Below are 49431 nucleotides of genomic sequence, written 5' to 3'. Positions count from 1 at the left end.
CGCCACTTTCACCGCCTTCGACTTCCTTACTGCGACTTGACCTTGACCCGCGCGCGCCTCGCTGGCGCGCTCGGACGACGAATGACCCGCTGACGTTGCTGTCATGACCCGGAACTCCGTCTTGAACATGTTTGCACCCATGGCCGCAGCGCGGAACGGGCACCCACCAACCTTTCGCAAAGCAAAAACAATCCCGTGCCGCAAACGCGAGTTCGCAGCGCCCGTTTCCTGTTTCTGACTTGATTCTGGTCGGTGATTCCCCGGCACGTTCCGCAACGGCCGAGGTCCTTTTAGGGAGCGCTTGAGCCGGGGCGCAATACGGTCCTCCCCAAATAAAAAAAATTATCGCGGTTGACTCATGTCATCTGACGGAAATCTGCGATTGTGGAAAATTATCTCAATTTTTCATGTGCTTGGAATTAGTCCGATTCCGAATCACAAAAGTGGACACGGGGAATCGGCGGGTTTCCTTACATTTCGAAGACAACGCACCTGCAGCATCGCAGACGCAAAAAAACGGAGCTGAAGATCGCTCTCCAGCTCCGTTCTCTATCCGTACCTGTCCCGCTGCCGGAGCAACGGTCAGCGCGTGGATCGTCGGTCCCGAATCACCCGTCCGTTTCCGGACGGCGGCGAATCAGAGAGCGGCGACGCGCTTGGTGAGGCGCGACATCTTGCGCGCCACGGTGTTCTTGTGGAGCACGCCGCGCGCAACACCACGTGCCAGCTCGGGCTGCGCTTCCTTGAGCGCGGCAGCGGCGGCGGTCTTGTCGCCACCCTCGAGCGCCGCTTCGACCTTCTTCACGAAGGTGCGGATGCGGCTGAGACGGTTGGTGTTGATGAGCGCACGGCGGTCGTTGCGACGGATGCGCTTGCGGGCTTGCGGCGTATTGGCCATCGAAAATCCTCGTATCTGGCCGCCGGGCGGCCCCTGCCTGGTTGATCCGGTATGGCGAGCTGTCTCGCCGGAAAGCGCGCCCCTTACCGATGGTGGGGGTTTTCGTCAAGCGCCGGGATGACCGGAAAGTGGACCGAAACCCGCCTACTTCTGGCATTTCCGGCACCAGAAGGTGCTGCGTCCGCCCTGAACGAAGCGCAGAATCGGGGCGCCGCAGCCGCAGGCCAGCCCTTCGCGCCCATAGACCTGCCAGGACGCCGCGAAATAGCCCAGTTCGCCGCTCGGCTGGGCGTAATCCTTGATCGTGGAGCCGCCTGCCGCGATCGATTCGGACAGGACGGCGCGAATCGCGGGCACGAGTCGCTCCAGCGCCGCACGGCTGACCTTGCCTGCCGCCTTGTCCGGGCGGATGCCGGAGCGGAACAGCGCCTCGCAGACATAGATATTGCCGAGCCCTGCCACGACGGTCTGATCGAGCAGCATCTGCTTGACCGGGGCGAGCCGTCCGGCGAACGCGGTGTGGAGGTGGAGCGCGGTCAGGCCATCGCCCAGCGGTTCCGGGCCGAGCGCGGCGAACGGCCCCCAGCTATCGAGCGCGGCGGTCTCGACCAGATCGACCGAGCCGAATCGCCGCGCGTCGTTCAGGGCGAGGATATGGCCCGAGCCTGTCTCCAGCACGAGGTGATCGTGCTTGTCGGGCTTCTCGGGCTCGATCCGCCAGCGCCCGGACATGCCGAGGTGGAACACCATGGTGCGCTCGCGGTCGGTCTCGATCAGGCCGTACTTGGCGCGCCTGCCCATGCCCGTCACCCGCGCGCCGGTGAGCGTCTGGACGAGATCGGCAGGGAAGGGGCGGCGCAGGTCCGCGCGGTTCAGCGTGACACGGGCGATCCGCTCGCCATCGAGGAAGCGTGCAAGGCCGCGCACGGTGGTTTCGACTTCGGGAAGTTCTGGCATCGTGGGGCGCTATATAAGGTGTGGCCCGGCCTCGGCCAGATCGTGTGGAGGGGTGGTTGCCGGAAGCAGGATAAGGCCCGTCGGGCATTTTCCGGCAAACGCTGCCCGCCCCCTTTGCTCCCGCGCCAAACCCGCCTAAGGCATCCCGCATGAGCGAAAAGGTTTCCTTCGGTTACGAAGACATCGACCCCGAGGAGAAGGAAGGGCGCGTCGGCGCGATCTTCTCTTCCGTCGCACGCAAGTACGACGTGATGAACGATGCCATGTCGGGCGGCATGCACCGTTTGTGGAAGGACAAGTTCGTGCGCCGGGTGAAGCCGCGCGAAGGCGAGCAGATCCTCGACATGGCAGGCGGCACCGGCGACATCGCCTTCCGCATGGCGGCGCACGGCGCCTCGATCACCGTCTCGGACATCAATCAGGACATGCTCGACGTCGGCATCGAGCGGGCGATGGACCGCGGGCTCGACAGCCTCGTATGGTCGCGACAGAACGCCGAGGAACTGACTTTCGAAAACCGCATCTTCGATGCCTACACGATTGCTTTCGGCATCCGTAACGTCACCCATGTCCAGCAGGCGCTGGGCGAGGCGCACCGCGTGCTCAAGTTCGGCGGGCGTTTCTTCTGCCTTGAGTTCTCGACCACCGAGTGGCCGGGCTTCAAGGAAGTCTACGATGCCTATTCGCACAAGCTGGTGCCCAAGCTGGGCAGCATGATCGCAGGCGATGCCGAATCGTACCGCTATCTGATCGAATCGATCCGCCGCTTCCCGCCCATGCCCGAGTTCGAGGGCATGATCCGCAAGGCCGGTTTCAAGCACACCAAGGTCGAGCCGATTCTGGGTGGTCTGGTCGCGATCCATTCGGGCTGGAAGGTCTGACGGCACCGGCATGACGCCCCGCATCACGCATTTCTGGCGCCTCTATCGCTGGGGCCGCATCCTCGCGCGGCACGGCGCACTGCGCGGCATCGAGAACGACCGCAACGCACCGATGACGGTCAAGCGGCTGTGCCGTCTTGCCCGCTTCGGCACGCGCCAGCCTGCCGAGCCCGATTACGCGGGGGCGTTTCAGGAGATCGGCCCCGCCGCGATCAAGCTGGGGCAGGCGCTGGCAACCCGTCCCGATCTCGTCGGCGAGGGCCCCGCGCGCAACCTGTTGCTGTTGCAGGACAGCCTGCCGCCGGTGCCCTTCGCAGACATCAGGACGCGGATCGAGAGCAGCTTCGGCCGCCCGATCGGTGAAGTCTACGCCAGCATCGAGGAAGAGCCGGTGGGCGCCGCCTCGATCGCGCAGGTCCACCGTGCGGTAACGCGCGACGGTCGCGCGGTGGCGGTCAAGGTGCTGCGCCCCGGTATCCGCGAGCAGTTCTCGCGCGATGTCGAGACCTATGAGTGGGCGGCGGCGCATCTCGAAGCTTTCGGGGCGGAGGCCGCGCGCCTGCGCCCGCGTGCGGTGATCGCCAATCTCAAGCGCTGGACCCTGCGCGAGTTCGATCTGCGCCGCGAAGCCGCCTCGGCCTCCGAACTGGCCGACGTGATGGAGGGGATCGAGGGCTACCGCGTCCCCGATATCGACTGGGACCGCACGGCAGGTTCGGTGCTGACGCTCGAATGGATCGACGGCATCAAGATGAGCCAGGTCGAGGCGCTGCGGGCCGCAGGGCATGATATGCCCGCGCTGGCGCGGCGGCTGGTGCTGACCTTCCTGACGCAGGCGATTTCGGCGGGGTTCTTCCACGCCGACATGCATCAGGGCAACCTGTTCGTGAAAGGCACGCCCGAGGCGCCCGAGATCGTCGCGATCGATTTCGGCATCATGGGGCGGATCAACCGGCAGGCGCGGCTGTGGCTGGCCGAGATCCTCTATGGCCTGACCACCGGCAACTATCGCCGCGTGGCCGAGATCCACTTCGAGGCGCAGTACGTGCCGAGCTACCACACGGTGGAAGAGTTCGCGACCGCGCTGCGCGCCGTGGGCGAGCCGATGCGCGGCAAGCCGGTGTCCGAACTGTCGGTCGGCGCGATGCTCGACGGCCTTTTCGCGATCACCCGCGATTTCGACATGCAGGTCCAGCCGCATCTGCTGCTGCTGCAAAAGACGATGGTGATGGTCGAAGGCCTCGCCACCGCGCTCGATCCGCAGATCAACATGTGGGACGTTGCCAGCCCCTTCGTGAAGGAATGGCTGCGTGACGAACTCGGCCCCGAGGCGAAGATTGCCGACCGCCTGCGCGAAGACCTGAACCTGCTGATGCGCCTGCCCGATCTGGTGCGCCGCATCGAAGAGAAGTTCCCGCCCAAGGGCGGCGCGCCCGAACAGGCGCCGCTGCCCGAGGTCGAACTGGTCTGGGACCGCATGATGGCCCGTCGCCGCGAGGGCACGCGCTGGCCCGCCTACGCCGCCTCGGTGATCGCCGGTGGCCTCGCGACCTGGGGCGTGCTGGCGTGGATGCACTGGGGCTGACGGTGCCGCCGGGTGCGCGCACCCGGCGGCCATTGCTCTCCCTTCGCGCCTGAGGCACAAGCCAAAGCCATGAGCGGTCCCGGATTCTCCTCGTCGTCGGCGGCGGTATTGCGGCCTACAAGGCCTGCGAACTGGTGCGTGCCATTCGCAAGGAAGGCGGCTCCGTCACCTGTGTCGTCACCGAGGCGGGGACGCAGTTCGTCACACCGCTCAGCCTTGGCGCGCTTTCCGAAAGACCGGTCTATACCACGCTGTTCGACCTCAAGAACGAGGTCGAGATGGGGCATATCCAGCTCAGCCGCGAGGCCGATCTGGTGGTGGTGTGCCCAGCGACGGCGGATATGATGGCCAAGATGGCGCACGGCATTGCCGACGATCTGGCGACCACGCTGCTGCTCGCCACCGACAAGCCGGTGCTGGCGGTCCCTGCGATGAACGTGCGCATGTGGCAGCACGCGGCGACGACCCGCAACGTGCAGGTGCTGCGCAGCGCGGGCGTCGACGTGATGGAGCCTGACGAGGGCACGATGGCCTGCGGCGAATATGGTCCCGGTCGTCTGCCCGATCCCGACAAGATCTGGCAGCGCATCGCCTGGAGTCTGGGCCTTGGCCCGGTGGACATCGCACCGGTGCCGGGTGGTGAGGAGGTGCAGGCGGGGAGCGGTCTGGGAGGCCTCACCTCAGCGCACGTCGGTCGCGTTGTGGCACAACCTGCACCGGTGGGCCGCGATTCGCTGCTGGCGGCCAAGGGCGAGGCGCGCGGCGCGGCATCGAGCGATCCCGGCGCGATCGACTTGTTCATTCCGCCTGCCGACGGGCCGCTCAGCGGACGCCATGTGCTCGTGACCGCCGGGCCGACGCATGAGCCGATCGACCCGGTGCGCTACATCGCCAACCGCTCGTCGGGCAAACAGGGCTTCGCCATCGCCGCTGCCGCTGCGCAGGCGGGCGCGCACGTGACGCTGGTCGCAGGCCCCGTCACGCTGTCGACCCCGCCGGGCGTGACCCGTGTGGACGTGGAAAGCGCGCGCGAGATGCTCGCAGCGGTCGAGGCGGCGCTGCCTGCCGACATCGCGGTGATGGTCGCCGCCGTGGCCGACTGGCGCACGGCGGAAGTTTCCGGCCAGAAGATCAAGAAGCAGGGGGAGGCCGCGAATCGTGTGCCGCCGCCGCTGGTGCTGGCCGAGAACCCGGATATCCTCGCCACGCTCTGTGCCTCGCCGCGCCGTCCCGCGCTGGTGGTGGGCTTCGCGGCAGAGACCAACGATGTGCTCTCCCATGCCGCCGCCAAGCGGGCGCGCAAGGGCGCCGACTGGATCGTCGCCAACGATGTCTCGGGCGATGTCATGGGCGGCGATGCCAATACCGTGCATATCGTGTCCGGCGAAGGCGTGCTGAGCCTGCCGGAAATGCCCAAGGGCGAAGTCGCCCGCGCGCTCATTGCCCGAATTGCCGAAACGATTTCAGACACAAGAAGGACGAGCGATGCACACCCCTGACAATATCCCGTGCGCGTGAAAGTGCTGGAGCACGGGCAGGGGCTGGCGCTGCCGGTCTATGCCACCAGCGGGGCGGCGGGCATGGACGTGGTCTCGGCCGAGGACGTGACGCTGGCTCCCGGCGCGCGCCATGCGGTCGCCACCGGCCTGGCCTTCGCGATCCCGCACGGCTTCGAGATCCAGGTGCGCCCACGCTCCGGCCTCGCGCTCAAGCACGGGATCAGCGTGCCCAATGCGCCGGGCACCATCGATTCGGACTATCGCGGCGAACTGAAGGTGATCCTCATCAACCACGGCGCCGAGCCCTTCGCCATCGTGCGCGGCGACCGCGTGGCGCAGCTGGTGCTGGCGCCCGTCAGCCGGGCCAGCTGGATGGAAGTCGAGGAACTGGACGCGACCGATCGCGGCGAGGGCGGCTTCGGCTCGACCGGCGGCGTGGTCGCGCTGGGGAACTGAAGAACCGGGACGGCTGAGCGCCGAAAAGCGCTCTTACCCGGCGAACTTGCTCGCCATCGGGATCGCGATCACCAGAAACAGCACCAGCCCGCCGAGCGCGAGGATCAGGCACCCGGCGCGGTTGGGGCGGCGCTCGGGGTCGTGCCCGGTCGGGCTGTCGTTGGTCGGGCTATTGTTGGTTTCGTCGGTCATGCAAAGCCCCTGTCGCTGAGGGGCGCCTAATCGAAGGCGCTCCACCAGCCGATGCCGATAGCCTGCGTGAAGTGGCGGTCAAGGCCCGGTGACGTTCCTGTAACAGTCCCAGCCGAGCTGATCGCTAAGGTTCAGTCGCGCTTCTTGTCGCGGGTGCTGTCCGTATCGCCTCTTGGGCGGCCCTTGCGGTGGTGGCGCAGGCCCCACCAGCCGAGCCCGCCGATGCCGAAGGCCACGGCCAGCCCTTGCCCGATGGCGGTGAACGCGGCGCTCAGCGCGCCTATCGTCACGCCCCAGAAGAGCTGCGAGAGGATGGCCATGAAATTGTACATCTGCTCTGTCCGCGTCGGGCCTGCTCGTTTCCGGGCAGTCTGACTGGCGCTCTCCTGTTGCCCCGAAATGTCGCCTCACCGCATGCGGGGCCAATGTGGCCGCAACACGGCAGGGGCGTATCATGACCTTTCATGTAGGTCGCCACCGTCTGCTCCAAAAGAGCGCCTGTTCAAAAAGAGAGCAGGCAAACAAAAAGGACGGGCCCGCCTCGTCAACGGACCCGTCCCTCGGTGTCTCCCGCTTCGCAGGGGGAGCCTGTCAGTTACTTTTTCTCTGGCGCCACCGTAATGCGCACGGTCTCCCCAGAGTTCCCAGGAAATCCGGTAAACATCGCGTCGACCAGATTCGGGACCAGATACTGCAGGCGATTGGAGGTCGAAAGCGCCTCGGCATGGCCTTCGAAAAGGCGCTGTCCGTCAACGGCACGGTCGATCTTCAGCGAAATCTTGCTGGTGTAGATGGTGTAGGACTGCACGCCGCCGTCAAACCACGGGTCGTACATGCCAAAGCGCCACGGGCCACCCCAGCCGCCGCCCCAGCCACCGAAGCGCCCCCAGCCGCCGCGATAGCCGTACCACGGGCCGAAGTAGGGCGAAGGCGAGCTCTGCACGCGCTCACGGCCATCGTCGACGCCGTAGCTGAAGCGCACGATCATCGTCGCCTTGGCGGGGTCCTGCACCGGGGCATAGCCCAGCTTGGTCAGGTGATCGGTCACGACACCGGCGTACTGCGCGAATTCCAGACCGCCGACCAGCTTGGGATCGTCGGCGACGACCGCGAAAGTCTGGCCTTCGGGCGTCGGCAACTGGGTGCGGAAGCGCGACACGTCGGCATGGAAGGGCGCAGCGCAGGCGGCCACGGCCATGAACAGCATGGCGGCGGCGAACAGCCTCAGCCTTGCCAGCGGGGAATTGGTATCACTTTTCATAATCCGGTCACTCCACGAGCCCGAAGAGCCCCATGAAACGCCTCCGCCGGGCGCGGCCCTCGATTCTTCCATGATGCCGTAAAATCAACGGGCTGAATAGCGCTTGAACGAAATGGAAATGCGACAGGCCGAGCTAGTGCGCTCACCATCTGTTCAGCGCGAACGACCAGTCCGCAGGCATCTTGAGCAGGTGGGCACTATGTAGGAATAAGGGGGCACGATGACGAGTCCCGTAGCCCTTATTTCGCTGGCGACCGGCAAGGTCCGTCCATTCCGCAATGCCGATGAGCCGAGCGCCATCGCCAAGGTGCCGGTGACGGGGGCTGTGCGCGTGACGTTTCTCGGGCTGGAGGGTGACGAGCAGGCCGATCTGTCGGTCCATGGCGGGCACGACAAGGCGATCCACCACTATCCCCACGATCACTACGCCTTCTGGCGCGAGGCGATCGGCGATCACGGCCATCTCGCGATGCCGGGCGCGTTCGGGGAGAATGTGTCCACCACGGGGCTCACCGAAGGCGAGGTCTGCATCGGCGATCGCTGGCGGCTGGGCAGCGCGCTGGTCGAGGTCAGCCAGGGGCGCCAGCCGTGCTGGAAGCTCGACCACCGCTTCGACGGCGCGCGGGTCAACGCCGCGATGATCCGCACGCGCCGCCCCGGCTGGTACTACCGCGTGATCGAGGAGGGCGAGGCGGTCGCCGGAGAGCCGATGACGCTGGTCGCGCGCCCATGCCCCGACTGGAGCGTGGCCCGCGTGTTCGGCCTCTTGATCGCAGGCGACCACAAGACCGACCGCGCCGGGCTGGAAGCGCTGGGCGCGGTGTCGATGCTGGCAGAGCCGTGGAAGCGCCGCCGGGTGAAGCTGCTGGGGTGAAGGACTTTTAGCCTTTAGCGTTACGGCTGCTCTGTGGGCGGTGCGTAGAGAACGACGCCATATCGATAGGCCAGTTTGGCATTGCCTTTGACCCGGTCGCCGGGGCGGCTGACTTCGATATGGATCGGCCTGTCGATCCGGGTCATCAGGATGCCGAGGAAATCGTAACGTTTGAGGCCGTTGGGCTCGGATGCCGTTTCGATATGCAAGGCTAAATCATCTGCCCGTGTGCTGTAATGGCGAAGCATTACATCGTTGCCGAAAACCTTCCGTACGGCGCTTACGATAAACGCAGCCTCGGCTGGTTCCAGCGTTACGGGGACAGGCGGCAGGTTTGCGATCGATGGTGTCGAAGCGGACATGGTGGAATGATGCGCCTTGTCCGGTTCGATCACAAGTCTGCCTGCCTCCCGCCTAGCCTCAGCCCCGAACCAGCCCCAGCGCCTCGTAAGTGCGCTCCAGCGTCGGCACGGCGAGCGCGCGGGCCTTTTCGGCGCCCTTGCGCAAGATCGCGTCGAGGGCGGTGCGGTCCTGGCGCAGTTCCACGAAGCGCGCGTTGATCGGCGCGAGGCGCTCCACCAGCAGTTCGCCCAGCGCAGGCTTGAACGTGCCGAAGCCCGCACCGCCGAAATCCGTCAGGATCTGCTCGATGGTCGAGCCCGACATCGCAGCATAGATCGCCACGAGGTTCTTCGCCTCGGCCCGGCCTTCGAGCCCGGCGATCTCCGAGGGCAGCGGTTCGGGATCGGTCTTGGCCTTCTTGACCTTCTGCATGATCGTGTCGGCATCGTCGGTCAGGTTGATGCGGCTCATGTCCGATGGGTCGGACTTGCTCATCTTGCCCGAGGCATCGCGCAGCGACATGATCCGCGCGGCTTCGGGCGGGATCATCGGTGCGGGCAGGGTGAACACCGGGTTCTCTTCAGACGCGAAGTCGTTGTTGAACTTCTGCGCGATGTCGCGCGCCAGTTCGAGGTGCTGCTTCTGGTCCTCGCCCACCGGAACGTGGGTGGACTGGTAGAGCAGCACGTCGGCGGCCTGGAGCACCGGATAGGTGTAGAGCGCCACCGAGGCCCCCTCGCGGTTCTTGCCCGCCTTGTCCTTCCACTGCGTCATGCGGTTCAGCCAGCCGGTGCGCGCGGTGCCGTTGAGCAGCCATTGCAGCTCGGCGTGCTGGGGGACCTGCGCCTGGTTGAACAGGATCGAGCGGTCGGGATCGAGCCCGCAGGCGACCAGCGCCGCCACCATCTCGCGCGTGTTGGCCGACAGCGTGGCCGGATCGTGCGGCATCGAGATCGCGTGGAGATCGGCCAGGAAGTAGAGGCAGGTGCCGCCTTGCGCGGAAATCTCGTCCTGCATGAGCACCCAGTTGCGAATCGCCCCAAGGTAGTTGCCGAGGTGGAGATTGCCGGTGGGCTGGATGCCGGAGAGGATACGCATGGGTGGTTCGCTTCTTCTTCTATGTGTCTGTCGTCTGGGTGCGGGCGTCTGAGTGTCAGGCGTTCAGGCGCGGCGGCGCCGCAGCAGGGCGAGGTCGTCGCGGGTGAAGGCGCCCGAAAGCACGGTGGCGAGGCCATAGACCACGCAGCCCGCGCCGACCAGTACCGCCAGCGCAAGGCCGCGCACCAGCCACGTTCCGTGGGTATAGGGCATCATCCAGTCCTGCGCGAACCACAGCGCCGCGCCCATCAGCAGCGCGGCGACGGCAAGGCGCGGGGCACGGCGGCGCAGGCGCGCATCGGCCTGGAAATGCCCGCGCCGCACCAGCGTGAGGTAGAGCATCAGGACATTGACCGTGGACGACAGCGCGGTCGCCAGCGGCGGCCCCATGTGCTGGAGCGGCACGATCAGTGCGAGGTTCAGTGCGATATTGAGTCCGATCGAGATCATCGCGTAGCGCACCGGCGTCTTGGTGTCCTGCCGGGCGTAGAAGCCGGGGGTCAGCACCTTGACGAGGATGTAGCTGGGCAGGCCGATCGAGAACGCGGCAAGCGCCTGTGCGGTGCGGGTGACGTCGGTGGGATCGAACTTGCCGTAGCCGAACAGCGCGGCGGCGATCGGGCGGCCGCACAGCACCAGCGCCACGCAGGCGGGCAGGGTGAGCAGCAGCGCCAGTTCCATGCCGCGGTTCTGCGTGGTCATCGCGTCGGCCTCCTGCCCTGCGCCCAGCTGGCGCGAGATCGTGGGTAGCAGCACGGTGCCAAGGCCGATGCCGATCAGGCCCAGCGGCAACTGGTTCAGGCGGTCGGCCATGTAGATGTACGTGACCGAGCCGTGGGCGAGGAAACCGGCGGCGAGGAAGTTCGAGATCACGAGGTTGATCTGCATCGCGCCTGCCCCGGCAGCGGCGGGCCAGATCAGCGCCAGCAGCTTCTTCACGTCGGCATTCCACACCGGCAGGCGCAGCCGCATCGAGACGCCGTTGGCGCGGCAGGCCCACATCAGCCAGCCCAGCTGGAGCGCGCCGGACACCGAGACGCCGATCGCCTGGTTGCGCGCGGTCATCAGCTGTTCGTGGCTGTGGAAGGCCAGCAGCGCGACGATCAGGGTGAGGTTCAGCAGGATCGGCGCGGCGGCATTGACCCAGAACTTGTTCATCGAATTGAGCACGCTGCCGAACAGCGATGTCAGGCTGATGAAGCCGAGATAGGGGATCGTCAGACGGCTGAGTTCCACCGCGAAGTCGAACTGGGCAGGCGTGACGCCGTTGAAGCCGCCCGACAGCGCCAGCGTGATCGGCCAGGCGAGCACTTCGAGCAGCACCGTCATCGCCAGCAGCACCGGCAGCAGCACCGACAGCGCCTGTTCGGCAAAGGTGATGCCTGCTTTCAGGCCGGGGCCGTCCGGGTCGGCGGCCTTCTGGTTGAACAGCGGGATGAACGCCGAGGCGAAGGCCCCTTCGGCGAACAGCGAGCGGAACATGTTGGGCAGCCGGAAGGCGAGCAGGAAGGCGTCCGAGGCGAAACCGGCGCCGACATAGCGGGCGAACAGGCTGTCGCGCAGCAGGCCGAGCACGCGGCTGATCAGAGTGAGCCCGCCGACACCGGCAAGCGATTTCGCCAGATTCATCGGGTCAGGCTCATGAGGTCTGACGGGTTTCCGTCGGAAAAGGGCGCCGGGGCATCATCGCTGAAACCCCGGCGGTGTCAGGTCAGGCGTGGCCGGCCACGTCGCCGCCGGCCTGCTGTGCGGCAAGCTGCTGGGCGTAGAGGCCGTTGAAGTCGATCGGCTCCAGCAGCAGCGGCGGGAAACCGGCATCGCGCACGGCATCGGCCACCACGCGGCGGGCGAACGGGAACAGGATGCGCGGCGCTTCGGCGAACAGGAACGCGTGGGCCTGGCCTTCCTGCAGGTTGCGCATGCCGACCAGCGCGCCATAGGCGAGGTCGACGACATAGGCGGTGCCCGCATCGGCGCGCGCGGTGGCGGTGATCTTCAGTTCGACCTCATGCACTTCATCGGTCTCGATGGCGCGCGAGGAGATGTTGAACTGCACGTCTACCTGCGGCGCGTCCTGCCACTGGAAGCTCTGCGGCGCGTTCGGGTTCTCGACCGAGAGATCCTTGACGTATTGGGCGATAAGGCCCGCCACCGGCTGGTTGTCGGCGTCGAGATTGAGATCGGAAAGGACGTTGCCTTCGTCGGCCATGAGGTTCGATTCCCGCTGGATTGCAGTTAGGTCAGCCGGCGCGACTAGAGCATTTTGCGCAGGCTTGGAACACTGTTGCGCGCATTTTCCCGATGAATCGCCAAGAAACAACCGGCGCGATACGGGAACCTGCATGGCTTTCGTGCGCTGTGCATTATCGAAAAACACTACGGGCAACTGCGCTCACGCGTTGTTCATTTGTCAAGCGTACCTATGTGGGGCTATGAAGACTCGTCCGGGAACTCGGTACTGATCCCGGAAGCGCACCTGAGGAAGGGTGCGATTTTACAGGCCGTGCGGGCGGGATGCCCAGCCATCCTCAGCTGCCCGCGCGGGACAGAAGGGATGGTTTTGCTGCCGTGACTGTGGAAATCGTGATTCTGGCCATGATCGCCGCCTTCCTGGGGCTGCGTCTCTACTCGGTGCTGGGGCGCCGTGCCGAGCACGAGGAAGAGCCGATCCAGGGGCGCTTCCAGGAGCCGCGCGGCCCCGCCGGTGCGCCGCGCCTGCCGCTTCCGGTCCGCCATCAGGACAAGACCCCGGCCGAGCGTGCCGCCTCCGCTGCTCGCCCCGACATGCCGCGCGTCTCCGCCTCGGTTGAGCGCGGACTGGTGGCGATCGCGGGCGCCGATCGCGGTTTCGATGCCGCCGCCTTTGTCGAAGGCGCGCGCGGTGCCTATCGCATGATCCTCGAAGCCTTCTGGAAGGGCGACAAGGCCGAACTGCGCAGCCTGTGCGACGATGACGTCTATGCCAGCTTCGCGGCTGCCATCGATGCCCGCGCCGAGGCTGGCGAGGTGATGGACAACCGCCTGATCCGTATCGAGGAAAGCGCCATCACCGGCGCCGAGATCGACAGCGGCTATGCGCGCATCACCGTGCGCTTCCAGTCGGACGTCGCTGCGGTCACCCGCAATGCCGAAGGCCATGTGGTGGCAGGCTCGCTCGACGATGCCATCGATTCGATCGACGTGTGGACTTTCGCGCGCAACGTCAATTCGCCCGCGCCCGACTGGCTGCTCGACGAAACCGACGAGGGTTAAGGGCTGAGGGCTGCGAGTTGGGGGCGCTGGCCGATTGGGGGTGCGCCTGACGTACAATTTCGGAAATTACCGAGCGGGTCGCCTTGGGCGGCCCGCTGCGTTTGTGGGAACAGGGAATGACAGGGGCAACCGGCGCCATGAGATCGACGATGCAGGCGCGCTACGGGCGAGCCGACGATAAGGCCTCAATCGCCAAGCCGACGATCCGCAAGGGCATTGCTGCCGCACTGCTGGCGCTGCTGGCCTCGTGCGGGCATATCGTGCCGCCGGGCGGTCCTTCGACCACGCCGCCGCCGTCGAAGCCGCTTCCGCCGCCGCCTGCCAATGCGCTGTCGGTGGGCGTCGCCGCCGGGCCTCTGGTCGCCGCGCTGCCGATGGAGGCTGCCGATGCCGCCGCCGCGCTTGCCTCGTTCAGGGAGAGCTGCCCGCGGCTTATGGCGCGTACCGATGTCAGCGGACTGACGCATCCGCAGGACTGGCAACCGGCCTGCGCCGCAGCGGCGACATGGGTACCGGCGCAGGCACCGCAGTTCTTCGCGCAGTATTTCGAGGCCGACCGGGTGGGGCCGGGCACGGCCTTCGCCACCGGGTACTTCGAGCCGGAGATCGCCGGATCGCGCACCCATGTTCCGGGCTACGACACGCCGGTCTACGCAATGCCTTCCGATCTGGTGCGCGCAAAGCCGGGAGACGCCACGCCGTCCGCCAGCGGGCAGATGCCGCTGGGGCGCTACGACGAGACGGGGCAGTTCGTGCCCTATTTCGACCGCACCCAGATCGAGAACGGCGCGCTGGCCGGGCGCGGGCTGGAAATCGCCTGGGTTCAGGACCCGGTCGCGTTCTTCTTCCTGCAGGTTCAGGGATCGGGGCGTCTTGTCGGGCCGGACGGCGCAGTGATGCGCATCGGCTATGCCGGGCAGAACGGCTGGCCCTATACCGGCATCGGCTCGGTGATGGCGCAGCAGGGGCTGATCGGCACCGGGCCGGGGCAATACCCCGGATCGATGCAGGGGATCGTGCGCTATATCCACGATCACCCCGAAGAGGGGCGCCTGCTGATGCAGCAGAACCGGTCATGGGTGTTCTTTGCCGAGCGCGTGGGCGATGGGCCGCTCGGTGCGCTGGGCGTGCCGGTGCGCGGACACGTCTCGGTCGCGGCAGACCCGCAGTTCGTGCCGCTGGGCGCGCCGGTCTGGCTCGATCTCGACCGCCGCGAGGCGAGCGGGGTGTGGGTGGCGCAGGACACCGGCGGCGCGATCAAGGGCGCGAACCGCTTCGACACGTTCTGGGGCGCAGGTGCGCAGGCGACGGTAACGGCAGGCGGGATGAGCGGCCATGGCCGGGCGCTGCTGCTGCTGCCGGTCGGTACGCTCGCGCGGCTTCAGGCTGCTGGGCAGGTCTCGGGCGGTCAGGTCTTAGGCGGGCAGGCAGGACACTGATGTGAAACGGCCGGGGCGGAACCTGACGGCACAGGAAGCGGAAGACTGGGCACGCGTCGCGCGCTCGGTGACGCCGCTTGCCCTGCGCCGCAAGAAGGTGGTCGCCAGAACGCCGTCCGCGCCGCCTGCAGAGGTGCCGGTCATGGTCATGCCGGCGGATATCCCCCTCAAGCCCGCCCGCAAGGTGAAGGGCCGGGTGCCGCCGCCGCTCGCGCCCAAACCGGTGCCGGTGAAGCTCGCGGCAAAGACCGAACCGCAACTCCATCTCGACGGGTCGTGGGAGCGGCGCATCGCCAAGGGTACGCTGATGCCCGATTTTAGCCTCGACCTGCACGGATCGAACCTGGAGAGCGCCTATGCGCGGCTGATGCTGGGTCTGGCGCAGGCGCGGGCGATGGGCGCGCGCGTGGTGCTCGTGGTGACGGGAAAGGCGCGCCCGGTCGATGCGATGGACCGGGGCGACCGGCGCGGGGCGATCCGCGCCAAGATCGTCGACTGGCTGGGGGCGAGCGAGCATGCCGGGCAGATTGTCGCGATCCGCAGCGCGCACCGCCGCCATGGCGGGGCAGGCGCGCTGTACGTGGTGCTCAGGAAATCACAGTAATCGAGCGAGGTCGTCCGCGCCGTCATCAGCCGGGCGGGCGGTCCTGAATCTCGTAGGCGAACCAGCTTTCCACGCCGTAATCGTAGACCTGCACGGTGCGGTCGCGCACTTCGGCGGCGTAGAAATGGCCGCTGCCCCGGTCATAGCCCTTGGCATTGGGGCCGACGATCTCGAACGAGATGAAGGCCTGATCGCCCTCGTCGCGCAGTTCGGGAAGGATACCGCCGAACTTCGCGGCGCGATCTCCATCGAAGCCCTGAAGGCGATCGACCCGCGCCTCGGCGGCGATTTCGCGGTCGCGCTGTTCCGAATGATCGTAAAGCCCGGCGACTTTTTCTCCCGAATGAAAGGCATAGGTGGCGGCGGCGAGCATGGCGCGGGTGTGTGGCTGCATGCCTGCGATGTGGGGGCAGGGGGCAAAGGAGGCAAGGGGGAGGCAAAAGGTGGGGAGGGGCCGGGCAAGATTTGCCGGAGGCCCCCTCTTGCGTCATCCCAGCGCAGGCTGGGATCGCTCTCAAATTCGCGCCAGGCACATGACGATCCCAGCCTGCGCTGGGATGACGCTGTGATTAGCGCTGTGCGTGATATCCGCCTATTCGTCTGCCCAAGGCGCGCGCTATTCTTGTCAGAAAATGACTATATCAGCTGAAACGCGCGTGAAGGTCGCTGGCGACTTCGGCATTTCTGGTCAGCGCGAAAGTCATGGGGCCTGCGCGTCGCAGCGATTGGCAAATCCAGATCGCGTTGTCTTCGCAATAGTTGCGCAGTTCGTGGAAGTTTTCGTCTCGATAGGCGAAGCGGTGGAAGTCCGAAATAGTGTTGCTCATGCTCCGCGATATAATGCATTTGCACGAAATTTTCAACCCGAGGCGCCGCGCAACATATTTCCGGGGCGCTATGATCCTGCTGAAACGCCCGTCGCAGCGGGCGCGCTGGCGGCCGTGCGCCGCTCGGCGATCACGGTGAGTTCGTTGCGGGTGATCGCGTTGTCGGGCTCGTCCACCTGCGATTCGCGATAGGCCTTTTCGGCGCCGTCGAGATCGCCCTGATCGATCAGGATATAGCCCAGGCCCCGCCAGGCGGCGGCGCGGGCGTGGGTGACGCCCTGCCGGTCTTCGGCCGTGCCGCCCTCCAGCCAGTGCGAGGCATCGATCGCTGCCTGATAGCTGGCGCGCGCGGCGGTCACGTCGCCGCTCTCGCGCTGGGCATAGCCCAGTTCGACGAGGAACTGCGGGTTGTAGGGCGCCAGCGCATGCAGCGCCTCCAGCGTCACCAGCGCGTCGGTCTTGCGGCCCAATTCGGTCTGGGCATAGGCGGTGAAGAAATAGGCCTGACAGACGTAGCCGGGCAGGATCGTGGGCAGCTTGCCCTCGCGCGTGGCCATGTCGTCGTAGAGCTTCCATTCCGGCTCGCTCATCGCGCAAAAGGCGCTGCCCTTGCCGTCCCCCTTGGCGCGGGCGGCATCGGCGAGCTTGCTGAAAGCCGCAAGCTGCGGTTCGATCGCGGCGATGCCCTTTTCCGGCTCCTTCTTGTCGAACATCAGCGATACCGCGCGCTGGACGGCCTGCTGTGCGGGATCGGCGGGCGGGGCCTGCTGCGGGGTTTCGGCAGCGCAGGCCAGCGACGTGCCCAGGCTGCCGGCGAGGGCCAGGGTCAGGGCCAGCGTCACGCCGCTCTTCCAGATCGTGTGCCGCATCAAGCCGTCTCCTGTCGTTTGCGTCTTCCGGCGATGCTAACCCCAGCCGATGGTGCGCGACAAGCGGTTGTGCATCGGCGACGGGGCGCGCGCGCACGGTTCGCCGGTAGGACGCGAAAACGAGCGCAAGACCGATTTGGTCCGCGCCCGTTTCCGTCATGGGGCTTGTTCCCCTTTTACTCATTCGATTCGCGGCACCCGCCTCAGGCGGTGACGGCTTCCTTCTGGGCCTGGAAGGCCTGCGCGATCTCGCCCGGTGCCTCGTTGCGGATCAGGTAGTCGAAGGCGGACAGCGCGGCCTTCGATCCCTCGCCCATGGCGATGATGATCTGCTTGTAGGGCACCGTGGTCGCATCGCCTGCGGCGAACACGCCGGGCAGGTTGGTCGCGGCCTTGGCATCGATCACGATCTCGCCGTGCTTGGTCAGCTCGATCCCGGAGTCCTTGAGCCATTCGGTGTTGGGCACCAGACCGATCTGGACGAACACGCCTTCCAGCTCGATGCGGGTATCCTCGCCACTGGCGCGGTCCTTGTAGATGAGGCCGTTCACCTTGCTGCCGTCACCGGTGACTTCGGTGGTCTGGGCATTGGTGAGCACCACGACGTTCGCCATCGAGCGCAGCTTGGTCTGCAGCACCTGATCGGCGCGCAGTTCGGTGCCGAACTCGATCAGCGTGACATGGCCGACGATGTTGGCCAGATCGATCGCCGCTTCGACGCCCGAGTTGCCGCCGCCGATCACCGCCACGCGCTTGCCCTTGAACAGCGGGCCGTCACAGTGCGGGCAATAGGCCACGCCCTTGTTCTTGTACTCGGCCTCACCGGGGACGCCCAGATTGCGCCAGCGGGCGCCGGTGGTGAGGATGAGCGCACGGGCCTTCAGCGAGGCGCCGTTCTCGAACACGACCTCGTGATAGCCGCCCAGTTCCCTGGCTGGGATCAGCTTTTCGGCGCGCAGCAGGTTCATCGCGTCGATGTCGTACTCGGCGATATGCGCTTCCAGCGCACCGGCGAGCTTGGGGCCTTCGGTGTAGGGGATCGAGATGAAGTTCTCGATGCCCATGGTGTCCTGCACCTGACCGCCCATGCGCTCGGCAGCGATGCCGGTGCGAAAGCCCTTGCGCGCGGCATAGATCGCAGCGGACGCGCCAGCCGGGCCGCCGCCGATCACCAGCGCCTCGAACGGCGCCTTTTCTGCAAGCTTGGCGGCGGCCTTGGCCGAAGCCCCGGTGTCGAGCTTGGCGAGGATTTCCTCGACGCTCATCTTGCCCGAGCCCCACATCTTGCCGTCCAGGAAGACGGCGGGCACGGCCATCACACCGCGTTCCTCGACCTCGGCCTGGAACGTGCCGCCCTCGACCAGCGTAGCGGTGACGCGCGGGTTGTTCAGCGCCATCAGCGTCAGCGCCTGCACCACGTCGGGGCAGTTGTGGCACGAGAGCGAGAAGTACATCTCGAAATTGTAGTCACCGTCGAGCGCGCGGATCTGCTCCAGCACTTCGTCGGAAACCTTGGGGGATGGCCGCCTGCCCACAGCAGGGCGAGCACCAGCGAGGTGAATTCGTGGCCGAGCGGCAGCCCTGCGAAGCGCACGGCGGCATCCGGGTTGGACGCGCGGCGGATCAGGAAGCTGGGCTTGCGGGCATCGGTGCCGTCGAAAGTGGCCGTAACCTTGTCCGAGAGCGAGGCGATGGTGGTCAGCAGCTCGCGGGTCTCGGCTGATTTCGCCGAAGTTTGGGCATCGTCGCCGAGAGAGGCGACCAGCTCGATCGGCTCGCGCAGCATGGCGAGATATTGCGAGAGCTGTTGCTTCAGGGTGGCGTCGAGCATGTGAGGTTCCTTAATAAGTTGGGGCGGATGTCCGCCAGACCGTGCGCCCCAACCGCAAAAACCTCGTCATTCCCGCGCAAGCGGGAATCCAGCTCCAGCGCTCTCCTGTAGGGCGAACCTCAGGAGCTGGACCCCCGCTTGCGCGGGGGTGACGAAGGTTTGTTGGGCTTGCACAGATCCAGTCGGATCAGTTCAAATCAGATCTTGCCGACGAGGTCGAGCGAGGGAGCGAGGGTTTCCGAACCTTCTTCCCACTTGGCCGGGCAGACCTGGCCGGGGTGCTCGCGCCAGTACTTGGCGGCCTTGATCTTGCGGACGAGTTCCTTGGCGTTGCGGCCCACGCCCTCGGGGGTGATTTCGACCAGCTGGATCACGCCGTCCGGATCGACCACGAAGGTCGCGCGGTCGGCCAGGCCAACGCCTTCGCGCAGGACGCCGAAGTTGTTGGTCAGCGCGTGGTTCTGGTCACCCAGGAACGCGTACTTCAGCTTGCCGATGGTCTCCGAGGTGTCGTGCCAGGCCTTGTGGCTGAAGTGCGTGTCGGTCGAAACGCCGAACACTTCGACGCCGAGGCCCTGGAGCGTCTCGTACTGCTCGCCAAGGTCTTCCAGCTCGGTCGGGCACACGAAGGTGAAGTCGGCCGGGTAGAAGAAGAAGACGGCCCACTTGCCTGCGATGTCACCCTCGGTGACGTCGAAGAAGTCCTTGCCGGCCTGGAAGGCGGTGTTCTGGAACGGCTTGATGGTGCTGCCGACGATACCCATGGATATGCTCCCTTGTGTTGGGTGGTGTGAAACTGATGCGACGGAGATAGTCCGGCCGCGTGACGGTTTGTAGGGGCTTGATCCGATTGGCCTGATCGAAAGAGGCGATTACCCGATGGGTGATTGACCGGATGTTTCGATAAAACGGGGCAGGCCTTGGGACAAAGCGCCGGAAACTGCGGGGCAGGCGGCGAAATTAATTCAGAATTTACCAATTTTCCCCTACGCAGTGAATATTAGTGATCTTTCCGGGGCCTTTCGTCCGCCATGTCCACGGCCATTGCTGCATTTTCGGGACGTGGTGCGGTTGACGGTGGTCCCGTGCTCGGCAGCTGGTCGTGCGATCTGGGGCGCGAGAGGATCAGCTGGGACACCGGCGTCTATTCCATCTTCGGTATCGATCCCGGCCATCGGCTGGACCGGCGCGAGACGCTGGGCTTCTACGACGAGCCCTGCCGCGAAACGCTGGAGCGGGTGCGCGGCTCCGCGATTCTGGCGGCGCGTCCGTTCACGCTGGAGGCGCGCATCCGCCGCAACGACGGGCAGTGGCGCTGGATGCGGATCACCGCGATGCCGCAGGTGGTCGAAGGGCGAACGCTGGGCATCTACGGCGTCAAGCAGGACATCACCGCCGAGTGCGAGGAATGGGAAACGCTGCGCCGTCTGGCCTATCACGACGCGCTGACCGGCCTCGCCAACCGCACTGCCTTCCACGAGCGTTTCCTCGACCAGCCGCGCGGCGGGCAGGGGATGCAGGGGCTCGGCGCGCTGGTGCTGTTCGATCTCGACGGGTTCAAGGCGATCAACGATCGCTGGGGCCATCTGGCGGGCGATGCCTGTCTCGTCCATTTTGCCCGCCGCCTGCGCGCGCTGTTCCCCGATGCGGTGCAGATCGCCCGGCTCGGCGGAGACGAGTTCGCGGTGCTGCTGCGAAGCGACGCCCGCCGCGATCGCATCGCGCTGGCCGCCCGGCTGGCCCGCGCCGCCCCGCTGCTCGCCGCGCCGTTCCCCTGGCATGGCGAGATGGTGGCAATGGGCACCTCCAGCGGTTTCGCGCTGACGCCTGCAGGCGCCTTCGCCGATCCGGAGGAAATCTTCACCCACGCCGACGCCGTGCTCTATCGCGACAAGACGGCGCGGCGGGGGTAGGGGCACAGGCGTTACGGCTTGAGGCGGATGGAGACTCTCAACGGATCACGCTTGATCTCGAACATACCCGCCTTTTCAATCAGCGTGACCAACTTGGTGCAGCCGAAGGTTCGCGAATCAAAGTCAGGGGAGAGCATGTTCAGGCGCGCGCCGACTGAGCTCAGCGAATACCATCCGTCTGCGTCATCCAACTGTCCGAGAGCGGTTCTGATGAGGGGAATCGCTTTGGTGGGGGGCAGCTTTGCAGGCGCAGCGCCGGGCTTCTCGACAGGTTTGGCGCTGGCCGCCGCGACTTCCGCGACAGCTTCCGGAGGACACAGGTTCTCGGTGTAGATGAAGCGCTTGCAGGCCTGCCGGAAGCTTTTTGGCGTCTTCTGTTCGCCAAAGCCGTAGACGTCCACGCCCTGTTCGCGGATGCGCGCGGCGAGGCGGGTGAAGTCGCTGTCCGAGGTGACGAGGCAGAACCCGTCGAACCGCCCGGAATGCAGCAGGTCCATCGCATCGATCACCAGCGCGATGTCGGAGGCGTTCTTGCCCGCGACCGTCGCATAGTTCTGCTGCGGGATGATTGCGTGGGTGGAGAGCCGGCTTTCCCAGCCCTTGAGCTGCGGGCCGCTGAAATCGCCGTAGATGCGGCGCACGCTGGCCTCGCCGATCGTCGCGATTTCCTCGAACAGGCCGGTGGCGATACGGTGCGATGCATTCTCGGCGTCGATGAGGACGGCGAGCTTTTTCGGGCGGTCGGGATCGGAAGCCATGGCCCGGTTATGGACCATGGCCCGCATCGCTGTCTTAACCGGCGAGGTTAAAAGATGGAAATCGTGCGCGGTCGATGCCGCCCCGCGTTTGCCTCCCTTGCCTGTCCTTACTCGCGCCTGTTCCTTACCCGCACTGGCCCCGGTGGAGCAGCTTGTGGTCGGCCAGCACCAGCGCCATCATCGCTTCGACCACGGGCACGCCGCGGATGCCGACGCAGGGGTCGTGGCGGCCCTTGGTGAACATCTCGGTGGCCGAATAGGCGCCGGTCGCGGGATCGCGCGCCACGGTCGGCTGGGGGGTGAGGATCGAGCTGGTCGGCTTGAAGGCCACGCGGCACGTCACCGGCTGGCCGGTGGAGATGCCGCCTGCGATACCGCCTGCGTGGTTCGCCAGGAACTCGGGCGCACCGTCGGGGCCGGTCTCGAAGGAGGGCTGCATCGGGTCGGCGTTCTGCTCGCCCGAAAGGCGCGCAGCGGCGAATCCGTCGCCGATCTCGATGCCCTTCACCGCGTTGATGCCCATCATCGCGGCGGCAAGGTCGGCATCGAGCTTGCCGTAGAGCGGCGCGCCCCAACCGGCGGGAACGCCCGTGGCGACGCATTCCACCACCGCGCCCAGCGACGAGCCGCTCTTGCGCGCATCGTCGACCAGCACTTCCCAGCGCTTCGCCGCAGCGGCATCGGGGCAGAAGAACGGATTGTTGCCGATCTCGGCCGCGTCGAACTTGCCCGGATCGATCATGTCGCCGCCGATCTCGGAGACGTAGGCGAGGATCGTGACTTCGGGGATCACCAGCCGCGCCACCGCACCTGCAGCCACGCGGCTGGCGGTCTCGCGCGCCGAGGAGCGTCCGCCGCCGCGATAGTCGCGAAAGCCGTACTTGGCGTCATAGGCATAGTCGGCATGGCCGGGGCGATAGGCGCGCGCGACTTCGGAATAGTCCTTCGAGCGCTGATCGACGTTCTCGATCATCAGCGAAATCGGCGTGCCGGTGGTGCGCTGCACGCCGTCGGGCGCGGTGAACACGCCCGAGAGGATGCGCACCGCGTCGGGTTCCTTGCGCTGCGTGGTGAACTTTGACTGGCCGGGGCGGCGCGCGTCGAGGAACGGCTGGATCACGCTCTCGTCGATGGCGAGGCCCGGCGGGCACCCGTCGACGACCGCGCCGATCGCGGGACCATGGCTTTCGCCCCAGGTGGTGAACCGCAGCAGGCGGCCAAACGTATTGACGGACATGTCCGCGCCCTTGCATGGCCGCGCGCGAAAAGTCCATGGCCCGCGACGCGTCGATGCATCAGAGCGCGCAATCTTCGGCAAGCCGGAGGCGCGTGCGGCGTAACGCGCGTAATAGTGAGAGTGAGAGAACCCGCGATGTACCTCAACGTCTTCCGCAGCCGCAAGCGTGCCGACTATGACGCTGCCGCCTACACCGCCGACGCCGCGCGGATGATCGAACTGGCGCAGGCGCAGCCCGGCTTCCTTGCAGTGAAAAGCTATGCGGCGCCCGATGGCGAGACGGTGACGATTTCCGAATGGGAAAGCGAGGCCCACGCACAAGGCTGGGGCCGCCACCCCGAACACGCGCTGGTGCAGGGCCGGGGCCGTCTGGAATACTACGAGAGCTACACGATGTTCACGTGCGCCGAGCCCCGCGTGCAGCGATTTGGTGGGTGAGGGGGCATTGCGCCATTTTGTTCTTTCTGCCAGTCTTTTTAATGTCTGTTTTGGAGAGAAGGATGGCAGATGGAAAAGTGCGGTGCGTAATGACTGAAACCGTAGCCGGAAGGCGTGCTCGTCAAATGAGTATGATTTTGGCTCTGGCGGATTTGTTAGAGGCGCCTCCTCCCGGAATAGTCCACGACGTTGCGCTTCTGCCATTTGCCAAAAAGGATTTACTCCAAGCTCTTGAAGAGCAGATTGCTACAAATCCAGATAAAGGCGTTGTAGAGTTGTTTGGCGCGACTGCGGTTATTCTCGCGGGGTATCAGGAGGGAGTCGGAGCATCCCTCGTCCTGCCGTCACCGGAAGATTTTCAGATCAACAAAGACGATAATTCAAAGATAAGAGAGATGTTACAGGGTATTGACCATTATAAGATGCAAAAATTCTCAAATCTTGCAGATCGTGAAAGCGAAGAAATCTATAAGATGGTGCAGCAAGCGAAAGCTCGCAATCCTGCAATGCGTCCTAAAACTCTGTGGCAGCGTATCTTAGGTAGATAGTTATAGACTGATAATTAGCATCAGCGGAGCGGCATAAGAAGGCGACCCTCAGACTGCCACTGTCCTACAAGCCGCGCCTTGCGGTACACCTTTGTGCATGATCCCGATCCACAACATCCCGTCACAAGATGACAGTTTCGCCTGCTCCCAGATTAGGTGTTCTTCCCGCAAATCTGCGGTTTCGCCTTCCAAGGTGACACTTTCGCTCTGGACTGTGTAAACCGTGTCAACCTGAGGGGCGGATGCGGCCTCTCCCGATCGAAGGACGACCATGGATTTCTACGGCATTCCCAACTGCGACACGGTGAAGAAGGCGCGCAAGTGGCTGGAGGCCAAGGGCCTCGACTATGCGTTTCATGACTACAAGAAGGAAGGCGCCGACGCGGAGAAGCTGACGCGCTGGGTTGCCGCCGTGGGCTGGGAAAAGGTGCTCAACCGGGCGGGGACCACGTTCCGCAAGCTGCCCGAGGCGGACAAGGCCGACCTCGATGCGGGCAAGGCGATCGCCGTGATGCTCGCCCATCCCAGCTGCATCAAGCGCCCGGTGGTCGAATACCCCGGTGGCGTGCTGGTGGGCTTCAAGGAGCCTGAGTGGGAAGCGGCGCTGGGCTGATCGGGCGACAGGCTTTCACATGCAAACAGTGAACGAAATCAGCATCTCGTCGCCCCGGACCTGATCCGGGGCCCGGCTGTCTCCTGCGGTTGCCTCTCGCGGCTGGGGGCAGGAGCGCCATCCCGGATCGGGTCCGGGATGACGAGGGAAAGGCGGGACGCCGGGCCGGCGACCGCCCGCGCCTCAGCGCGCCTTGCGGGCGGTCACGATAAAGTTGAGCGAGAGGTCGTCCGAGAGGTGCAGGCCCTTGCTCGGGCGCCAGGCGATGCCCCTGGGCGTGCCGAGTTCGAGCCCGGCTTCGGCGGCGAGGTCAGCAAGCTCCTCGGGCGTCGGGAAGGCGCTCCAGTCATGCATGCCACGCGGCAGCTTGCCGAGGCGCTCGGCGGCCTCGACCAGCAGCAGGCGCGAGACGGCGGTGCGGTTGGGGCACGAGAGCACCATCAGCCCGTCGTCGGCGAGCGTGTCTGCCAGTGCCTTGAGGAACGCGGTCTTGTCGGCGACGTGCTCGATCACTTCGAGCGAGCAGACGAGGTCGTAGCCGGTGAGGCCGAGCGTGCTGATCTCGCCGTGGCGATAGTCGATGGCAAGGCCGCCCGCTGCGGCATGGGCGGCGGCGGCGGCGATGTTCTCGGCGGCGGCATCGACGCCGGTGACGGCAGCGCCAAGGCGGGCGAGCGGCTCGCACAGCAGCCCGGCGCCGCAGCCGACATCCAGCGCGCGGCGTCCGGCAAGCGGGCGGATACCTTGCGAATCGCTTGCGAAATGCGAATCGATCGCCTCGCGGATAAAGCCGAGGCGCACCGGGTTCAGCTTGTGGAGCATGCCCGAGGTGCCCTTCGGGTCCCACCACTCGGCAGCAAGGGCACCGAAACGCTCGGCTTCTTCGGGGCGGATGGTCGCCGGAGCGGCTGAGGTCGCTGCGGCGGAAGGTGTGGTTTCGGGCGCGACGTCAGAGGCAGTTGCATTGTCCATGAGTCCCCCCTAACAGCGCGCCCGAAACATATCCACATCGTGCGCTCATTCTGACGCACGATTCTGACTTTCGAGGGAGCAACGGCACCTTGGCACGTATCGTGATGAAATTCGGCGGCACTTCGATGGCCGGGACCGAGCGAATTCGGCGCGTGGCGGGTATCGTGAAACGCCAGCAGGAAGCCGGCCACGAAGTCGCGGTCGTGGTGTCCGCCATGGCGGGCGAGACAGACCGGATGGTCAACTTCTGCCGCGAGGCCAACGCGCTCTACGATCCGGCGGAATACGATGTCGTCGTCGCTTCGGGCGAGCAGGTGACATCGGGCCTGCTGGCGCTGACGCTGCAGGCGATGGGCTGCAAGGCGCGCTCGTGGCTGGGCTGGCAGGTGCCGATCAAGACCGACGATGCCCACGCCAAGGCGCGCATCGAGGAGATCGACGCCGAGGCCATGCTCGCCTCGATGGCGGCGGGCGAGATCGCGGTGATCCCCGGCTTCCAGGGCGTATCGCCCGAAGGCCGCGTGACCACGCTGGGCCGTGGCGGCTCTGACACCTCGGCTGTCGCCGTGGCGGCGGCGGTCAAGGCCGACCGCTGCGACATCTACACCGATGTCGACGGCGTCTACACCACCGACCCGCGCATCGTCGCCAAGGCGAAGAAGCTGCCGCTGGTGACGTATGAGGAAATGCTCGAACTGGCTTCGGTCGGCTCGAAGGTGCTGCAGACCCGCTCGGTCAGCCTGGCGATGAAGGAGAACGTGCGCGTTCAGGTGCTCTCCTCGTTCATCGACGAGAATGCGCCTGCCGCCGATACCCTGCCCGGAACGATGATCGTCAGCGACGAAGAACTTGAAGGAAGTGATATGGAACGCCAGCTGATCACCGGTATCGCCGCCGACAAGAACGAGGCGAAGGTCACTCTCACCCGCGTGCCCGACCGTCCGGGCGCGGTGGCATCGATCTTCACCCCGCTGGCCGAGGCGAACATCAACGTCGACATGATCATCCAGAACGTGGCGAAGGACAAGGGCGAGACCGACGTCACCTTCACCGCGCCGATGTCGGACCTCGTCCGCACGCTGGCGATCCTCGAAGAGCGCAAGGAGGCCATCGGCTTCTACCGCCTGATCTCGAACGACAACGTCGCCAAGATCTCGGTCGTCGGCGTCGGCATGCGCAGCCATGCAGGCGTTGCCAGCACGATGTTCAAGTCGCTTGCCGATCGCGGGATCAACATCCAGGCGATCTCGACCAGCGAGATCAAGGTCTCGGTGCTGATCGACGCCGACGAGACCGAACTGGCCGTGCGCGTGCTGCACACCGCCTACGGCCTCGACGCGACGGCCTGATCCGGGCGCTGCCTCTCGGCGGTCTGCTTTCCGGAGCGGGCGGCAGGGCACAGGCGGGATGCATGAAAAAAGCGGGGTGCCGATGCGCCCCGCTTTTTGTGTGTCTACGACGACTCCAGCCCGATCACGCGACGTCGGTATCGAAGTCCATGATATAGCCGAACGCGCGCACCGTGCGCGGGGAGTAAGGCACGCCGTGGCTCTTGAGCGTGGAGCGCAGGCGGCTCACCCAGACGTCCACCGTGCGCTCGTCGGTAACGTTCACGCTCTTGCCCAGCACGCCGATCAGCTGGCTGCGGGTGAACACCCGGTTCGGGTTCGCCGCGAAATGGGCCAGCAGGCGGAACTCGCCGGTCTTGAGCGTGATCGGCTTGCCGCGATAGCGGGTGGAATAGGCATCCACGTTCACCACCAGTTCGCCGATCTGCACGTTCTGGGTATCGTCGGTCGGCTGGATGCCGCGATAGGTGCGCATGCGCTCAACCAGCGCGCCGGGGGTGAGCGGGCCGAGCATGTAATCGTCGGCGCCCACCGCGATGGCGCGGGCCTGAAGCGCCGGATCGGCCTCGGGCAGCACCATCGAGATTCGCGCGCGGCGGGTAAGCGGCGATTCGCGCAGCAGCCGCACCAGTTGCAGGCCCGCCATCATCGGCAGTAGCCAGTCGACGAAGATCCAGGTGCCGTCATCCATCGAGGCGCCCAGCAGATCCTGAACGTCCACGACCTTGGCCTGAAGGTTGAGAAAGGCATCGTAAACCGAGGCGATATGATCGTCGGTTCCGGAGGTTAGCAAAATCTGGCCGAATTTCAGCATGGTGGTACGAATCCGAGAGAGACGTTTCTGGCCCATTGCGCGTCTGCAACAAAACGTAAGATGAACGTAGCAACTTGATGAGGAAACGACCGCGAATGTGACATGCATGTTGCGTAGTGGCGCAAACAGCGCAGGGGGCGCAGGGCGGATCAAGACCGCAGAAAACCGCGATTTCCCCGCGCATCAGGTTTGCCAGGGAGCGCCATTTCGTGAGGAATATTTCCGTTTATCTCGGCCTTTCGGCCTGTGCCTTCGCCCTTGCGGCATCGAATCCGGCCTTCGCGGCGGACAGCGCTGCCGGAACGGCTGCCGCCACTGCCGACACGGCCGCGACCGACGCGGCTGCTACTGACGGTACGGCTACCGGACCGGGGCTTGGCGAGATCGTCGTCACCGCCACCAAGCGCGAGACCGACCTTCAGAAGACGCCGATCTCGATGAGCGTGCTCAGCAATCAGGCGATGGCCGACCGCCACGTCCAGACGCTGATCAACCTTGCGGACGGCTCGATCCCGTCCTTGCGCATCGCCACCTTCGAGGCGCGCCAGTCGGCGCTGACGGTCGGCATTCGCGGCATCGTGCCCTACGACCAGAACCAGACCGCGCGCGATGCGGGCGTGGGCGTCTATGTCGATGGCGTCTATATCGGCAAGTCGCAGGGCTTGAACGCTGCCCTGTTCGACGTCGATCGCATCGAAGTGCTCAAGGGGCCGCAGGGCACGCTGTTCGGGCGTAACAGCGAGGGCGGTGCGCTCAGCATCGTCACCGCACAGCCGACCGGTGAGTTCGGCGGGCGCGTGGTTGCGGGCGTGGGCAACTACGGCAGCAAGAATGCCGAGATCCACCTCAACCTGCCCGAGTTCTACAACATCTCGATCAAGATGGACGGCGTCTACCAGCACCAGGACCCGACCGTGAAGGACCCGCTCGCAGGGTCGACCGGCTGGAACTATTACGACAAGAAGGGCGGCCGCATCCAGGCCAAGTGGGAGCCGTTCAAGGGGCTTTCGGCGACTTTCTCCTACGATCAGGCGGAAGACGACAACACCCCGATGTACAGCCAGCTGCTGAACTACAACCCGAACGGGTACAACGTCGGCACTTATGTCCAGACCGCCGCCGGAACCGATCCGGTGCTCTACTACAACGGCGCCAAGTGCAACGTCTCGAACGGTGCGGGCGGCGTCACCAACGCCTGTATCGCGCCCAAGGCCTCGGCTGTCGGTACGCATTCCAAGCGCCAGTCGGTCGCCGATGTCGGCGTGCCGCAGCAGCCCAGCGTCGACAAGACCCACGGCGTTTCGGCGCATGTGAACTGGGACGTCGCCCCGCACCTCCAGCTGCGCTCGATCACTGCATGGCGCGGCGTTTCGACCGACCAGTACGACAACTCGGGCGGCCCCGAGCGCGTGCCGTACTCGCCCTCGTATGCGGGTGAGAACCTTGCCACGAGCAACTCGGGCAAGTTCAGCCGCTATTCGCTCTCGTTCCTGCGCCAGCACCAGTTCAGCCAGGAATTCCAGGGCGTCGGCTCGATCGGCTCGACCATCGATTACGTCTTCGGTGCCTATTACTATACCGAGCAGGCCTCCGAATACGCCGCGACGCCTTCGTCGAACCTGTGGAATTCGGACGGCACCGGCTACACGATCCTGAGCCCCAACGTTTCCGGCGCGGTGACGTCGAAGAACCAGGGCTGGCAGGACGGCTCGCAGTTCGTGACCCGCAACAGCTGGGCGACCGACCATAACTACGCCGTCTACGGTCAGGCGACCTGGACCCCGGCGGGCCTCGACATGCTGCACATCACCGGCGGTGGCCGCTGGACCAAGGATGACCGTCACGGCAACCTGACGATGGTCAACGGCATCGTCACCGACTTCAGCTTCAAGAACAATATCAGCCGCTTCGACCCGATGGTGAACATCGCCCTCGACGCGACGCAGGACATCCACCTCTACGCCAAGTACTCGTCGGGCTTCCGCGCCGGCGGTGCGGACGATCGTTCGCAGACCTTCGACGCCTTCGGTCCGGAGACGGTCAAGGCCTACGAAGTCGGCGCGAAGATGGACTTCCTCGACCATCACGCCCGCCTGAACCTGGCCGGATACATGATGGATCGCAAGAACACCCAGTTCGACTTCGACCTCTACGATACCGACCCGAGCAGCCCGACCTACAACTCGCACCTTGAAGAGGCGATCAACGCGCAGGGCACCAACCATATCCGCGGCATCGAGGCCGACCTGACGCTGGCACCGGTGCAGGGCCTGACGCTGAACGCATCCTATGCCTACACCTACTGGGACAAGCCGACGGCGACCAACCCGCTGACCGGCGTCACCCAGTCGCTGTACATCGTCTACACGCCGAAGAATGCGGCATCGGGCTCGGCGGATTACGTCCTGCCGGTGGGCGCGGGCGACACCAACCTGCGCTTCCACATCGATGCCAACTACGCCAGCAGCCAGTACAGCTTCGAGGCGGAGAGCACCAAGACCGACCCCAGCTTCATCGTCAACGCCCGCATCGCGCTGGCCGATATCCAGATGGGCCCCGGCGGCCAGAAGCTGACCGTCTCGGTATGGTCGCGCAACCTGTTCAACGAGCAGCACATCTACCGCCGCTCGGACGCGAACTCGGTGCCGACGCTGAGCTACAACGGTTCGACGCTGGCCTCGACCAGCTATGCCGGTGTGCTGGGTGACTACGGCAACTTCAACCCGCCGCGCACCTGGGGCCTGGAAGCGCAGGTCAACTTCTGATCTTTCATTCCTGCCTGTAGGTGGGAGTGACCCAAAGAGAAAGGCGCCGTCCCTTATGGGGCGGCGCCTTTTCGTTGTGCGGCGGGGACCCGCCTCGATCAGTCGGCGATCTCGGGCTCGGGCGAGAGATCCGGGTTCACGCTCATGCCAAGGGCAGCGGCAACGCCCGCGCCATAGGCCGGGTCGCAGCGCGTGCAGTTGTCGATGTGGCGCTGCTTGATGAAGTCCGGCGCATCGCCCATCGCGCGGGCGGTGTTGCCGAACAGGCGTTCCTGCTGGGCGGCATCCATCAGCTGGAACAGCGCGCGCGGCTGGCTGTAGTAGTCGTCGTCATCCTCGCGGAAATTCCAGAAGTCGGCATCGCCCGAAAGGCGCAAGGGCGGCTCGCGGAATTCGGGCTGGCCCTGCCACTGGCTGAACGAGTTCGGGTGGTAGTGCGGCAGCGAACCATAGTTGCCATCGACCCGGCCCTGCCCATCGCGGTGGTTGTTGAACACCGGGCAGCGCGCGGCGTTCACCGGGATCTGGTGATGGTTGACGCCAAGGCGGTAACGCTGCGCGTCCGAATAGGCGAACAGGCGCGCCTGCAGCATCTTGTCGGGCGAGACGCCGATACCGGGGACGAGGTTGGACGGCGAAAACGCGCTCTGCTCCACATCGGCGAAGAAGTTGTCCGAATTGCGGTTCAGCTCCATCATGCCAACCTCGATCAGCGGATAGGTCTTCTGCGACCACACCTTGGTCAGGTCGAAGGGATGGAAGCCGCAGGTCTCGGCCTCGGCCTCGTCCATGATCTGGACCATGACCTTCCACTTCGGGAATTCGCCGCGCTCGATCGCCTCGTAGAGGTCGCGCTGGTTGCTCTCGCGATCGGCGGCAACGACTTCGGCGGCTTCGGCGTCGGTCAGGTGCGCGTGGCCCTGCTGGGTCTTGAAGTGCCACTTCACCCAGAACCGCTCGCCCGCCTCGTTGTAGAACGAGTAGGTGTGGCTGGAGAAGCCGTCCATGTGGCGGTACGACTTGGGAATGCCGCGATCGCCCATCACGTACGTCACCTGGTGGAAGGCTTCGGGCAGCAGGGTCCAGAAGTCCCAGTTGTTCTGCGCGCTGCGCATGTTGGTGCGCGGATCGCGCTTCACCGCCTTGTTCAGATCGGCAAAGTGGCGCGGATCGCGCACGAAGAACACCGGCGTATTGTTGCCGACCATGTCCCAGTTGCCTTCCTCGGTGTAGAACTTCACCGCGAAGCCGCGAATGTCGCGCTCGGCATCGGCGGCGCCGCGCTCACCGGCTACGGTGGTGAAGCGGGCGAAAAGCTCGGTCTGCTTGCCGGGTTCGAGGAACTTCGCGCGGGTGTACTTCGCAACGTTGCCGGTCACGGTGAAGGTGCCGAACGCGCCCGAGCCCTTGGCGTGCATGCGCCGCTCAGGGATCACTTCGCGGTTGAGGTTGGCCAGCTTCTCCAGCAGCCACACGTCCTGCATCAGCAGGGGGCCGCGCGGCCCGGCGGTGTAGGAGTTGGAGTTGTCGACGACGGGCGCGCCGAACTGGGTGGTCAGCGGGGTGGCTCCGTCAACAGCGGGATGCGCGTACGGGCACTTACCGCCGCTGGAGTTCGATCCGGTCATGGCTGGGCTCCTTTGTCCTGCGGCCGCTTTCGTGCGCCGCGATTGTCTCTGTGTGCCCCAGTCTACTGGGCAGGGCATTATCGGAGAAGCTATACAAATGGCTTACTGTAATCGGCACAGGCGATCAGTATTGCCATGAGGCCTCCTTCTGCCGATCAAACGCACGGAGGCGGATGTAGTGCCGGGGCGAGGGCCGTCATTCGATAGATGTCGCAGGTGGAGGTCGCAGGTTTCGGCGCTTTCGCGGCTTGTGCGCGGCGATCCGGCAATCTATGGGGCCTCGCTTGATATTTTTGCGGGTAATTCTGGAGTTTCGATGACCGCCTACAGCAAGACTGCCGCGCTGATGGCGCGTGGACGTGAATTCCTCGGCAGCGAGACTGCCATCCTGTGCGGCGCGATGTCGTGGGTGTCGGAGCGCAACCTCGTCTCGGCGATCAGCAACGCGGGCGGCTTCGGCGTGATCGCCTGCGGGGCGATGACGCCCGAACTGCTCGATACCGAGATCGCCGCGACCAAGGCGCTGACCGCCAAGCCCTTCGGCGTCAACCTCATCACCATGCACCCGCAGCTGTTCGACCTGATCGCGGTCTGCGCCCGGCATGGCGTGACACATGTGGTGCTGGCGGGCGGCATTCCGCCCAAGGGCAGCGTCGAGGCGATCAAGGAATCGGGCGCCAAGGTGATCTGCTTCGCGCCCACGCTGGCGCTCGGCAAGAAGCTGCTGCGCTCGGGCGCGGACGCGCTGGTGATCGAGGGTTCAGAAGCAGGCGGCCACATCGGCCCGGTCTCGACCTCGGTGCTGGCGCAGGAAATCCTGCCGACGCTGGCCGCCGACAACCTCGTGTTCGTGGCAGGTGGCATCGGCCGTGGTGAGGCGATGGCGGGCTACCTCGAAATGGGCGCTGCCGGTGTGCAGCTGGGCACGCGCTTTGCCTGCGCCAGCGAATCGATCGCGCATGAAGCGTTCAAGAAGGCGTTCTTCCGCGCCTCGGCCCGCGATGCGATCGCTTCGGTGCAGGTCGATCCGCGCCTGCCGGTGATCCCGGTGCGCGCGCTCAAGAACAAGGGCACCGAGGAATTCACCGCCAAGCAGTTCGAAGTGGCCAAGCTGCTCGATGCGGGCGATGTGGACATGGGCGAGGCCCAGCTCCAGATCGAGCGCTTCTGGGCAGGCGCGCTGCGCCGCGCGGTGATCGACGGTGACGTCGAAGGCGGCTCGATCATGGCGGGCCAGTCGGTCGGCATGGTGACGAAGGAAGAGCCGGTCGCCGAGATCATGGCCGCGCTGATGGCCGAAAGCGAAGCGGCGCTGACCGCACGCTTGGTCGCCTGACACGATATCGAGGCCGGACGACAGGGGGAGACGGTGATGAACGAGACGATGGTTTTGGCGCTGTCCTGTGCGGATCGTCCGGGCATCGTCGCCGCCGTCACCGGCTACCTCGCGCAGCAAGGCTGCAATATCGTCGAGGCGCAGCAGTACGACGATCTGGCGGGCGGGCGCTTCTTCATGCGCGTCGCCTTTGCCACGGGCAGTGCCGAACGCGAGGCGATCCGCAGCGGCTTCACGGCCGTGGCGGACGCCTACGGCATGGACTGGTCGATGCTCGGGCGCGACCGTCCGCGCCGCGTCCTGCTGATGGTCAGCAAGTTCGACCACTGCCTTGTCGATCTGCTCTATCGCCGCCGAATCGGCGAATTTGCGATGGACGTGGTTGGCGTCGTCTCCAACCACCCGCGCGAGGCGCTGGGCGATCTTTCGTTGGGCAATATTCCCTTCCATCACCTGCCGGTGACGAAGGATACCAAGGCCGCGCAGGAAGCGCAGGTCCGGGCACTGGTGGACGAGACCGGCGCCGAACTGGTGGTGCTGGCGCGTTACATGCAGATTCTCTCGGACGAGATGGCGGCGTTTCTGTCGGGCCGCTGCATCAATATCCACCACTCGTTCCTGCCCGGCTTCAAGGGCGCCAAGCCCTATCACCAGGCCCACGCGCGCGGCGTGAAGATGATCGGCGCGACCGCGCACTACGTGACCGGCGATCTGGACGAAGGCCCGATCATCCATCAGGACGTCGAGCGGATCAGCCATGCCGACACGCCCAACGATCTGGTGCGCAAGGGCCGCGATATCGAACGCCGGGTGCTGGCCGAAGCGGTGCGCCTGCATCTGGAAGACCGCGTATTGCTCAACGGCGCGCGCACCGTGGTGTTTCGCGGCTAACTCTTCGCTGGGCTCTTGTCGGGCAAAGCCTCGCGCAAGCGTGCGGGTAGGCAGGGGTCAGGGGCATTGGCCCAGTCGACCGCATCGAATGAGACCATCGGTTTGCCGTCCAGCTCGGTCGAGGGCCCCTTGCCGGTGATCTGCGAGACATAGGTCTTGTTGTTGTCGAAGGCCGTGATCTGCCCGTTGGCCACTTTGGCTTCGTCCGGCGTGATTTCATCCTGCATCGTGCGCGATGAGCGGATCTGGCTGACCACACCGTCCTCGATCTGCGCGCGGCGGTAATAGGCGATGCCGCCCACGCTGCGGTCGATCGATTTGGCTGTCACGCCCCAGTGCATGTTGGGGATGCTCGGCATGCGCATGCGCGTGACCGAGCACGAAAACTCGCCCGGCTTGTTGGCGTAAGGGGCGCTCTGGTCCTGTTCCTTGGGGCGTTTGAGTTCGGCAGGCGCGTAGAATCCGCCGCCGGGCAGGTAGAACGTGTGATCGTCATCCTCCCAGTCCAGTTTGGCGGTGCCTACCGTGGTCATGGTGAGGGTGCCGTTGGCGGTGTCATACGACCAGTCGATGGTATCGGGCGTGATCCATCCGCCGCTCATACCGCGACGCATCGCCTCGACGGCGGCATCGTGCGGCATCGAGGATAGGCCCAGGCTGATGCCCAGTGCAGTATCGCCACGCGTGATCGAGACGATCCTGATCTTTGCGGGCTTGTCCACCCCGGCGCTGTCATCGATGTCCGTGAACGTCAGGTCCATCGGGAAGCGGGGGATGTGGTAGGGCAGGTGCGTCAGGTCCGTGCCCTGCGCGCTGACCGGCAGGAACTGGCGATAAGGCACTTCGGCATCGGTGAGCAGGCGGTGCTCGCTCTGGCGCGTACCGTCGAGCCACAGGCGCTGGCCGTTCATCGTCAGGGTGACGACGACATGGTCGAACATCGCGGGGCTGGGCAGGTGCTCGTCGATCCCATCGCCCCCGCCGCTGTTGACGATGACGGCCTGCGCCTCAATGCCGAGGCCGTGCAGCAATGCCATCAGCAGCGCGGTCTTGCCCTTGCAGTCTCCGAAGCGACGCTCCCAGGTCTGGTCGGCGGGGGCGGGCGTATAGTTGCCGTCGTCCATGCCGGTATAAACGTAGCGCACCTTGTCCTGCACCAGCGCCAGCGCGGCAAGCGCCTGCGCGCGCGGATCCGAAGAGGCGGCGCGGATGCGATCGATTTCGGCATGGAGCGGCGAGGTGGCGGCGATGGTGGCGCTGCGCTCGAACAGCGGATACCAAGCGGCGGAGACATCCTGCCAGCGCGAGAAGTCCGAATATTCGATATAGCGTCCCGCCGCATAGCGCGCAGGCGCGCCGTCCGGGGCTACGAATTTGCCCGGATCGGTAAGCGTGGCGATGATGGAGCCGTCCGTTTTCGTCAGTGCCGGAGCGAGATCGGCGCTCGGTCGCAGGACGGGCTTTTCGCCTCCCGCCCACGAGACGCCCATGCGATAACGCCCCGGCGCCAGTGCCGAATTGAGCATGACGACATCGAACTGCCGATCGCCGAACACCGAGTTGCGACGCACCTGCGTCTGCACGAACTCGATTTCGTCGCCCACACGCAGGCCGGGGATCTGGAGGTTCGCGGTCAGCTCGCCGTTCAGCATGGCCTGTTCCAGCCCGCCCTCGCGCTGGAAGATCTGGAAGCGCGCGGTGTCGAGCACCGGGATCACCTGTCCGTCGCGATAGACTACGAGCCGGTTGACGGTGACTTGCGTGGTATCGGGATTCCACACCAGCGAGAGATTGCCGATCTGCAGCGCCTCGGGGCGCAGCAACCTGATCCGCGAGGCGGTATATGTGGTGACGGAGGTGGGGGTGACGCGCTGCTCGCTATCGCTCCACACAACGTGGACAGGGCTGTCACTCTCGCCAGCGTTTTCGCCGCCGGAGGTAGTTCCGGTGCCGGCGGGAGGCGGGGACACCCAGTCCGGCGCATTGCCGTAATGGACTTCGCGATTGGCCATCGTGGCTGTCGCTGTCTTGTCGGACGGTTTCGCCTTGGCCGCGGCCCCCGTCGGCGCAAGCATCATGGCCAGCGCCAGACACGATGCAACGCCAGCATATGCACTTTTCATCATCGCTTGCCCCCCATCGACCGGGCGGGAACGACCGACCGGTGATGCGATCGTATTCTTGTTCCGTCCCGGTGAATTTTCCAAGCGGTTTCAGGAAATTCATTGCGCGATCAGAGGACTTCCCCTCTTCCTCTCGCCTCTTACCCGCGCCTCGGCTAGCCTTGTATCGAGGAAACTGGAGGAGACTCGTGATGTGCGACGAATTCACGCTGGAATCGGAAGAGGCCAATCTCGCCCGGCGCGGGCTTGACCGTCGCGCATTCGCGGCCTTGAGCGCGGCAGGCGCCATGGGCGTAGCGCTGGCGGGCTGCTCCAGCAGCTTCGCGCAGACCGGCGATGCCGTGACCGAGGGCATGGTCTCGATCGCCATGGACACGGGCGTGTGCGATGCCTTCTTCGTCCATCCCGCCAAGGGTACGCATCCCGGTATCGTGCTGTGGCCCGACATCGCGGGGCTTCGCGATGCCTTCAAGGTCATGGCCCGCTCGCTCGCCTCGCAGGGCTTCGCGGTGCTGGCGGTGAACCACTATTACCGTTCCGGCCCCTCGCCGGTGATGGAGAGCTTTTCGGACTATCGCACGCCCGAGGGGCAGGCGAAGATCGCGCCGATGCGCGAACTGCTGACCCCGGCAGCGATCACGGCGGATGCGAAGCGCTATGTCGCCTTCCTTGATGCGCAGGGCGTGGTGGCGAAGGACCGCAAGATCGGCACCAGCGGCTATTGCATGGGCGGGCCGTTCACTGTGCGCACCGCAGCGGCCGTCCCGGCACGCGTTGGCGGCGCAGTCTCGCTCCACGGCGCCGGGCTGGTGACGCCCGCGCCCGACAGTCCGCACCGGCTGCTGACGCAGACCAAGGCGTCCTACCTCTTCGCCATCGCCCGCAACGACGATGCCAAGCAGCCCGACCAGAAGACGCAACTGCGCGCCGCCGCCGATGCTGCCGGGCGCCCGGCCGAGATCGAGGTCTATCCCGCGGACCACGGCTGGACCGTGCCCGACAGTCCCGCCTGGGACCCGGATGCGGCGGACAAGGCGTGGAAGCAGATGGTCGCGTTGTTCTCAAAGCTTTAAGAGGTTGTTTGAAAATTCGCGAAATGCGAATTTTGCGGCACCGGCCCTCTCCCCCACCCTGCCACCCGCAGGATAGACCGTTGGGTGGCAGGGTGGGGGAGAGGGCCGGTGCCGCCTCAAAAATGCCTCGCGGGGCATTTTTCAAACAGGCTCTGAGCGTTCTGACGCGAGGGGTACTGGAACGCCGCTGCCCCGCTTCCCATATCTGGCGAGGTAGGAGAACGAGCCAGATGACCGACAAGTTTACCCTCACCGACGAGGAATGGCGCGAGCGGCTGACGCCCGAGCAGTACCGCGTGCTGCGCCAGCAGGGGACCGAGCGTGCTTTCACCGGCAAGTACGAGAACAACGATCAGCAGGGCGTCTACCTTTGCGCCGGTTGCGGAACGCCGCTGTTCTCGTCGGGCACAAAGTACCATTCGGGCTGCGGCTGGCCGAGCTATACCGCGCCGGTCGACGGCGTCGCGGTAGAGGAACTGCGCGATACCTCGCACGGCATGATCCGCACCGAAGTGCGCTGCGCAACCTGCGAAGGGCACCTGGGGCATGTCTTCCCCGATGGTCCGGGGCCTGAGGGCCTGCGCTATTGCATCAACAGCGCTTCGCTCGATTTCGAGCCGGAAGACTGAGGAACTGACTCCGGGGCCGGGCTTCGGTTCGGTGCGGATCAATCAGCCTTAGAGGGCAGTCCGCACCGCTCTCGTGTTAAGCGCGGGTTACAAATCGCTGCGCCACGGTGTAGGGAGCCTGCGGACGCATCGGTCCGCCATTGGGATTTGCTTCTAGTCTATGGCCAACAATTCCGGCCGACGCGGCTCTTCGGAGAGCCCGTCCCCCAAGAATGCTTCCTCGAAGAAAGGTCGTCGCCCGCTCTGGCTGCGCATCGTGCGCGGTGTCGTGATGTGGGGCGTGGCGCTGTGCCTGCTCGCCGCGATCTTCCTGGGCACGGCGGTCTTCATCACCGAGCGTCAGCTTCCCGATTTCGACGCGCTCAAGAGCAGCCAGAACGGCCAGATGATCGTCGTGCGCGCGCGCGACGGCACCGAACTCGTCTCGCTCGGGCCGAGCTATGGCAAGTGGCTGTCGTTCGACGATATCCCGCCGATCATGCGCGAGGCGATGGTCTCGGTCGAGGATCGCCGCTTCTTCTCGCACCCCGGCGTGGACCCTTACGGCCTGGCGCGTGCGGTGTTCGTGGGCGTGGCCGAGGATCGCCGCTTCGCCGCGACCTCGACGATCACGCAGCAGCTCGCGCGCAACATCTTCCTGAACAACAACCGCAACTATGCCCGCAAGGCACGCGAAATGGTGCTGGCGCTGGCGCTGGAGCGCAAGTTCAGCAAGGATCAGATTCTCGAGTTGTACCTCAACAAGGTCTACTTCGGTGGCGGCGCCTACGGTATCGACGCGGCCAGCCGCAAGTTCTTCGGCCATCCCGGCACCAGCCTGTCGGTGGGCGAGGCGGCGATCATCGCAGGGCTCGTGAAGGCGCCGTCCAACTATTCGCCGACCGCCGATGTCGATGCCTCGATTCGGCGCGGCAAGGTCGTGCTGGGCACGATGGCCGATAACGGCGTGATCACGCCCGAGCAGGCGCAGGATATCGACCTCTCGCAGGTCAAGGTCGTGAAGGACCGCAACCAGAACTCGGTGCGCTACTTCACCGACTGGGCGCTGCCGCAACTCGACACGCTGCTGCCCGACAACGACGAGCCTATCGAGGTGTGGACCACGCTCGATCCCAAGCTCCAGCAGGCAGGCGCCAAGGCGGTGGAGGCCCGCGTGCCCGCAGGCGCGCAGGGCGCTCTCGTCAGTCTCGACAACGACGGCGCCGTGCTGGCGATGGTCGGCGGCACCGATTACGTGACCTCGAACTACAACCGCGCGACCAGCGCCGTGCGTCAGCCCGGTTCGTCATGGAAGCTGTTCGTCTACATGGCCGCGCTTGAAGCGGGATACACGCCGAGCGACGCGGTGGACGATGCGCCGATCACCATCGACGGCTGGAGCCCGCATAACGACGATGGCCGCTTTGCGGGCAAGATCGATATCCGCAGCGCCTTCGCCTATTCGAAGAACACCATCGCGGCCAAGCTGGGCAACGAGGTGGGCTTCGGCACGGTGGCGGCGATGGCGCGTCGCTTCGGCATCACCACCCAGATCAACACGCAGCCCGCGATGGTGCTGGGCACCTCCGAAGTGCGCGTGATCGACATGACCCGCGCCTTCGCCGAAGTCTCCGCCGGGGGCACTTCGGTCGAGCCCTATGGCATCACCAAGGTGACGACGACGAGCGGCAAGGTGCTGTATCAGCACCAGTCCACCCGTGGTCAGGTGCTGGTGCCGCCCTATGTCGCGGCGGGCATCACCGACCTGCTGCAATCCGCCGTCGCCACCGGCACGGGGCGTGCGGCCAACATCGGTCGCCCGGTCGCGGGCAAGACCGGCACTACCACCTCGAACAAGGACGGCTGGTTCCTGGGCTTCTCCAGCGGCGTCACCACCGGTGTGTGGATGGGGCGCGACGATGCCAAGCCGGTGCGCGGCCTGTGGGGCGGTACGGCGCCGGCCCGCGCATTCTCCGATTACATGAAGGTGGCGGTCGCCAATCGACCGGTCCAGCAGTTCCAGACGCAGCTCCAGCTGCCCGAATGGCAGCTCGAACCGGACGAGCAGAACCTGCAGGGCGATCCCAACGACTATTACTACACCGACGAGAACGGCAATCTCGTGCGCGGTCCGGGTAACGGGCAGGACGGCCAGCCGGGCGATGGTTCGCAGGGGCAGGGTGGGCAAGGCCAGGGCGGACAGGGCCAGCAGATGCAGTACGAGGACGGTACGGGGGCTTCGGCACCCGGTTACGGCCCGAACGGCTCGGGACAAGGCCCTTCCGCGCCGCCGACCTCAGCGGTGGGTGAAGACTTCCTCGACCGTGCGACCGGTCGTTCGGCCCCGTCGCACGGTGGCGGCGGCAGCCAGACGATGGTCGCGCCGCGCCCGGTCGGCGGACGCCCGGCATCGCCTGCCGCCACGCCCACCGCGCGGCCCACGGGCGCCGTGCGGAACGGCAGTGGCAACAGCGGCTACAACGACGGCTACTGACGCTCTCGCTGCCCTTCGGGTGAAACCGGGGGCAGCTTGAGAATGAGAGACGAAAAAAGGCCCCGCCGGAGATATCCGGCGGGGCCTTTTTTCATGCGAAGGGCAGGAGCGGGGAGGTTGCCTTCCCGCTCCTGTCGCGGATTACTTGCCGTCGCTCAGGCGGAACGGCACGAAGATCGGCTGCTGGCCGCGCGGCTTGACGCGCAGCAGGATGGCCGAGCGGCCATCGGCCTTCACGGCCTTGATCGCGTTTTCGAGATCGACCTTGGTCGCGACGTCCTGCCCGTTGGCGCTCTGCACGATGAACCCGCGCGAGAGGCCCTTCTGACCGGCATCCGAGTTGGGATCGACAGCGACCACGACGAGGCCCTTGGCGGTTTCCGAAACGCCCAGCTGACGCGCAATGTTGGCGGTTAGCGGGGTTACCGAGAAGCCGAGGGCATTCTCGATGACGCCCTTGGCCATCTGCTGCGGCGGGTTGTTGTAAGCATCGTCGCTGTTGTCGGCGCTGTCGTCGTCGCCGAAGGTCTGCTGCTGCAGGTCTTCCTCGCTCGGGCGCTTGGCGACCGTGAGGTTGAGCGTCTGCTTGCGGCCGTTGCGGATAACGTCGACCGGGATGCGGCTGCCCGGCGCCGTGTTGGCGACGAGGAACGACAGCGACTGGTCGGGGGTGACGTCCTTGCCGTTGACGGCGGTGACGACGTCGCCTGCCTGCATGCCGCCCTTCGCTGCCGGGCCATCGGGCTCGACGCTCTGGATGAATTCGCCCTTGTTGTGGGGCAGGCCCAGCGAATCGGCCATGTCCTCGCTGATCGGCTGGATGCGCACGCCCAGATAGCCGCGCTCGATCGCCTCGCCCTTGATGAGCTTCTGGACGATCGGGGCTGCGGTTTCCGCCGGGATGGCAAAGCCGATGCCGACGCTGCCGCCGGTGGGCGAGAAGATCGCGTTGTTGATGCCGATGACATTGCCCTGCATGTCGAACATCGGGCCGCCCGAGTTGCCCCGGTTGATCGCCGCGTCGGTCTGCAGATAGCGGTCGTAGGCGGTGTTCTGGCCGGTATTGCGATAGACCGCCGAGACGATCCCCGCCGTTACCGTGCCGCCCAGCCCGAAGGGGTTGCCGATGGCGATGATCCAGTCACCCACGCGCGCCTTCGAACTGTCGCCGAACTTGACGAACGGGAAGGGCTTGGTGCCGGTGATCTTGAGCACGGCAAGGTCCGATGCGGCGTCCTTGCCGATCAGCTTGGCCGGGTACTCGGTGCCGTCGGGCATGGTGACGGTGATCGATTCGACCTGTCCCTTGCCGTCGGCGGTGATGACGTGGTTGTTCGTCACGATGTAGCCATCGGATGAGATGATGAAGCCCGAGCCGAGCGACTGCGCCTCACGCGTCTGCGGGGCGCTGTTGCCACCGCCGTTGCCGCCACCGAACAGCCCCTCGAACGGGGTGCCCGCGAACGGGTTGGAGCCGTCGCCCCCGCCGCTGGAGACCTGGATCTTCTGGCGGGTGGAGATGTTGACCACGGCCGGCGCAAGCTGCGCGGTGAGGTCGGCGAAGCTGGCAGGCGCACCGGCACGCGGGACCACGTGGGCCATCTGGCTCTGCTCGTTCTGGGCGACTTGCGCACCGGCTGGGTAGCCGGTCACGAGCGTGGCGGTGGCGCCTCCCAGCAGGAGAGCGGTGGTCAATCCGTAAGCGTATCGCACTGGCTTCACGTCCTTTGATTCCTCCGTAGCGGCGGCAACCGCGCACCGTGTTCCGTTGGACAACGGTTGTGACGGTATCGGCTTAACCGGTATTGAATGGCGCGGTTCCGCTGAAATTTCGTGGCAAGGGACCATTTTCATCCGGGCATGGCAACCCGGATGAAGGGTCAGGGCTGCTGAAAGTGCTTCAGATAGGCGCTGTCGGGCGAAAGCAGGATGGTGGCAGAACTGTCATCCTGCGCGAAGGCATAGTCGTAGCTCTGCATCGCACGATAGAAATCATAGAACTGCGGGTCCTGACCGAAGGCCTTGGCGTAGATGGCGCTGGCCTGCGCCTCGGCATCGGCGCGGATGATCTGCGCGTCCTTCTGGCCCTCGGCGGTGATCGTCTTGGCCTCTTCCTGCCGTGCTGCGCTCATGCGGTCGAACGCACTCTGGAGCGCACCGTCGGGAAGATCGGCGCGCTTGATGCGCACGTCCACCACTTGCGCGCCGTACTGGCGTGCCTCGCGGTCGAGCCCGGCGCGGATGTTTTCCATCGCCTGCCCGCGCTCTGCCGTGAGCAGCGACTGGAACGTGCGGTTGCCCAGTTCCTGGCGCAGCACCGAGGTGAGGATCGGTTCAAGCTGGTCCGCCACCCGCTCGGTGGTGCCTGCGGTCAGCACCATCTTGACCGGATCGACCACGCGAAACCGCGCATAGGCATCGACGTTCAGCCGCTGCTGATCGGTCGAAAGCACCTGCTGCTGCTCCATGTCGACCGAGAGCAGCCGCTTGTCGATCCGCTCTACGTGGTCGACCAGCGGGATGCGCAGGGCGAGGCCGAAACTGCTCTGGCCCAGCGCTTCTCCGGGCCGGTAGGGGTTGATCACGGCAACGGCGTGGCCATTGCGCACGATGACCGCCTGCTGGTTTTCGGGCACCTCGATCACGCTGGACATCGCGGCGATGACCACGATGGCGCCGCCGAGCAGCCAGCCCCAGTGTCGCGAGAGTCCGGTGGGGAAGGAAGCGGCGGTCACTGGGCATCTCCCGAGGAAGCGGCGGGGGCATCAGCCGGGGGCGCCGGCTTCTTCGGGGCAGGCAGCGGCAGGTAGGGCACGGCGCCATGGCCGTCCTTGCCCTCGTCGATCACCGCGCCGTTCTTGCGCAGCACGCGCTCCATGGTTTCGTACCACATGCGCCGCTTGGTCACTTCCGGGGCGAGCTTGTACTCGGCATATTCCTTGTTGAAGGCTTCTGCGGCGCCCTGTGCGCCTGCCAGCAACTGCTGCGACCAGGCGCGCGCGTTCGAGCGGTCGCGCTCGGCACCCTGCTGTGCCACCGTGACCTGCTGGAAGGCATCGACAACCTTGGCCGGCGGATCGGCCTTCTTGATTTCCACGCCCTGGATCAGCACGCCTGCGTGATAGCTGTCGAGCACCCGCTGCATGCGATCGCGCACGCTGTCCTCGACCTGGCCGCGTCCGGCGCCGGTCAGCAGGGAATCGAGGCCTATCTGCGCGATCGAGGCGCGCATCGAGGCTTCGGCCACTTCGCGAACGGTGTCCTGCGGGTCGGCGATCTGGAACGAATAATCGCGCAGGTTCTTGATGTTCCAGCGCACCAGATAGGTAAGGTCCACAAGGTTCTTGTCGCTGGTGAGCATCAGCATCTCGGATTCGCCCTCGGGGATCGAATCGATCTTGATGCTGGTGACGTCGGTCACGGCAACCTGTTCGACCGGCCAGGGGAGCGTCAGCGAGACGCCGGGGCCGAGCGTGCGCGAATAGCGCCCGAACTGGGTGACGATGCCCTCTTCCTTCTGGCCCACCACATGAATGCTGGAGGCGGCCGCCACGGCGATCACTGCGGCGCCGATGGCCCAGGGGATCCAGCGCGCAGCGAGTTCGGGGCGCATGGGAAACTGCGGCAGCGAAGGGCCGCGATTGCCGCCGCCGGGCGCGGACGGGCGCTGCGCGTTGCGGTTGCCGCTGTCGCGGCCACGGAAGATATCGTCGAGGCCGGGGCCTTTGCGCGACGGCGTGCCGGTGGGCAGCCAGGGGTTGCGCGGCCCGCGTTGTTCCGGGGCCTTGGACGGAGGAGGGCTGCGATCCTCGGGCGCCCCGCTGTCTGGCGCCTCATCCGCGCCGACTTCGGGGTCGGCGCTGTCGCCGGGCTCTTGCGCGTGATCGTCGCCGTCGTTTCGCGATCCGTCACCGCCGTTGTCCGAGGAACCTCCCCAGGGACTGCGCCGTCCGGTCATCGCAAGAACACCGCGCGCCATCGCTCCACCTAATCCTGTCATCCGGTCTCTATAGGAACCGTTGGGGCACAAAAACAGAGGCTCTCTTGTCCTTTTTGATCCACTGGGCCACGGCAGCCGCAAGGATGCGCATGTCCGGCGGTTCGGATCGCTGCCGATATGCGCTTGCGAGGCAAGGCGCGCTGGAGGTGTTGTGGCAGGCGAACGGGACGAAAACACGGAAGTTTTGCTGAAGGCGAAACTGCCTGCGGAGGCTGCCGCACGCCTGCAATCGCTGCGTGCGGTCGATGGCGTGGTGACGCTGGTGCTCGATGGCGAGGGGCTGGACGAGCGAGCCGCCGTCCGTCTCGAACAGGCCACGCGTGCGGCACTGGCGCAGGTTCCCGGCGTGACCGAACTGCGGGTCGCCATGATGGGCGAGCGTCGCCCGCAACCCACAGGGCCGCGCATCATCGCGGTCGCCTCGGGCAAGGGCGGGGTCGGCAAGTCCACCGTCTCGGCCAATCTGGCGGTGGCGCTGGCGCGTCGGGGCCTGCGTGTCGGACTGGTCGATGCCGATATTCAGGGGCCGTCGCAGGCGCGGCTGCTGGGGGCCGAGAACGAGCGTCCGGTCGCGCACGACAAGCGGCTGGTTCCCGTGGCGAGCCGCTGGGGCGTGCCGATGCTGTCGATGGCGCAACTGGCGGGCGCGGGCGAGGCGATCGCCTGGCGCGGCTCGATGGTGGCAGGCGCGATGGTCAAGATGCTGGAAGCGCACTGGGATCATGCCGAAGTGCTGATCGTGGACCTGCCGCCCGGCACCGGCGATATCCAGCTGACGCTGGCCAAGCAGTTCCCGCCCTCCGGCATCGTGATCGTCTCGACCCCGCAGGATCTCGCGCTGATCGACGCTGCGCGCGCCACCGGGCTGTTCCGTAAGCTGGGCGTGCCGATCGTCGGCCTGATCGAGAACATGGCGGGCTATGCCTGCCCGCACTGCGGCGAGGTGAGCGATCCGTTCGGCTGCGGCGGGGCGGAAGCCTCGGCGGCCGAACAGGGGCTCGATTTCCTGGGACGCATCCCGCTCGACATCGCGATCCGGCGCCAGAGCGACGAAGGCGTTCCGGTGGCGGCGGGCGACGGTGCGCAGGCCGAGGCTTTCGCCGCGCTGGCGGCCCGCGTGGCGGACTGGCTGGAGACGCAAAGTCCAGATGTACAGGCTCCTGACACGTCCGAAGGCGCCCGCTGATGGCGCCGACCCGGCGCGGCGTGCTGATCGGGGCGCTCGCCGGGGGCGGGCTGGCGCTGGGCTTCGTGCTGCGCCCGCGCCGCTTTCCATTGCCCCTGAAGGCCGGGCCGGATCAGTTCGCCTTCGATGCCTGGCTCAAGATCGATACGCAGGGCGTCGTCACCGTGGCGGTGCCGCAGGTCGAGATGGGGCAGGGGATCACCACGGTCCTGCCGCAGATCGTCGCGGCGGAACTGGGGGCGGACTGGCGGCAGATCGCGGTCGAGCCCGCGCCGCCCAGCGCGCTCTATGCCAACACCGTGCTGGCGGCGGAATGGGCGCCGCTGTGGATGCCGACCGGCCCGCGTATCGCCGATGCGCTGGCGGGCGATCCGGTGGACCTGCTGACGCGCCGCTGGGCACAGGACAATCGCTTCGATGTGACGGCGGACGGCACCGCGCTCGCGGCCTACGAGGCGCCCGCACGCGCTGCCGGAGCTATCGCGCGCAGCCTGTTGACGCAGGCTGCGGCGGCGCGCTGGGGCGTCACGCCCGAAGAGTGCGCGGTCGCCGGTGGCCTTGTGACCTATGGCGACAAGGCGCTCTCGTTCGGATTGCTGGCCGAAGCGGCAGCGGGGCTGACGCCACCCTCGCCACCGCCGCTGCAGAGCGATCCCGAGGCCGAAAGCCCCGAGGAATTTCCGCCCGGCGCCCCCTTGCGCCATCCGCGCCTCGATCTGCCCGCCAAAGTCGATGGCTCGTGGACGTTCGCGGGCGATATCCGCCTGCCCGACATGCTGTTCGCCGCGATCCGCCACGGACCGCTGGGGGTGGCGCAGATCGCTGGCCTCGATGAACAGGCGGGCAAGGGCCTGAAGGGCTTCGTCCGTTTCGTCGAAGGGGCAGACTGGGTGGCGGCGGTCGCCCGTGACTGGTGGACCGCCGAGCAGGCGCTCCAGCGTGCCGCACCGCATTTCAGGGTTTCGCACGCCGCCGATGGCGATGCGATCGACCTCGCGCTCGATGCCGCGATGACGCGCGGCGATCCGCACCGCATCCACCTTCAGGGCGATGCGGAAGCGGTGTCGGGCGGCCTGCCGGTCCAGCTGCGCTACGAGGTCGCCCCGGCGCTCCACGCCACCATCGAGACCGCCAGCGCCACTGCGCGGCTGGACGAGGATGGGCGGCTGGAGCTGTGGATCGGCACGCAGGCGCCCGAGGCTGCGCGCCGTGCTGCGGCGAAGGCGGCGGGCGTGGGAGCAGGCGATGTCGTGCTCTATCCCATGCCTATCGGCGGCAGTTTCGACCGGCGGCTGGAATTTGCGCAAGGGGCCGAAGTCGCGACTATCGCCAAAGCCGTCGGCAAGCCGGTGCAGCTTACATGGTCGCGGCGACAGGAGCATGTCGCGGGCCTGCCGCGCACGCCTGCGGTGGCGGTCATGGCTGCACGGCCCGATGGCGATGGCCAGATCACCGCCTGGCGCGCCCGCATCGCCGTGCCCGCCACCGCGCGCGAATTCGGCGAGCGGCTGTTCGGGGCGCAATCTCCCGCCGATGCCGCGCGCGCGGTGCAGGGCGTTGCCGATCCGCTGGCGCTGTCCGGCGCAGTGCCGGGCTACGACATCGCCAACCTCGCCGTCGATCACGTGCCCGCCGCGCTCGACCTGCCGACCGGACGGATGCGCGGCAATGCCCATGGCTACACCGCCTTTTTCAACGAGTGCTTCGTCGATGAACTCGCCCACCGTGCCGGGTGCGAGCCGCTGAGCTATCGCATGGCGATGCTGGGCGGCGATCCGCGCATGGCCGAGTGCCTCCAGCGCGTCTCCTCGCTGGCGAACTGGGACGGCGGCAGCGACAACAGCGGACAGGGCATCGCCTGCCATCGTATCGGCGATGCGCGCATCGGGGAGGGCCGGATCGCCCTTGTCGCCCGTGTCCGCCGCGACGAGGGCGGCGTGCGCGTCGATGCGCTGAGCGCGGTGGTCGATATCGGGCGGATCGTGAATATCGACATTGCGCGCCAGCAGATCGAGGGCGGCCTGATCTTCGGCCTGGGCCTCGCGCTCGGCAGTGCGGGCAGCTGGACGCAAGGGTGGCCGGATGCCGACAGGCTCTCGGCGCTCGCGGTGCCTGCGCTGAAGGACTGTCCGCAGATCGATGTGGGCTTTGTCACCAGCACGCAGCCGCCTGCCGATCCGGGCGAACTGGGCGTCGCGGTCGCCGCCCCTGCCATTGCCAATGCCCTGTTCTCCGCAACCGGGCTGCGTCTGCGGCGTTTGCCGCTCTTTGCCGAGGATGCCTGAGCGTGCCGAACCCTACTCTCCCTGCCGATCATCCGCCGCTCAAGGCGCCGCGCGTGGGCGTTCTGCTGGTCAATCTGGGCACGCCCGATGCGCCGACGCCGCAGGCGGTGCGCCGCTATCTGGCCGAGTTCCTTTCCGATCCGCGCGTGATCGAGATCCCGGCTGTCGTCTGGAAGCCGATCCTGCACGGGGTGATCCTGCGCACCCGACCGGCCAAGTCGGCGCATGCCTATGCGCAAGTGTGGACGGACAAGGGCTCGCCGCTCGCCGCGATCACGGCGGCGCAGGCAGAGGCCTTGCAGGCGCGGTTGGGGGCGGAGGTGATGGTCGACTGGGCGATGCGCTACGGCAATCCCTCGATCCCCTCGCGGATGGAGGCGATGCGCAGCGCGGGCTGTGAGCGTATCCTGATCGCGCCGCTCTATCCGCAATATTGCGCGGCGACGACCGCCTCGGTGATGGACGCAGTGGGCACGGCGCTCGGTTCCATGCGCTGGCAGCCCGCCCTGCGCACGCTGCCATCGTACTATGACGCCCCGGCCCACATCGACGCGCTGGCAACCGATCTGGGCGCGCAGCTGGCAGCGCTTCCCGAATTGCCCGAGGCACTGCTGCTCTCGTTCCACGGCATGCCCGAGCGGACGCTGAAGCTGGGCGATCCCTATCACTGCCATTGCCTCAAGACGGCCCGCCTGCTGCAGGAGCGCCTGTCCGCGCGCTTTCCCGCGCTGGAGATCCGTCATGCGTTCCAGTCGCGATTTGGCCGGGCCAGATGGCTGGAGCCTTCGACAGAGGCGGTGCTGGCCGAGATGGCCCACGGCGGCACGCGGCGACTCGCGATTGCGGCACCCGGTTTTTCCGCCGATTGCGTCGAAACGCTGGAAGAACTGGCGATCCGGGGAAGGGAAGTCTTCCTCGAATCCGGGGGTGAAAGTTTTGTAACCCTTTCCTGCCTCAATGCTTCCGAGGCGGGTATGGACATGTTGCAGGCTCTTGTTCGCAATGAACTTTCCGGGTGGCTCTGACCCGCTCCGAACGTGCCTTACAGACTACTACGTAGTTTCTTGACTTGATCGCTTTTTGTTCCGATCCTGTTCTTGTTGGCAGGGGAGTCGAAGGCGATGTATTCAGGGCAGCGTGAATTCGATCAGGATTTTTCGGCAAGCAGCGCGGCAGACTTTGCCTACGGTCGATCCGGAGGTGGGGGCGGGGGCGGTGGCTCCGGCAGCGGTGCGTTGCGGGATGACGTGTCGGTGGCGATCTTCGCGGATCGCGCTGCACTGCGCGCCACATTGCGGGACGATCTGGGCGCCGCTGGCCTTGCGGTACGCCGCGTGGGGTCGCTGGACGATCTGCTTCGCGCGGACTGTGCGCTCAGCGATGTGGTTCTGGTGGACTGTCCCGCCATCGCCGCGCGCAATCTGGCGGCGTTGTGTGAGTTGGACATGCGGGCAGCACAGGCCAGGACGCAGCTGATCGTATCCACCAATGCCGCAGCGCTTGACGATGTATTCGCCTGTTTCGACCAGTCGTGT

At 66.0% G+C, this 49431-nt stretch carries 45 protein-coding genes and 1 pseudogene (1 of these 46 running past the window's edge); 23 read left to right on the top strand and 23 right to left on the bottom strand.

The genetic code is table 11. The features are described from left to right. Window positions 1-637: 637 nt before the first annotated feature. Window positions 638-898 (bottom strand): 30S ribosomal protein S20, encoded by a 261-nt coding sequence (gene rpsT, locus CI805_RS14640; protein ID WP_260924799.1) that lies wholly within the window; start codon window positions 896-898, stop codon window positions 638-640. 144 nt (window positions 899-1042) lie between these two features. Next, window positions 1043-1855: a bifunctional DNA-formamidopyrimidine glycosylase/DNA-(apurinic or apyrimidinic site) lyase gene (gene mutM, locus CI805_RS14635; RefSeq protein WP_260924797.1), complete on the bottom strand. Its 813-nt coding sequence runs from the start codon at window positions 1853-1855 to the stop codon at window positions 1043-1045. Between the two features lie 149 nt (window positions 1856-2004). On the opposite strand from mutM, the gene CI805_RS14630 reads away from it, so the two are divergent. The 4 genes from CI805_RS14630 to dut all read left to right on the top strand — a co-directional run bounded on the left by CI805_RS14630 (window position 2005) and on the right by dut (window position 6276). Then, window positions 2005-2736, top strand: coding sequence for a class I SAM-dependent methyltransferase (locus CI805_RS14630; RefSeq protein ID WP_260924795.1), 732 nt, complete (start codon window positions 2005-2007; stop codon window positions 2734-2736). A gap of 10 nt (window positions 2737-2746) precedes the next feature. Continuing rightward, the gene (gene ubiB, locus CI805_RS14625; protein WP_260924793.1) at window positions 2747-4321 is read left to right on the top strand and encodes a 2-polyprenylphenol 6-hydroxylase; all 1575 of its coding nucleotides are present in this window, start codon (window positions 2747-2749) and stop codon (window positions 4319-4321) included. Between the two features lie 134 nt (window positions 4322-4455). Beyond that, window positions 4456-5820, top strand: coding sequence for a bifunctional phosphopantothenoylcysteine decarboxylase/phosphopantothenate synthase (locus CI805_RS14620; RefSeq protein ID WP_260924787.1), 1365 nt, complete (start codon window positions 4456-4458; stop codon window positions 5818-5820). A 9-nt stretch (window positions 5821-5829) separates the two neighbouring features. Then, entirely contained in the window at window positions 5830-6276 is a 447-nt protein-coding gene (gene dut, locus CI805_RS14615) for a dUTP diphosphatase (protein ID WP_260924786.1), read from the top strand. Between the two features lie 33 nt (window positions 6277-6309). Here the strand turns inward: dut and CI805_RS14610 are convergent, their stop codons facing one another. The 3 genes from CI805_RS14610 to CI805_RS14600 form a co-directional block, all read right to left on the bottom strand. Then, window positions 6310-6468, bottom strand: coding sequence for a hypothetical protein (locus tag CI805_RS14610; RefSeq protein ID WP_260924785.1), 159 nt, complete (start codon window positions 6466-6468; stop codon window positions 6310-6312). A 131-nt stretch (window positions 6469-6599) separates the two neighbouring features. Beyond that, window positions 6600-6800, bottom strand: a complete 201-nt coding sequence (locus CI805_RS14605) for a hypothetical protein (protein ID WP_260924784.1) — start codon at window positions 6798-6800, stop codon at window positions 6600-6602. 263 nt (window positions 6801-7063) lie between these two features. Continuing rightward, window positions 7064-7729 (bottom strand): DUF4136 domain-containing protein, encoded by a 666-nt coding sequence (locus CI805_RS14600; RefSeq protein ID WP_260924783.1) that lies wholly within the window; start codon window positions 7727-7729, stop codon window positions 7064-7066. Between the two features lie 220 nt (window positions 7730-7949). On the opposite strand from CI805_RS14600, the gene CI805_RS14595 reads away from it, so the two are divergent. Beyond that, the gene (locus CI805_RS14595) at window positions 7950-8603 is read left to right on the top strand and encodes an MOSC domain-containing protein (RefSeq protein WP_260924781.1); all 654 of its coding nucleotides are present in this window, start codon (window positions 7950-7952) and stop codon (window positions 8601-8603) included. A 20-nt stretch (window positions 8604-8623) separates the two neighbouring features. On the opposite strand, the gene CI805_RS14590 is transcribed toward CI805_RS14595, so the two are convergent. The 4 genes from CI805_RS14590 to secB form a co-directional block, all read right to left on the bottom strand. Further along, on the bottom strand, window positions 8624-8998 hold the full coding sequence (locus CI805_RS14590) for a hypothetical protein (protein WP_260924779.1): 375 nt from the start codon (window positions 8996-8998) through the stop codon (window positions 8624-8626). 25 nt (window positions 8999-9023) lie between these two features. Beyond that, entirely contained in the window at window positions 9024-10043 is a 1020-nt protein-coding gene (trpS, locus tag CI805_RS14585; RefSeq protein ID WP_260924770.1) for a tryptophan--tRNA ligase, read from the bottom strand. Between the two features lie 63 nt (window positions 10044-10106). Further along, window positions 10107-11672, bottom strand: coding sequence for a murein biosynthesis integral membrane protein MurJ (gene murJ / locus CI805_RS14580; RefSeq protein WP_260924768.1), 1566 nt, complete (start codon window positions 11670-11672; stop codon window positions 10107-10109). An 82-nt stretch (window positions 11673-11754) separates the two neighbouring features. Continuing rightward, window positions 11755-12252, bottom strand: coding sequence for a protein-export chaperone SecB (secB, locus tag CI805_RS14575; RefSeq protein WP_260924766.1), 498 nt, complete (start codon window positions 12250-12252; stop codon window positions 11755-11757). 359 nt (window positions 12253-12611) lie between these two features. Here secB and CI805_RS14570 point away from each other — a divergent pair, with 359 nt between their 5' ends. From CI805_RS14570 to CI805_RS14560, 3 genes are all read left to right on the top strand, one after another. Further along, window positions 12612-13295 carry a Tim44/TimA family putative adaptor protein gene (locus CI805_RS14570; RefSeq protein WP_260924764.1) on the top strand — a complete coding sequence of 228 codons (684 nt, stop codon included), beginning with the start codon at window positions 12612-12614 and terminating at the stop codon, window positions 13293-13295. A 137-nt stretch (window positions 13296-13432) separates the two neighbouring features. Next, window positions 13433-14734, top strand: a complete 1302-nt coding sequence (locus CI805_RS14565; RefSeq protein WP_409934908.1) for a murein transglycosylase A — start codon at window positions 13433-13435, stop codon at window positions 14732-14734. 1 nt (window position 14735) lies between these two features. Continuing rightward, window positions 14736-15338, top strand: a complete 603-nt coding sequence (locus CI805_RS14560) for a Smr/MutS family protein (protein ID WP_260924762.1) — start codon at window positions 14736-14738, stop codon at window positions 15336-15338. A gap of 25 nt (window positions 15339-15363) precedes the next feature. On the opposite strand, the gene CI805_RS14555 is transcribed toward CI805_RS14560, so the two are convergent. The 5 genes and pseudogenes from CI805_RS14555 to ahpC form a co-directional block, all read right to left on the bottom strand. Beyond that, a complete protein-coding gene (locus CI805_RS14555; protein ID WP_260924760.1) occupies window positions 15364-15732 on the bottom strand; it encodes a hypothetical protein in 369 nt (122 codons plus the stop codon). A 247-nt stretch (window positions 15733-15979) separates the two neighbouring features. Next, window positions 15980-16165, bottom strand: coding sequence for a hypothetical protein (locus CI805_RS14550; RefSeq protein WP_260924758.1), 186 nt, complete (start codon window positions 16163-16165; stop codon window positions 15980-15982). A 68-nt stretch (window positions 16166-16233) separates the two neighbouring features. Further along, window positions 16234-17034, bottom strand: a complete 801-nt coding sequence (locus CI805_RS14545) for a tetratricopeptide repeat protein (RefSeq protein ID WP_260924756.1) — start codon at window positions 17032-17034, stop codon at window positions 16234-16236. Window positions 17035-17237: 203 nt separating this feature from the next. Then, window positions 17238-18865 (bottom strand): annotated as a pseudogene (gene ahpF, locus CI805_RS14540) (alkyl hydroperoxide reductase subunit F). 197 nt (window positions 18866-19062) lie between these two features. Further along, on the bottom strand, window positions 19063-19629 hold the full coding sequence (ahpC, locus tag CI805_RS14535; protein ID WP_260924754.1) for an alkyl hydroperoxide reductase subunit C: 567 nt from the start codon (window positions 19627-19629) through the stop codon (window positions 19063-19065). A 267-nt stretch (window positions 19630-19896) separates the two neighbouring features. Between ahpC and CI805_RS14525 the strand changes: the two genes are divergently transcribed. After that, window positions 19897-20778 (top strand): GGDEF domain-containing protein, encoded by an 882-nt coding sequence (locus CI805_RS14525; RefSeq protein ID WP_313958506.1) that lies wholly within the window; start codon window positions 19897-19899, stop codon window positions 20776-20778. A gap of 11 nt (window positions 20779-20789) precedes the next feature. Here the strand turns inward: CI805_RS14525 and CI805_RS14520 are convergent, their stop codons facing one another. Further along, on the bottom strand, window positions 20790-21536 hold the full coding sequence (locus CI805_RS14520) for an NYN domain-containing protein (RefSeq protein WP_260924752.1): 747 nt from the start codon (window positions 21534-21536) through the stop codon (window positions 20790-20792). A gap of 124 nt (window positions 21537-21660) precedes the next feature. Further along, a complete protein-coding gene (gene aroC, locus CI805_RS14515) occupies window positions 21661-22773 on the bottom strand; it encodes a chorismate synthase (protein ID WP_260924750.1) in 1113 nt (370 codons plus the stop codon). A 135-nt stretch (window positions 22774-22908) separates the two neighbouring features. On the opposite strand from aroC, the gene CI805_RS14510 reads away from it, so the two are divergent. The 3 genes from CI805_RS14510 (at window position 22909) to CI805_RS14500 (ending at window position 24372) form a co-directional block, all read left to right on the top strand. Next, entirely contained in the window at window positions 22909-23211 is a 303-nt protein-coding gene (locus tag CI805_RS14510; RefSeq protein ID WP_260924748.1) for an antibiotic biosynthesis monooxygenase family protein, read from the top strand. An 89-nt stretch (window positions 23212-23300) separates the two neighbouring features. Then, window positions 23301-23759: a hypothetical protein gene (locus CI805_RS14505; RefSeq protein WP_260924746.1), complete on the top strand. Its 459-nt coding sequence runs from the start codon at window positions 23301-23303 to the stop codon at window positions 23757-23759. A 271-nt stretch (window positions 23760-24030) separates the two neighbouring features. Further along, a complete protein-coding gene (locus CI805_RS14500; protein ID WP_260924745.1) occupies window positions 24031-24372 on the top strand; it encodes an arsenate reductase in 342 nt (113 codons plus the stop codon). Window positions 24373-24555: 183 nt separating this feature from the next. Here CI805_RS14500 and ubiG read toward each other — a convergent pair whose 3' ends face one another. Further along, a complete protein-coding gene (ubiG, locus tag CI805_RS14495) occupies window positions 24556-25344 on the bottom strand; it encodes a bifunctional 2-polyprenyl-6-hydroxyphenol methylase/3-demethylubiquinol 3-O-methyltransferase UbiG (protein WP_260924743.1) in 789 nt (262 codons plus the stop codon). Window positions 25345-25433: 89 nt separating this feature from the next. Here ubiG and CI805_RS14490 point away from each other — a divergent pair, with 89 nt between their 5' ends. Beyond that, entirely contained in the window at window positions 25434-26693 is a 1260-nt protein-coding gene (locus CI805_RS14490; protein ID WP_409934907.1) for an aspartate kinase, read from the top strand. A gap of 124 nt (window positions 26694-26817) precedes the next feature. Here the strand turns inward: CI805_RS14490 and CI805_RS14485 are convergent, their stop codons facing one another. Further along, on the bottom strand, window positions 26818-27507 hold the full coding sequence (locus CI805_RS14485) for a response regulator transcription factor (protein ID WP_260924741.1): 690 nt from the start codon (window positions 27505-27507) through the stop codon (window positions 26818-26820). A 209-nt stretch (window positions 27508-27716) separates the two neighbouring features. On the opposite strand from CI805_RS14485, the gene CI805_RS14480 reads away from it, so the two are divergent. After that, window positions 27717-30272 (top strand): TonB-dependent receptor, encoded by a 2556-nt coding sequence (locus tag CI805_RS14480; protein ID WP_260924739.1) that lies wholly within the window; start codon window positions 27717-27719, stop codon window positions 30270-30272. 98 nt (window positions 30273-30370) lie between these two features. On the opposite strand, the gene CI805_RS14475 is transcribed toward CI805_RS14480, so the two are convergent. Further along, on the bottom strand, window positions 30371-31900 hold the full coding sequence (locus CI805_RS14475; RefSeq protein WP_260924737.1) for a catalase: 1530 nt from the start codon (window positions 31898-31900) through the stop codon (window positions 30371-30373). Between the two features lie 316 nt (window positions 31901-32216). On the opposite strand from CI805_RS14475, the gene CI805_RS14470 reads away from it, so the two are divergent. Further along, on the top strand, window positions 32217-33236 hold the full coding sequence (locus CI805_RS14470) for an NAD(P)H-dependent flavin oxidoreductase (protein ID WP_260924735.1): 1020 nt from the start codon (window positions 32217-32219) through the stop codon (window positions 33234-33236). Window positions 33237-33272: 36 nt separating this feature from the next. Then, a complete protein-coding gene (gene purU / locus CI805_RS14465) occupies window positions 33273-34127 on the top strand; it encodes a formyltetrahydrofolate deformylase (protein WP_260924733.1) in 855 nt (284 codons plus the stop codon). On the opposite strand, the gene CI805_RS14460 is transcribed toward purU, so the two are convergent. Continuing rightward, window positions 34124-36253 carry a DUF3857 and transglutaminase domain-containing protein gene (locus tag CI805_RS14460; protein WP_260924731.1) on the bottom strand — a complete coding sequence of 710 codons (2130 nt, stop codon included), beginning with the start codon at window positions 36251-36253 and terminating at the stop codon, window positions 34124-34126. The two genes, purU and CI805_RS14460, sit on opposite strands and share 4 nt — an antisense overlap. A 188-nt stretch (window positions 36254-36441) precedes the next feature. Here CI805_RS14460 and CI805_RS14455 point away from each other — a divergent pair, with 188 nt between their 5' ends. The 3 genes from CI805_RS14455 (at window position 36442) to CI805_RS14445 (ending at window position 40425) form a co-directional block, all read left to right on the top strand. Next, window positions 36442-37323 (top strand): dienelactone hydrolase family protein, encoded by an 882-nt coding sequence (locus tag CI805_RS14455; protein ID WP_260924729.1) that lies wholly within the window; start codon window positions 36442-36444, stop codon window positions 37321-37323. A gap of 230 nt (window positions 37324-37553) precedes the next feature. Further along, complete coding sequence (gene msrB, locus CI805_RS14450; protein ID WP_260924727.1) at window positions 37554-37952, top strand: peptide-methionine (R)-S-oxide reductase MsrB; 399 nt, start codon at window positions 37554-37556, stop codon at window positions 37950-37952. Window positions 37953-38112: 160 nt separating this feature from the next. After that, window positions 38113-40425, top strand: a complete 2313-nt coding sequence (locus tag CI805_RS14445) for a transglycosylase domain-containing protein (protein WP_260924725.1) — start codon at window positions 38113-38115, stop codon at window positions 40423-40425. A 141-nt stretch (window positions 40426-40566) separates the two neighbouring features. Here the strand turns inward: CI805_RS14445 and CI805_RS14440 are convergent, their stop codons facing one another. From CI805_RS14440 to hflK, 3 genes are all read right to left on the bottom strand, one after another. After that, the gene (locus CI805_RS14440; RefSeq protein ID WP_260927996.1) at window positions 40567-42138 is read right to left on the bottom strand and encodes a Do family serine endopeptidase; all 1572 of its coding nucleotides are present in this window, start codon (window positions 42136-42138) and stop codon (window positions 40567-40569) included. Between the two features lie 167 nt (window positions 42139-42305). Further along, window positions 42306-43079, bottom strand: coding sequence for a protease modulator HflC (gene hflC, locus CI805_RS14435; protein ID WP_260927995.1), 774 nt, complete (start codon window positions 43077-43079; stop codon window positions 42306-42308). A 77-nt stretch (window positions 43080-43156) separates the two neighbouring features. After that, window positions 43157-44404 (bottom strand): protease modulator HflK, encoded by a 1248-nt coding sequence (hflK, locus tag CI805_RS14430; protein WP_260924723.1) that lies wholly within the window; start codon window positions 44402-44404, stop codon window positions 43157-43159. 205 nt (window positions 44405-44609) lie between these two features. Here hflK and CI805_RS14425 point away from each other — a divergent pair, with 205 nt between their 5' ends. From CI805_RS14425 to CI805_RS14410, 4 genes are all read left to right on the top strand, one after another. Further along, window positions 44610-45611: an Mrp/NBP35 family ATP-binding protein gene (locus CI805_RS14425; protein WP_260924721.1), complete on the top strand. Its 1002-nt coding sequence runs from the start codon at window positions 44610-44612 to the stop codon at window positions 45609-45611. Continuing rightward, entirely contained in the window at window positions 45611-47896 is a 2286-nt protein-coding gene (locus tag CI805_RS14420) for a molybdopterin cofactor-binding domain-containing protein (RefSeq protein ID WP_260924719.1), read from the top strand. Before CI805_RS14425 ends, CI805_RS14420 begins: the two co-directional genes overlap by 1 nt. A 2-nt stretch (window positions 47897-47898) precedes the next feature. Further along, entirely contained in the window at window positions 47899-48921 is a 1023-nt protein-coding gene (hemH, locus tag CI805_RS14415) for a ferrochelatase (protein WP_260924718.1), read from the top strand. A 96-nt stretch (window positions 48922-49017) separates the two neighbouring features. Further along, window positions 49018-49431: the start of a MarR family transcriptional regulator gene (locus CI805_RS14410; protein ID WP_260924715.1), read on the top strand. The gene runs 600 nt beyond the window's last position; the window shows 414 of its 1014 coding nt (coding positions 1-414); the start codon lies at window positions 49018-49020; the stop codon falls past the right edge of the window.

Origin of the sequence: Novosphingobium sp. 9, assembly GCF_025340265.1 — a bacterium.
Lineage (GTDB): Bacteria > Pseudomonadota > Alphaproteobacteria > Sphingomonadales > Sphingomonadaceae > Novosphingobium.
The sequence above is the reverse complement of the archived record's forward strand: the minus strand, read 5'-3'. Positions and strand labels throughout refer to the sequence as shown.

What these genes read in the sequence shown, in the direction of transcription:
- rpsT (WP_260924799.1), bottom strand. Translation starts at nt 898, where the DNA reads ATGGCCAATACGCCGCAAGCCCGCAAGCGCATCCGTCGCAACGACCGC.
- mutM (WP_260924797.1), bottom strand. Translation starts at nt 1,855, where the DNA reads ATGCCAGAACTTCCCGAAGTCGAAACCACCGTGCGCGGCCTTGCACGC.
- CI805_RS14630 (WP_260924795.1), top strand. Translation starts at nt 2,005, where the DNA reads ATGAGCGAAAAGGTTTCCTTCGGTTACGAAGACATCGACCCCGAGGAG.
- ubiB (WP_260924793.1), top strand. Translation starts at nt 2,747, where the DNA reads ATGACGCCCCGCATCACGCATTTCTGGCGCCTCTATCGCTGGGGCCGC.
- CI805_RS14610 (WP_260924785.1), bottom strand. Translation starts at nt 6,468, where the DNA reads ATGACCGACGAAACCAACAATAGCCCGACCAACGACAGCCCGACCGGG.
- CI805_RS14605 (WP_260924784.1), bottom strand. Translation starts at nt 6,800, where the DNA reads ATGTACAATTTCATGGCCATCCTCTCGCAGCTCTTCTGGGGCGTGACG.
- CI805_RS14600 (WP_260924783.1), bottom strand. Translation starts at nt 7,729, where the DNA reads ATGAAAAGTGATACCAATTCCCCGCTGGCAAGGCTGAGGCTGTTCGCC.
- CI805_RS14595 (WP_260924781.1), top strand. Translation starts at nt 7,950, where the DNA reads ATGACGAGTCCCGTAGCCCTTATTTCGCTGGCGACCGGCAAGGTCCGT.
- trpS (WP_260924770.1), bottom strand. Translation starts at nt 10,043, where the DNA reads ATGCGTATCCTCTCCGGCATCCAGCCCACCGGCAATCTCCACCTCGGC.
- murJ (WP_260924768.1), bottom strand. Translation starts at nt 11,672, where the DNA reads ATGAATCTGGCGAAATCGCTTGCCGGTGTCGGCGGGCTCACTCTGATC.
- secB (WP_260924766.1), bottom strand. Translation starts at nt 12,252, where the DNA reads ATGGCCGACGAAGGCAACGTCCTTTCCGATCTCAATCTCGACGCCGAC.
- CI805_RS14565 (WP_409934908.1), top strand. Translation starts at nt 13,433, where the DNA reads ATGAGATCGACGATGCAGGCGCGCTACGGGCGAGCCGACGATAAGGCC.
- CI805_RS14555 (WP_260924760.1), bottom strand. Translation starts at nt 15,732, where the DNA reads ATGCAGCCACACACCCGCGCCATGCTCGCCGCCGCCACCTATGCCTTT.
- CI805_RS14550 (WP_260924758.1), bottom strand. Translation starts at nt 16,165, where the DNA reads ATGAGCAACACTATTTCGGACTTCCACCGCTTCGCCTATCGAGACGAA.
- CI805_RS14545 (WP_260924756.1), bottom strand. Translation starts at nt 17,034, where the DNA reads ATGCGGCACACGATCTGGAAGAGCGGCGTGACGCTGGCCCTGACCCTG.
- ahpC (WP_260924754.1), bottom strand. Translation starts at nt 19,629, where the DNA reads ATGGGTATCGTCGGCAGCACCATCAAGCCGTTCCAGAACACCGCCTTC.
- CI805_RS14525 (WP_313958506.1), top strand. Translation starts at nt 19,897, where the DNA reads ATGTCCACGGCCATTGCTGCATTTTCGGGACGTGGTGCGGTTGACGGT.
- CI805_RS14520 (WP_260924752.1), bottom strand. Translation starts at nt 21,536, where the DNA reads ATGGCTTCCGATCCCGACCGCCCGAAAAAGCTCGCCGTCCTCATCGAC.
- aroC (WP_260924750.1), bottom strand. Translation starts at nt 22,773, where the DNA reads ATGTCCGTCAATACGTTTGGCCGCCTGCTGCGGTTCACCACCTGGGGC.
- CI805_RS14510 (WP_260924748.1), top strand. Translation starts at nt 22,909, where the DNA reads ATGTACCTCAACGTCTTCCGCAGCCGCAAGCGTGCCGACTATGACGCT.
- CI805_RS14505 (WP_260924746.1), top strand. Translation starts at nt 23,301, where the DNA reads ATGACTGAAACCGTAGCCGGAAGGCGTGCTCGTCAAATGAGTATGATT.
- CI805_RS14500 (WP_260924745.1), top strand. Translation starts at nt 24,031, where the DNA reads ATGGATTTCTACGGCATTCCCAACTGCGACACGGTGAAGAAGGCGCGC.
- ubiG (WP_260924743.1), bottom strand. Translation starts at nt 25,344, where the DNA reads ATGGACAATGCAACTGCCTCTGACGTCGCGCCCGAAACCACACCTTCC.
- CI805_RS14485 (WP_260924741.1), bottom strand. Translation starts at nt 27,507, where the DNA reads ATGCTGAAATTCGGCCAGATTTTGCTAACCTCCGGAACCGACGATCAT.
- CI805_RS14475 (WP_260924737.1), bottom strand. Translation starts at nt 31,900, where the DNA reads ATGACCGGATCGAACTCCAGCGGCGGTAAGTGCCCGTACGCGCATCCC.
- CI805_RS14470 (WP_260924735.1), top strand. Translation starts at nt 32,217, where the DNA reads ATGACCGCCTACAGCAAGACTGCCGCGCTGATGGCGCGTGGACGTGAA.
- purU (WP_260924733.1), top strand. Translation starts at nt 33,273, where the DNA reads ATGAACGAGACGATGGTTTTGGCGCTGTCCTGTGCGGATCGTCCGGGC.
- CI805_RS14460 (WP_260924731.1), bottom strand. Translation starts at nt 36,253, where the DNA reads ATGATGAAAAGTGCATATGCTGGCGTTGCATCGTGTCTGGCGCTGGCC.
- CI805_RS14455 (WP_260924729.1), top strand. Translation starts at nt 36,442, where the DNA reads ATGTGCGACGAATTCACGCTGGAATCGGAAGAGGCCAATCTCGCCCGG.
- msrB (WP_260924727.1), top strand. Translation starts at nt 37,554, where the DNA reads ATGACCGACAAGTTTACCCTCACCGACGAGGAATGGCGCGAGCGGCTG.
- CI805_RS14445 (WP_260924725.1), top strand. Translation starts at nt 38,113, where the DNA reads ATGGCCAACAATTCCGGCCGACGCGGCTCTTCGGAGAGCCCGTCCCCC.
- hflC (WP_260927995.1), bottom strand. Translation starts at nt 43,079, where the DNA reads ATGTCCAGCGTGATCGAGGTGCCCGAAAACCAGCAGGCGGTCATCGTG.
- hflK (WP_260924723.1), bottom strand. Translation starts at nt 44,404, where the DNA reads ATGGCGCGCGGTGTTCTTGCGATGACCGGACGGCGCAGTCCCTGGGGA.
- CI805_RS14420 (WP_260924719.1), top strand. Translation starts at nt 45,611, where the DNA reads ATGGCGCCGACCCGGCGCGGCGTGCTGATCGGGGCGCTCGCCGGGGGC.